This is a genomic window from Brevibacterium sp. HMSC07C04, from assembly GCF_001815905.1.
Classification (GTDB): domain Bacteria; phylum Actinomycetota; class Actinomycetes; order Actinomycetales; family Brevibacteriaceae; genus Brevibacterium.
The window spans coordinates 1-42,922 of record NZ_KV823251.1 but is presented as its reverse complement, the minus strand read 5'-3'; the positions used below and the strand labels follow the sequence as shown (position 1 = coordinate 42,922).

Below are 42,922 nucleotides of genomic sequence, written 5' to 3'. Positions count from 1 at the left end.
GACACCGCCGCAACCACACCACAAATGAAGGCCCCCAGGCTGGGTAGAGCACACACCTGCTCCCCAACCCCCCGGGGGCCTTCACCCATTCACCACCTCAAATCCCACCCCGCGATTCATCAAGGGTGTCTTCAATATTGATTCCCGGCCTATGTGTTTTCTGTTGAGCCTGGAAGATCTGATCCCCTGTTGGCCGTGCACACCCGGTACAGGGGATTAATTGTTGCCCGCGGCAGGCAGCCCGACTGCTCGCGATAGCCGTTTGCAGGCTCGTCGTTTACATGGCACTTTCGCGGCGCTGCTCGATAGGCTGGCTCTATGTTCGAAGTTCTGACAACTCCCATTGTTCAAGCTCCTATGGCAGGCGGGCCCACAACCCCAGCCTTGGTGAAGGCCGTCAGCGACGCAGGAGGGCTGGGCTTTTTGGCAGGCGGATATTCGACGCCGCAGCAGTTCGAGCAGCAGATCATTGAGATGGGCGACCGCCCGTTCGGCGTCAACGTGTTCGCTCCAGAAAGCCACCGGGCTGAAGACACAGACATTGAAGGGTACAGAAAGGCGCTCGTGCCCGCATTTACGCAGTTCGGCATTGACACTCCGACGCTGCCAAGGTTCACGGACGATGCCTTCGGCCCAAAGATTGACATCGTGTTGCGTCACCGACCCGCTTACTGCTCGTTCACTTTCGGACTTCCAGAACCTCGGATTCTTTCTGCGCTGAAGTCCGCAGGCATTGTTGTGGGCATAACGACAACCACCAGGCATGAAGCAGTGGAGGCAGAGCGGTGTGGGGCAGATTTTCTGATCCTTCAGGGCCCTGGCGCCGGAGGACACAGTGGACAGTTCGACCAGTCCGCGGAGCCCAACGACACGCCTTTGCCCGATTTGCTTGATGAGGTCCGAAGCAGCTCAGCGCTGCCGCTTGTCGCCGCTGGTGGAGTGGGAACACCCGGGGATGCCGCCAGACTGCTTGAGCACGGCGCACAGGCAGTCCAGATCGGCACCCGTTTTCTCACAAGCAACGAAGCCGGAACAAAGTCCTGCCATCGCAGGGCGCTTCTAGAGGGCCTGTATACAGAAACAATTCGAACGCGGGCCTTTTCCGGCCGTCCAGCCAGAGGCCTGCGCAATGAGTTCATTGACCGCTTTGACGCCGATGCTGTTGTCGGCTACCCGCAAGTGAACGCCATGGTCGGCACAGTGAAAAAGGCTGCGGGCGATGATCCCGCATGGCAAAACCTCTGGGCTGGAACCGGATGGGCTGAATGCAGAGAACAGAGCGCGGCCGAAATCGTGCGGGAATTCGCGGAGCATTTGAACACCCGCCGCCCATCAGCGCCCGGCCGGGCCTGAATTATCTTCGCGATAGACTGTAGCCTGCAGATTTCAATAGGGGAGAGCAGTGGCGAATTCATCATCATCACACGACGGGCAGCGCGGCAGCCGCCGTCCGGACCGCAGCAGCCGCTTTCAGCGCCGCGACTCTGGAACGCAAGGCAAGAGCAGCCGCCGTGACGGGCGTTCCTGGGAAGGCGAACGCCGCGATGGTGAGCGTTCCAAGAAGTGGAACGGTGAGCGTCGCCGTAACGGGCGTTCTTGGGATGGCCAGCGCCGTGATGGTGACCGCCGTAAGAAGTGGGACGGCAAACCGCGCTTCAAAGACAACGGCCGCGCTGATCACCGCCCGAAAAAACGCGACGATCGGCCCCACTTCAGCGCTCCGCCCATCCCCGAAGGCATCACAGGAAAAGAACTCCCCGGACACGTCAAGAGCGAACTTCGGGGTCTGAGTGCTGAAAACGCCGAGCGAACCGCCAAGCACATAGTCGCTGCCGGTTTCTTTCTCGACACTGACCTGGACCAGGCATACGAACACGCAAAAGCGGCTTCAAGAAGCGCCGGCCGAATCGGTGCGGCCCGTGAAGCACTCGGCCTCGTCGCCTATCACAAGGGGCTGTATGACGAAGCCGCCCGCGAACTGCGCACGCACAGGCGGATCACCGGCTCCCACGACAACCTGGCAGTCATTGCCGATGCCGAACGAGGCCGCGGCAGACCGCAGAAAGCCATCGACATGTTCGCGGCTGCTGACCGCAGCGCTGTCAGCAAAGACATTTGGCTGGAACTGACAATCGTTGCCGCAGGTGCCCACTCTGATCTGGGCAAACTGGAAGAAGCGCGGAATACCATCGAAGGCGTCGGATTCACGGGACACAAACCGGCAAGCGCAATCCGCCTGCTGCAGGCCTACGCCGACCTGCTGCGCGTCAGCGGTGAGTCTGAGACCGCCGACAAATACGACAAGCTCGCGCAGGTCACTGCCGAACGCACGGGCCTGACGGACGCTTCGGAGGAAGTCGACATCATCGTCATCGAGGAAGAACTCGAGGACGAACCCGCTGAGGACGCCCAGACCGAAGAAAGCGCACCGGCGCAAGCTGAGTCTGCGGAAAGCGAATCCGCAGAAGATGCGCCAACAGACTCGGAGGTGCAGGGAGCTGCCGAGCCCGATTCCGTCGATGCTGAATCGGCGACGACAGAATCGGCAGATGCTGACAACAAGGGCGACGTCCCGGGTGCTGAAAGTGGCCCCGTGCCAGTAGCCGAAGGCAACACCCTCGAAGATGAAATCAACGAGGAAATGGCCGAAATCATGGCTGATATCGACTCGGCCAAGCCACAGCGGGACACCGAATCCGAAACATCTGAAGAAGGACAGGGCCAGCAGAGCGGCGACATCAAACCGGAGTCGGGAGACACGCCTCCCATGTTTCAGCCGTGACAGGTTGGCTTTTCGATCTCGACGGTGTTGTCTACACCGGTCGGGCAGAAGTTCCCGGCGCCGGTGCGACACTTCGCGATCTCGCTTCACGCGGGCCCGTCGGCTTCGTCACGAACAACGCTTCGCGTTCAAACAGCGCTATGGCCAAGCACATTCGGAGCTTCGGCGTCGACATCGACGACCGCCAGGTCATGACATCCGCTGTTGCGGGTGCTCAGTGCCTTTCAGAGGAACTGGCTGCGGGTTCTCGCGTGCTGATCGTCGGCAGTGAGTTCCTCGCCCAGTGTGTGGAGCAGGCTGGTCTCAAACCGGTTCGGCCCACCGCTGAGCTCATCGATGAACTCGACAGTCGGCGACAGCAGGTTGACGCCGTCCTCCAGGGGCTTGCCGCGAATGTGGGGAACATCGACCTGTGCTGCGCAATTGCCGCGGTTCGAGCCGGAGCGCGATTCTGCGCGACTAACCCGGACCTGCGCATGCCCAAGGAAACCGGATTCTTTCCCGGCAACGGCTCCTTCGTTCGGATTGTTCAGGAATGCACGGGAATCGTCCCAGAGGTGTACGGCAAGCCCGAAGCCACCATGCTCACACTGGCGGCACGGGCTCAGAACATGAGCGGGGCCGTTATGGTCGGCGACCAGATCGCCACCGACATTGCCGCGGGCAAAGCCGCCGCTATGCAGACAGCTCTCGTGCTCACCGGAGTCGACTCCGTCCACTCTGCACTTGCCCTGCCGCCGGCGCAGCAGCCGGATGTGATCGCCTCTTCCATTGCCACGGTCCGTGCCGCCGTCGAAGACACTCCGACTGTCCGATGTGACGCGGACGCCGCACAGTGCGGTGCAGCTCGCGTGCGCTGCGAAAACAGTCGAATCACCCACTCCGGGCCTGACAATCATGCGGTTGCGGCTGCGCTAGCCCTGTCAGCGCACCTGGACCGCCCGTTGGACGCCGGAACCCTGCCGGAGCGCTTTGTATGAGCAGCCCAGAAACACAGCGGCCCGACAGGGGAGCCAGCCCACAGCCGCCGCCGGCCCCGAGCAGTGAAGCGGACTCACTGCACGCCGCGCTCGAAGCCGTTCTCAGCGCCGACACACCGGAAGCGGTCAAAGCCGCCGAAGCCCTGACGGATCGCATCGAAACGATTCTCGATGCGCGCTCATCATGACGCTGCGCCTTGATGCTGCGCTCGTGCGGCGCGGCCTCGTCCGCTCCCGCAACAGAGCACAGCGCGAAATCCGGGCCGGCCGAGTTGCCGTTGACGGCCAGACTGCCACAAAGCCCTCGGCCACTGTGAGCGACACCGCCGACATCACCGTGGACAGCGCCGACCCCTGGGTGGCTCGTTCCGCTCATAAGCTCATCGGTGCCCTCGATGCCTTTGCACTCAGTCCGAGCGGGCTGAACTGCCTGGACGCCGGAGCCTCCACCGGCGGCTTCACCCAGGTTCTGCTGTCACTAGGTGCCGAGCACGTGTGGGCGGTCGACGTCGGCACGGCTCAGCTTGACCCGGGTCTTCGCAGCAGCCCGGCGGTGACGAGTCTTGAAGAGCACAATCTGCGCAACCTCACCGGCGAATGGCTGGGCGGCAGGAAAATGCAGATGACGGTTGCGGACGTGTCGTTCATTTCGCTGACGCTCATTGCGCAGCCGCTGCTGGAGAACACCGAAGGCGATCTTGTGCTGATGGTCAAACCGCAGTTCGAAGCCGGGCGCAGCGCCTTGGACAAGCACGGCGTGGTCACCGACCCGCAGGCTCGCGCTGAGGCGGTGTGCTCCGTTGCCGAACACGTTGAGAAGCTCGGAGGACAGCTGTGCGGAATCGTCCAGTCTTCGCTGCCGGGTCCGACCGGCAACATCGAATACTTCCTGTGGGCGCACACGGGGCAGACACAGCGCCCCCTGCCATCCGCCTCGGCGGGGCAGAAGCTCAGCCGCGAACGCCTGGCTGCCCACGTCCGTGCGGGAGCCCACCACCCGCTGACCGTGCCCGCACACACAGAGCAAACGGACAGGCGGGCTGATAGTTTGGGTGGCGAGGAGGCTCGGTGAATCGAAGAATCGTCGTTGTAGTGCATCCGCACCGCCGGAGTGCCCGCGCTGCCGCGCAGACGGTCTGCGCGAGCCTGATAGATCGCGGAATCACACCGGTCATCGCACACCGCGAATACGCCAGCCTGTCATCGTACGGGGATCTTGATCTGTCGGGTATTGAAGTCCTCAGCGATTTCGCTGAACTCGACTCCGAGACCGGCCCCGAACTCGTCATGGTTCTCGGCGGGGACGGCACGATTCTGCGCGCGGCCTCGCACTTCCACGGCACCGGTGTGCCGATCATGGGCATCAACCTGGGGCACGTGGGCTTCCTCGCAGAAGCCGAGCGCAAAGACCTCCATGACACTGTCGAAGCTGCCATCGCCCGCGACTACGTTGTCGAGCAGCGCATGAGCCTCGACATCACCGTCACCCTCGGTGATGAACTGATTCACGAAGACTGGGCGCTGAACGAGGCAACGGTGGAAAAAGACCGCGGTGCTTCGATGATCGAAGTGGTTGTCGGCGTAGACAGCCGCCCCGTGTCGACCTTCGGCTGTGATGGCGTCATCATGGGCACTCCGACCGGTTCAACAGCCTACGCATTCTCCGCCGGAGGGCCGATCATCTGGCCGGACGTCGAGGCGCTCCTCATGGTGCCGATCTCGGCGCACGCGCTGTTCTCCACTCCGCTGGTGGTGTCCCCGTCCTCGACACTGGGTGTCGAGTTCCAGCCCGTGACACCCGGTACGCGAGCAGTTCTGTTCTGTGACGGGCGCTTCCGCTTCGACCTGCCCGAAGGAGCCCGCGTTGAGGCTCGCCGCTCAGCTGTTCCAGTACCTCTGGCCCGCCTGAACAAAGGTGTTTTCACCGACCGCCTGGTCGCCAAATTCCAGCTGCCGGTGGCTGGCTGGCGCGGACCGGGGGTGCGCGATGATTGAGGTTCTGCGCATAGAGAACCTCGGAGTCATAAAAACAGCCGAGGTGGAACTCTCGCCAGGGTTGACAGTCGTCACCGGAGAAACCGGGGCAGGGAAGACGATGTTTGTCACCGCGCTTGACCTTCTGCTGGGCGCACGCAGCGGCAGCCACGTAGTCCGAGCCGGAGAAGACCGTGCTGTTGTCGAGGGAATCTTCGACATCACAGGTCAGCCCGATGTTGCCGAACGCGTCGAAGACGCCGGCGGCGAAGCCGAGGGTGAACTCATCGTCACCCGCACCATCCCCGCTTCAGGCCGTGCCCGGGCCACCGCGGGAGGACGCACCGTGCCAGCCGGTCTGCTGTCGGATGTCGGTCGTGAGCTCGTGTCTATGCACGGACAGTCAGAACAGATGACTCTGCGCAGCCGCACCCGGCAGCGCGAACTGCTTGACAGCTTCGGCGGGCAGAAACTTGCCCGGGCGCGTCAGGACTACGCCGCAGCGTACGCCACGTGGACATCGCTGAAAGAAGAACATGCCGAACTGACAGACTCTGCGACCGAAAGGGAGCAGCGAATCGAGTTCCTGGAAACCGCGCTGGAGAAGATCGAGGAAGTCCGCCCGTTGGAAGGCGAAGACGTCGAACTGACAGCTCTTGCCAACCGCCTGGCCTCGGCACACGAATTGAAAACCGCGGTCGCTTCAGCACAGGCCTGCCTCACCGGAGCCGACTGGGACGACACCGCGAACGCCGTCGACCAGGTCAATGCGGCAGCCGCGCATCTCAGCCAGGCAGCCGCCTCGGACGGCACGCTCACAGAACACGCCTCGGCGCTGACCGATCTGGGCCTGCAGCTGTCAGACAGGGCGGCACGACTGAGCGAGTACTTGGCCGGCTTTGACGAGCTCGGGGACAGGTCGCTCGAAGACATCGAACAGCGGCGTGCAGATCTAGGCTCCCTGTCCGCCTACGGTGAGGACACCTCGGCGGTGCTGGCTTTTGAGACAGAAGCCGGCGCTGAACTTCTGCGGCTGCGCGAAGCCGGTGAGAGCCTTGCCACAATGGACGCCCAGGTCGAAGCGGCACGAACAGACATGCTTGACAAGGGCACCCGGCTGACCGAGCAGAGGGAAAAGGCAGCAGAAGAGTTCTCGCAGGCCGTCGGCGCTGAACTCGCGGCGCTGTCCATGCCGAAAGCCTCAATCACCTTCGCAATCGAAGAAGCCGAACCGGCGGTCCACGGCTGTGACTCCGTGTCACTTCTGTTTGCGGCCCATTCGTCTACTGTGCCCGGTGAAATCGGCAAGCTCGCCTCCGGCGGCGAACTGTCCCGCGTCATGCTCGCCATTGAGGTGGTCATGGCCCGCAGCATCACCTTCCCCACCTTCGTGTTCGACGAGGTCGACGCCGGTGTCGGAGGCCGTGCTGCCATCGAGATCGGCCGCCGCTTGGCGCAGCTGGCCCGACACTCGCAGGTCATCGTCGTCACCCACCTGGCCCAGGTCGCCGCGTGGGCTGACAATCACGTCACGGTGTCCAAAGACGATGCGGGCGAAGGCGTTGTCTCCGGTGTTTCGGTTCTCAGCCGGGAAGAACGCGAACACGAACTTGCGCGCATGCTGTCGGGTCTGGCCGAATCTGATTCGGCACGCGAACACGCTGACGAGCTGCTGGCAATTGCCGCGCAGGAAAAATCCTCATTCGACAGCGTGAAAGAATAGCCCTGTGGACACTGCAGAAACTGTTGAAAAAGGACACGGCGGAATTATCGCCGACCTTGTCGATGACATGGCGACCTTCGTCCACGCGCACTCCGACCTCCTGTTCAGCGCGCTGGACCTGCCGGACATCCCCAAGTCGATGTTCAAACGCCAAGCGCTGGTCGTATCTGCCGGATACAACTACAAAGAGGACCTGGCAATGCTCAAGTCCTACATCCGGGAGTACCGCCCGCTGCTCATTGGGGTTGACGCAGGGGCCGACGCCCTTCTCGAAGCCGGTCACCGTCCCGACATCATCATCGGCAATCTCGATGCTGTCGGCGATTCACCGCTTCTGTCAGGTGCTGTGCTCATTGCCCACCACAGCCCGGGCCGTCCGGCCGAAGGCATCCAGCGGCTGGAAAAAGAGGGCCTGCACTACGACGTTCTGAAAACAGCCGGCACCAACGAAGACGCGGGCCTGCTGCTGGCGGATGCTCTCGGTGCGCCGCTCATCGTGGCAGTGGGCTCACCCACTGTCATCGAATATGCCCACGCGGGCGCTGAAAGCCAGCCGTCGGCCTACGTGGTCCGCATGATCCTCGGATCACGCGTAGTCGACGCCAAGGGCGTGTCGCTGCTGTACCGGCAGCGCGCCGGATCCTGGCAGCTGCTGGTGCTCGCGCTGGCCGGTCTGCTGGCACTTGCCGCAGCGCTGGCAGCCACCGAGTCCGGTCGGCTGCTGCTGGAACTCATCGCCGCTCAGTTCGACGGCGTTCTCGGCTTCTTCGGAGGCTGGGGCGCACAGACTGAAGCCGCTCTCCACACCCGCATAGCTCCCTTTATCCAAGGCTGAAAATCCGTGATTGACTTCCGCTACCACCTGGTTTCCCTGTTTTCGGTTTTCCTGGCGCTCGCCGTTGGAATCGTGTTGGGCGCAGGCCCCCTCAAGGCGCCCATCGGACAGTCCCTCCAGGGCCAAGTGCAGGCACTGCGCGAAGACCGCGACAATCTTCGCGGCGACCTGGACAAGAGCCGGGCAGAAACCCGCAGTCTCAACGACTTTGTGGAAGCGAACGCGCCGAGCCTCATCGACGACAAACTGCGTGATCGTACGGTTTCGGTCATCCGCGCCGAAGAGGCCGCCAGCGCTGATGTTCGCGGACTTCAGCAGCAGCTGACCGCAGCCGGAGCGAATGTTGTTGAAGGCGGCACCCTCACCAAGACGACATTCTCCCCAGAGGACCCACAGGGCGAGCTGGTTGAAGAACTCCGTGCGCACGTGGACAAAGGTCCCCAGGAACCTCCGCGAGCAGTCGCCAGTGCACTGACCGAGGTGTGGAGTGCTGGCAGCAAAGCCGGATCGCTGTCAGAAGAGGACGCTGAAGCTGTTCTGAAGGTCCTGCGCGACCACGGCCGGATGGTCGGCGGCAAGCCCGGCAAGGCCGACGCCTTCATATTCGTGGCAGGTGAAACAACCGCGGTGCAGCAGCAGGGCCAGGGCGAATCCGCTCAACCAGCTGACGACAGCAGCGCTTACGTCGAGGCCCTGCGGGAAATCCAGGGCACTCTGCCGCTTGTCGTGGCTGGACCGCTGGGCACCGGCGGCCTTGTATACAAGCTTCGCGGCGATCGCTCCGGAACAACTGTCGACGGCATTGAAACCAACGCGGGGGCTGTGATTACGGTATTGGCGACGGCAGACCTCATCGACGGCGGCAAACCGGCCGCATACGGCTTCGGGCAGCGCGCCGAAGAACTGTACCCCGGTATGAAGAAGTAGTCTTGGAAGGCAAGAAGGAGTTACACGTGAGCGACACGCTGGCCCCGCAGAAGCGCATTCTGCATGTTCTGACCGAGGCGTCTTCGCCTATCGCCGACACTGCAGCGACCATCATCGCCGGTCAACTCGAAAGGGGATACCGGGTGGCTGTTGCTTCGCGGCCCGAAGTCTTTCAGGGTCTGAGCGCCCAGCATTCGCAGCTGCGGCACATTGAGATCCCGTCGGGCCCCGGGCCTTTCGACCTGTCGACTGGAAGATCGGCGTTTCGCCTGCACAAAAACTACCGGCACATCGATATCGTCCACGCGCACGGTCGCCACGCCGCGGTGCTTGCCGGCCTCGGCCTGACCGGTTTGCCCACTCGGATGCACCCGCCGATCATCGCGACGATCGGCCGGGACGAAGACGATTCCGTGTTCGGTGCACAGCACTCGATCGTCGCCCGCACCGCAACCGCGGTGCTCGGCACCACCGAACGGGTTGTCGCCGACTACGAAGACGACGTCGCGGTCGTCCAACGCGCGCAGCTTGTGCGCACCGATGATGACGGCTTCCCGCGGCCCAGTGTTTCAGCTGAGAAGATGCGCCGCAGACTGTCCGCCGATGACGGCCGCATGGTCATCGCCGTGCCGATTGAAGCGAAGGACACGGCAGAGCTCACGGAAGTGGTCGAAGCGGTCGTAGCCCTCGGAAAAACCCAGTCAGATCGCCGCTGGAGGGTTGTATTCACTGGTCGTGGCAGAGTGCGCTCACACCTGGAAAAGCTCTCGCACGCTTTGGACTATGTGACGGTCGCTGCACCGTCGGATGCCGTCAACATCGTCAATGCCGCCGACATCGTCATCACTTCGGCCCGTATGACAGGCCTGGATTCAGATGATGTCATGAACGTCGGCAGAGCCACCATCGTAGTCGGCAATGAGCGTCTGGCCAGGGCCTACGGTCCGCAGGCAGCGGTTGCGAACACGGCAGAAGAAATCGGCAGGGCGATTGCGGCCTACGCGGGCAGCCCCGCAGCTCGGATCAGCGGAGGCTTTGCGCTTCGCGAACGCGTACGCAGCGGCAACCGCGATCACCTGACCCAAACTCTGCTGGAACTCTACGCCTACGCCGAGAACATCAATGCCTGATCAGCCGCAGCTGGCAGATCAGCCGGTCGACTATCTGGCTTACGCCCGCGAAGTCGTCTTTCGCGGTGCTGTGTGGAATGTGTGCCGCGAAACCGTCGACCTTCCCGAAGCCGCCGGTCTAACCCGTGATTTCGTTGACCACACGGGTGCCGTCGGCATTGCTGCAGTCGATGACGAAGACCGGATCCTCCTCATCCAGCAGTACCGCCATCCCATTCGCCAGCGCGATTGGGAGATTCCGGCGGGTCTGCTCGACGTCCAAGGCGAAGATCCGCTGCTGGCAGCACAGCGCGAATTGGGCGAAGAAGCAGATCTGCAGGCGCGCTCATGGGCCGTTCTTGCCGACCAGCTCAGTTCACCCGGCGGGCTGAGCGAAGTTCTGCGGATCTATCTGGCCCGAGACCTGGCCGAGAGCGCCTCGGACTTTGTTCGAGAAGGCGAAGAAGCCGGGCTTGTACTGCGCTGGACACCGCTGGACGAGGCCTTCGCGGCTGTTCGGGAGGGCCGGATCGGCAACGCCACCGCCCAGCTGGCCATCCTGCACGCCCACGCTTCGCGCAGTGACGACTGGGCGGGTCTGCGGCCGGCTGACTGCGCTTGGCCTGCGTACCGACACCTGCACGGCTGATATGGCCAGGCGAGGAGCCCAGCTGCTCCCGGAGGAGACACCGCGTGGGCTGCGACAGCCCACAGCGGAATACCTCACCATGCTGCGCCTGGAGCGCGGGCTGGCCCAGAACACGATTGACGGCTACGCTCGCGACCTGGCCGACTATCTGCGGTTCCTCCAGGACGAGGGGCTCAATGACTTCTCTCGGGTCGATGCCGAGGTGGTGCGCAGGTATTCGGAAGTGCTCGCCGAAAGGGGAGCGGCCCCATCTTCACGGGCCCGGGCCCTATCCGCGCTGCGCAGATTTCACGCCTTCTATGCCGCCGAGGCCGCCGGCAGGATCGACCCGACTGTCGATGTGCAGCTGCCAAAGGACATCACCCGTCTTCCGAAGGCGCTGACTGTCTTTGAAGTCGAGACGATGATCGCCCAGACCGCGGGGGAGGACCCGGTGAGTCTGCGCGCACGTGCTCTCCTGGAGATGCTGTACGCAACCGGAGCGCGAATCAGCGAAGCCGTCGGCGTTGACATTGACGACATCGACCTCGACGGAGGCGCGGTGCGCCTGTACGGCAAGGGCAGCAAAGAGAGGATCGTGCCGTTGGGCAGCCACGCCGCTGACGCTCTCGGCGCATGGCTCACGCGCGGGCGGACCGCTTTCAGCAGGGGAAACACCGCAGCCGTGTTCATCAACCAAAGGGGCGGAAGGCTGACCCGCCAGTCCGCGTGGGCGGCTGTGCGCGCTGCGGCTGAGGCCGCCGGGCTTTCCGGTGTGACCGCCCACAGCCTGAGGCATTCGTGCGCAACACACCTTCTGGAAGGCGGAGCTGATATCCGCGCCGTGCAAGAGCTGCTGGGCCACGCTTCGGTCTCCACCACGCAGATCTACACCAAGGTCACGGTACAGTCCCTGCGTGAAGTATTTGCATCGGCCCATCCCAGAGCGCGGTAGGCTAGAAGAACAGCCGCACAGAGAAAGGTGAGTGGTGTGGACACGGACACCCAGCAGGAAATCGGCATCGACAACCCTGGAATGGGGCCCACTGGTCGTCCGCTGACTGATTTTCCAGTCCCACCGCCCATTGAGCAGCACGGCCCCGCGCGGATCATCGCGATCGTCAACCAAAAGGGCGGCGTCGGAAAAACCACCACATCAATCAACCTGGGGGCGGCGCTGGCCGAATACGGAAGGCGCGTGCTGCTGGTGGACTTCGATCCGCAGGGAGCGCTCTCCGTTGGGCTCGGCATCAATCCGCACAGTGTTGAGCAGAGCGTCTACAGTCTGCTCATGAATGATGGTGTGGATCCGCACGATGTCGTCCACAGCACCGACATCGAGCGCATCGATGTGCTGCCTGCCAACATCGACCTTTCTGCCGCGGAAGTGCAGCTGGTCGGCGAAGTCGGACGTGAACGCGCACTTGACCGCTCGCTGCAGAAGCTCGCCCCGGAATATGACGTCGTTCTGATCGACTGCCAGCCGTCACTGGGTCTGCTCACCGTCAATGCACTGTCTGCAGCACACGGGGTCATCATCCCCCTGGAAACCGAGTTCTTTGCGCTGCGCGGTGTTGCGCTGTTGGTCGAATCCATCGAAAAGGTGCAGGCCCGAATCAACCCTGCACTCGAAATCGACGGCATTCTGGCCACCATGTTCGCCCCCCGCACCCTGCATTCGCGCGAAGTTGTCGAGCGCGTGGTCGAAGCCTTCGGCGACAAGGTCTTTGAAACCGTGATCAACAGGACCGTGAAATTCCCCGACGCTTCCGTCGCGGCAGAGCCCATCACATCGTTCGCCTCCTCCCACCGCGGTGCCGAGGCGTACCGAGCACTTGCTCGCGAACTCATCGCCCGCGGGGGCGCACCCTGATCGACACGATCGACACCCCCGATTCCGCAGAAGTCACAGACTCTGCGGATGCTGCGGACGCCGCAGAGGGCGGGTTCACAGTTGAACTCGACATCTTCACAGGCCCTTTCGACGTTCTGCTGGACCTCATTGCCAAACGACGCCTGGACATCACCGACATCGCCCTGGCCGAGGTGACCGACGAATTTCTCGCCTTCACCGCCCAGCTGCGCGACGCGGACCACGCATCAACCACTGCCGGTCTTGAACAGCTGTCGAGTTTCCTTGTGGTGGCGTCCACCCTGCTCGATCTCAAAACAGCCCGTCTGCTGCCGCAGGGCCAGGTGGAAGATGAGCTCGACCTCGAACTGCTCGAAGCCCGCGACCTCCTGTTCGCCCGGTTGCTGCAGTACCGTGCCTACAAACAGGTGTCCCTGCTGTTTCGCGAGCAGATGACCGCAGCGGGCATGCGGATTCCGCGCACACCCGAACTTGAAGAGAAGTTCCGCGACATTCTTCCGCCTCTCGAGTTCACGGCAACCCCGGAAGTCATCGCAGCCCTCTACGCCACCGCCATCAGCCGTGACCACACACCGCCGACCGTGGCGGTCGACCACCTCCACCTCGAGCATGTCAGCGTTGCCGAACAGCGCTCCGTGATCCTGGGTGAGCTGGCCAGCCGCGGGCCGATCGAATTCGCCGAACTGGCGACAGACGCCGAAACGACGCTCATCGTGGTTGCCCGCTTCCTCGCGCTGCTCGAACTCTTCAAAGCCCACCTGTGCGATCTTCAGCAGGACACCCCGTTGGGACCGCTGACCGTTATTCCGGTGGTCTCAGGTGATGAGCTGCGCAGCGCGAACCTGGGCGAATCAGAGCAGGACTCGGAGCAGGACAGGGAGGACTGACATGCGCGAAGACTGGTACGAAGCTCTCGAAGCGGTGCTCATGGTGTCTGCCGAACCGCTCACGGCGGACGACCTCGCCCAGGGGCTCGGAATCGATCGGGACTCAGTCGAGAACGCACTTGCGGATCTGGCCGCCGACTACGACGGTTTGGACGGTTCGGTCCGCCGCGGCTTTCAGCTGCGGGCCGCCAACGGCGGCTGGCGCATCAGCTCGCGCGAAGAACAGTTCGGCAACGTCAAGGACTTCCTCGTGCGCGGCCAGTCATCGAAGATGTCGCAGGCGGCTCTGGAAACCCTCGCCGTTGTCGCCTACGCCCAGCCGGTCACCCGCGCACGCATTTCCGCCATCCGCGGAGTCAACGTCGACGGGGTTGTGCGCACCCTGATGATGCGCGGGCTCATCGTGGAAGTCGACGGTGACCACGCCGGGGGAGCACGGCAGTATGTGACATCGCAGGTGTTCCTTGAGTCAATGGGCATCGACAGCCTCGACCAGCTGCCGAACATCGCCCCGTATCTGCCCGAAGACGTTCCCGCCGACGACTGACGCGAAGCGGCGGGGCCTCGCCGGGAACCTCCTGTGCGGCCTCTGCGACAATGGAGGGCATGAGCACGAGAGACTCCCGACTTCCCGGCCACCCCTCAAAGCGGCCCACGCGCCGGAAACGCGCTGAACGCCACCAGCCGTCGCGCGACGTGCACGCAAGCGACGGCGTGCGCCTGCAGAAAGTGCTCGCCGATGCCGGCCTCGGTTCGCGCCGCTCGTGTGAACAGCTGATCGTCGACGGCCGCGTGTCGGTTGACGGCACGCAGGTGCGCGAACTCGGCACCCGCATCGACCCGGAAAAACAGCGCGTCGAAGTCGACGCAATGCCGATCACGACCCACACCGACAAGGTGTACCTCGCCTTCAACAAGCCCCGGAAAGTCGTGTCGTCCATGGGCGACCCCGAGGGCCGGAAGAACCTCGACGACTACGTGGGGGACCGCCCCGAAAGGCTGTTCCACGTGGGCAGGTTGGACTACGAAACCGAGGGCCTGCTGCTGCTGACCAACGACGGCGAACTCTCCAACCGCCTATCGCACCCATCCTACGAAATCCCGAAGACCTACCTGGCGCAGGTGCGCGGCACAATCGCCAAGGACGTCAGCGCCCGCCTGCGCGACGGGATCGAACTTGACGACGGGCTGGCCCACGCTGACAGCTTCAAGCTGATCGAAACCACGCAGGGCGTTTCGCTTGTCGAAATCGTTCTGCACGAAGGCCGCAACCGCATTGTTCGACGCATGATGGAAGCCGTCGGCAATCCCGTCATTCGACTGGTCCGCACGAAATTCGGACCCATTGAACTGGCAGAGCAGCGGCAGGGCAAAGTCCGCTCGCTGCGTCCAGACGAGATCGGCGCGCTCTTCGAAGCGGTGAAGATGTGAAAGTCCACATCATCGGGACCGGGCTTCTGGGCACATCCCTCGGGCTCGCCCTGACCAACGCGGGGCACAGGGTGACGCTGGAAGACCTGTCGCCCACCGCGGTCAACCTGGCCGCCGACATGGGTGCGGGAACCCGCGAAAACCCCGCCGATCCTGACGTCGTCGTTGTTGCCGCCCCGCCGGACGTGTGCGCCGACATCATTGTAAAAGCACTGCGCACGTGGCCGGAGGCAACCGTGACCGACGTGGCCTCCGTCAAGGGAGCCATCCTCGCCCAGGCCCGCGAACAGGCCCGCGAACGCGAACTCGACCGGTACATCGGCTCCCACCCCATGGCCGGACGCGAAAAGTCCGGGGCAATCGCCGCGCGCGGTGACCTCTTCAGCGCAAGCCCCTGGGTGGTGTGCTCTGACGAAGACACCCCGAAAGAGCGCCTGGGCCACATCACCGACCTAGCCGAGGCGGTCGGAGCGGCTGTCATCCACCTCGACCCGGATTTTCACGACTCCTCGGTCGCCAGAGTCTCCCACGCCCCCCAGGTTGTCGCCTCTCTCCTGGCGGCCCAGCTGCGCGACATGCCCGCTGACGGAATCGCACTGGCCGGGCAGGGCCTGCGCGACACCACGCGGATTGCCGAATCCGACCCCGGGCTGTGGACCCAGATCCTGTCCGGCAACGCGGCCGAAATCCGCACGGTCCTCGAAGGCCTGCGCGACGACCTCGACGCCGTCATCAGTGCCCTCGATCTGGGGCCCGGCGCCTATGCCGCGCTCGCCGGAGCACTCGCGGCAGGCAATGAGGGACGAGACAGGATTCCCGGCAAACACGGTTCCGCACCTACCCGATACTCCGTCGTCACGGTCGTCGTCGACGACACCCCGGGTGCCCTGGCGCGCCTGTTTGCGGACATCGGCGAACTCGGCGTCAACATCGAAGACATGCGGATGGACCACGCCACGGGCGTTAAACTGGGCTCCGTTGACGTTTCAGTCCTGCCTGCAAGCGAAATCGACCTGATCAGCGGCCTGCGGAAGCGCGGTTGGCGCCTGCCCGAAGCTGCACTCGAACACGAAGGAACACCATGACCACAGTTGCGATCGACGGGCCCAGCGGAGTCGGCAAATCGAGCGTTTCGCGCGAATCTGCCGCGCGTCTGGGCTTCGGCTACCTCGACACCGGCGCCATGTACCGCGCCGTGGTGTGGCTGTGCCTCAACCGGGGTGTGCAAGAGCCCGGTGATGTCGTCGAGCAGATCCGCGGCTGCGACCTCGAGATCTCGACGGACCCGAAGAACTTCTACATCGAAGTGGACGGAATCGACGTGACGGAGGAAATCCGCACCGACGAAGTGACTTCCAACGCCACGATCGTCTCGGCTGTGCCAGACGCCAGGGCCGAACTGATCGAAAAGCAGCGCGAGATCATCCGAGCAGCTGGACCCGGCATCGTCGTTGAGGGCCGCGACATCACAACGGTCGTCGCTCCGGACGCGGAAGTGCGCATCCTCATGACGGCCCGCGACGAAGTCCGGATTGCCCGACGCACCCAGCAGCTGCACGGCAGTGTTGACGAAGCCAGCATGAAGGCGACCGCTGAGAACGTCATCGGCCGTGACAAGAAGGACTCGAAGACGACCAGTTTCCTCTCCGCAGCGGACGGCGTGCACACGCTCGACACCTCAGACATCGATTTCGAGGCATCCGTGCAGGCGGTTCTCGACCTGGTGGAGGCCGCGCGTGGCTGAGGAGTACACCGGAACCCACGACGACGATTTTGCCCGCAGAATCAGCGAAATCAGCGATGACGACGCGCAGAAGCGCGCTGAATCGCTGCTGGCCGGACTGCAGGAATACGATCTCGAAGACGAAGACGCTGATCTTCTCAACACCTACGGGGCGGGTTCTGACGAGGATGACCAAAACGACGGCCCAGCCCCGGTGCTGGCGATCGTCGGCCGTCCGAATGTGGGCAAGTCATCGTTCGTCAACCGCATTCTCGGGCGCCGCGAAGCTGTTGTCGAGGACGTTCCCGGTGTGACACGCGACCGCGTGAGCTATCCCGCTCAGTGGGCCGGACGCAGACTGACAATCGTCGACACCGGCGGTTGGGACATCGACTCCAAGGGAATTGCTTTACGCATTGCCGAACAGGCTGAAGCAGCTGTCGAACTTGCCGATGCAGTTGTGCTCGTCGTCGACGTTCGAACCGGGGTGACTGCAACCGACGAACACATTGTGCGCATGCTGCGCCGCACCAAGAAGCCCGTGCTGCTGGCCGCGAACAAGGTTGACAGTGACAAAGACCTGCTCGGTGCGGCCGAGCTGTGGTCGCTGGGAATGGGGGAGCCGCATCCCATTTCCGCCATGCACGGCAACGGCGTTGCCGACCTGCTCGACGAAGTGCTCAGTGTTCTGCCTGAGCAGTCGCAGATCGATCAGGCCATGGAGCGAGGAGGCCCGCGGCGCGTGGCGCTCGTCGGTCGGCCCAACGTAGGAAAATCTTCGCTGCTGAACAAGATCGTCGGCCACAAGCGCGTTGTCGTCGACAACGAAGCCGGCACCACACGTGACCCCGTCGACGAACTGGTCGAGCTCGGCGGACGGCAGTGGCGCTTCATCGACACCGCGGGCATCCGCAAACGCTCAAAGAACGCGAGCGGATCTGAATTCTACGCTTCGCTGCGTACACAGACAGCGCTTGAGCGCTCCGAAGTCGCAGTTGTCCTTCTGGAAGCCAGCGAAGTGATCTCAGACCAGGACATGAAGATCATCCGCAATGTCATCGATGCCGGGCGCGGTCTTGTCCTAGCGTTCAACAAGTGGGATCTGCTGGATGACGAGCGCAGGTGGGACCTGGAGCGCGAAATCGAACGCGAATTCGGCCATATCAGCTGGGCCCCGCGCGTCAACATCTCCGCCGAATCCGGCCGTCACGTCGAACGCCTTGTCCCGGCCATGGAAACAGCACTGGAAAGCTGGGAGAACCGCATTCCCACTGGCAAGCTCAACGCGTTTCTTGCGGAGCTGGCTGCGGCCAACCCGCACCCGCTGCGGGGCGGAAAACAGCCGCGCATCCTGTTCGGCACTCAGGCCGGCAGCAGGCCGCCGAAGTTCGTGCTGTTCACCACCGGCTTCCTCGATCCGGGCTACCGCCGGTTCATTGAGCGGCGACTGCGGGAGGTCTTCGACTTCGAGGGCACCCCGATTGAAATCTCCATGCGGATCCGCGAAAAGCGCAAAAAGCGCTGAGGCGCACCCCGGTCACCTCTTGCGGAAACTTCTGACAGGGCGATAGAAAAGGAAGCGAACCAGGTTTTCAGCAAAGACGCAGAACCCCAGGAGGTTATTCCATGGCACGCACGGCAATCGTCACAGGAGCAGCCCGCGGAATCGGCGCGGCAACCGCAAAACGACTCGCTGCCGACGGTCTCAAAGTCGCGGTCTTCGATCTGAAAGGAGAAGACACACGCGAAACGGTCGAAGCGATCACTGCAGCAGGGGGCGAAGCCATCGGCATCGGTGCCGATGTGTCGGATGAAGCACAGGTGCAGGCGGCCGTGAAGAAAACCGCTGATGAACTGGGCCCGCCGACGGTGCTCGTGAACAACGCCGGCATCATTTTGGACAATCTGCTGTTCAAAATGCCGCTGAGCGACTTCCAGAAAGTGCTCGCCGTGCACCTTGAAGGCAACTTCCTCATGACGAAGGCGTGCCAGGAATACATGGTGGCGGAAAAGTTCGGCCGCATCATATCGCTGAGCTCAACGTCGGCCCTGGGCAACCGCGGCCAGTCGAACTACGCTGCGGCGAAGGCTGGGGTGCAAGGGCTGACGAAAACCTACGCAATCGAACTGGGCAAGTTCGGGGTAACCGCCAATGCTATTGCTCCTGGGTTCATTCAGACCGATATGACGAAAGCCACCGCCGCGCGCGTGGGCATGGACTTCGATTCCTTTGTCGAACGGGCCGTCAGCGCCATCCCGGTGGGGCGCGGCGGGGTGCCCGACGACATTGCGAACGCCGCGGCGTTCTTCGCTTCGGAAGCCAGCGGCTTCGTATCCGGTCAGGTGCTCTACGTAGCAGGCGGACCCCGCGGCTGAGCTATAGGCCGAACGACACCCCACACAGGAGGACACATGACAGACGCAGTTATCGTCTCGACGGCACGCACACCCATTGGCAAAGCCTACCGGGGAGCGTTCAACAACACGATGCCGCAGGAGCTTGCAGGCCACGCAATTAAGCACGCGGTCCAGCGGGCCGGGCTGGAAGGCCCCGAAGTCGACGATGTGATTCTCGGCGCAGCCGTCCAGCACGGCGCTCAGAGCACCAACCTTGGCCGACAGGCCGCCATTCGGGCGGGCTTTCCCACCGCGGTATCGGGCATGACGATCGACCGGCAGTGTGCATCGGGCCTCATGGCGATTGCCACAGCGGCCAAGCAGATCATCGTCGACGGCTTCAACATCGCCGTGGGCGGGGGAGTCGAGTCGATTTCGCTGGTGCAGAACGAACACTTCGCCGACCAGTACCGATCCCGCGACCCCTGGTTTGCCGAGAACCAGCCGGACCTCTACATGCCGATGCTGAAAACCGCCGAGGTGGTTGCAGCCCGCTACGGGGTGTCACGCGAAGAGCAGGACGAATACTCGCTCCAATCGCAGATGCGCACAGCCGCGGCTCAGGACGCAGGACGCTTTGACGAAGAAATCGTTCCGCTGCCCTCCGTCAAGCTTGTCCAGGACAGAGAGACCAAGGAAATCTCCGAGGTTGAGACCCTGCTGGAACACGATGAGGGCAACAGGCCTTCCACCACCCTGGAGGGCCTGGCTGGTCTGAACCCGGTTCTGCCTCCGGGCGACTACTCCGAGAACCCGACGATCACCGCCGGCAACGCTTCACAGCTGTCCGACGGAGCATCGGCCTCCGTCCTCATGTCCAGTGAAGAAGCATCCCGCAGGGGCCTTGAGCCGCTCGGGGTCTACCGCGGCATCGCAGTCGCCGGACTCAACCCGGACGAAATGGGCATCGGACCTATCTACGCCGTGCCCAAGCTGCTGAAGCAACACGGCCTGACAGTGGACGACATCGGCCTGTGGGAGCTCAACGAAGCCTTCGCGGTGCAGGCGCTGTACTGCCGCGATCGCTTGGGCATCGACCCTGAGAAGTTCAACGTCAACGGCGGGGCGATCTCCGTTGGCCACCCCTACGGAATGTCCGGTGCTCGCCTCACAGGCCATGCACTGTTGGAAGGCAAGCGCCGCGGGGTCAACTACGTTGTCGTCACCATGTGTGTGGGCGGCGGTATGGGAGCCGCTGGACTTTTCGAAGTTGCCTGAACCGAATTGAACTGACTGCAGCGTGTGGGAGCCGGGCCGGGCTCCCACACGCATTTGGGGCACAAGCTGGCGGTGCATCTGCTTTCAGACCACTGCCAGAACGAGGGGCAGAGGCACCACGGTCTCAGGTTGGGTCTGGAAGTTCAGGCAGAGCCCTTACAAAGTCGCCCCGCATATCATATTGTTTTGGGGCGAAGGCTCTTTGCACACACCGTGATTCACAACGACGTGAAAGGACAACCATGAGCTGGTTCGACGACCGTCCCTGGCTGAAAACAGGGGCACAGCACGAAGGCTATGGCCGAACGATCCCCGACACCACGATGCTTCATCTGCTTGACGAAGCGGTGCGCACCAACCCTGATGGTCCCGCTATCCGCTATTGGGGCACGACCATCACCTACCGCGAGTTCGACGCATACGCGCGTGCTTTCGCCCAGGTGCTCGCTGATGGCGGATTCGGCGCCGGAGACAGGCTGGCACTGTACCTGCAGAACGTGCCCGCCTTCCCGATTGCTGTGTTCGCCGCGTGGAAGCTCGGCGGACAGGTCGTCCCGCTGAACCCCATGTACAGGGGAGAACTCGAACACATCTTCAGTGATTCGCAGCCCAGCGCAATCGTCGCCTCCGCCCACGCATGGAATGACAGGGTCAGCAGCTGGGCCCAGCACATCCCGCAGATCTTCACCGTCAGCGAAGACGACTTCATTCCCGGCGAAGTTCCCGCTGTCATCGCACCGCTTCTGGAGAACACGGAAACTGGGCAGACAGACTTCCTCAGTGCCATAAACTCTGCCCTCCAAAGCGGAAACACAGACAGTGTCCCAGCACAGCCTCCGGTCGGTCCGAGCGATCCCGCCATGATCGGCTACACATCAGGGACCTCCGGACGCTCCAAAGGCGCTGAGATTCTGCACGTGGGCATCGCCCACAATGCGCAGATGGCCCGGGTCCAGAACGACTACGGGCCGGAACACTCATACTTCACCCTGGCACCGGTGTTTCACATCACGGGCTTTGTCACCCAGATGCTCGCCGCGGTGGCGTGTGCCAGCAAACTGGTGATGAACTACCGGTTCGAACCGACTTCGGTGCTGCATATGCTGCGCGAAGAAAAACCGCACGCCATGGCCGGCCCGGCAACAGCGTTCCTCGCTCTTTTGGCTCACCCTCAGTTCACGGGAACCGAGTTCGACAGCTTCACGGCGATCAACTCCGGAGGCGCGCCCGTGCCCGAAGCGCTCGTCGACAGGTTTGAGGAGCGCACGGGGCATTACATCGGCCAGGGCTACGGTCTGACGGAAACTTCGGGACAGTCGGCTGTTGTGCCGCAGGGCATGCGAGCACCCGTCGACGAGAAAACCGGAACCGTGTCGGCGGGACTGCCGCTGGCTTCTACGTTCTATCGGATCATCGACCTTGACGGTCAGGAAGTCGGCCCCGGTGAGGTGGGAGAAATCTGTGTGAGCGGGCCTATCATCGCCCGGTCCTACCTCAACAACCCCGAAGCGACAGCTGCAAACATTCCCGGTGGTGAACTGCGCACCGGGGACGTCGGCTATATGGATGAGGACGGTTGGCTGTTCATCATCGACCGAGTGAAAGACATGATCAACAGCTCCGGCTACAAGGTCTGGCCGCGCGAAGTCGAAGACGTGCTGTACCGGCACCCGGCGGTGATGGAAGCCGCGGTGGTCGGAGCGCCTGATGACTACCGCGGTGAAACCGTAGCTGCTTTCGTCAGCCTCAAAGCCGGTGAGCAGGCGACTGAGGAAGAGCTCATCGAGTTCTGCCGAGAGCGCCTGGCAGCCTACAAAGCTCCCCACACGGTGACTTTCATCGACGAAGTGCCGAAGAACGCCAGCGGCAAGATTCTGCGCCGCGAAGTTCGCCGCAGCGCAGCCGAGGCCGCTGAGGCCTCCGACAGCGCACAGTGACGCAAGCTCGCACACGCTGGTCTTCCGGGAGGTCATAAGCCTCTCGGAAGACCAGCACAGCTTTGCACGGGGGTAGACTTTCGGCGATGTCACAACCGTCTGCCACTCTCAATCGCGAGATTCTCCGGCTGGCCCTTCCCGCGCTCGGTGCGCTTGCCGCGGAACCTGTCTTTCTGCTCGCCGATACCGCCATGGTGGGTCACCTGGGTGAGGTTGCCCTGGGCGGTCTTGCAGTTGCAAGCACTGTTCTCCAGACCGTGCTGGGTCTGATGATCTTCCTTGCCTACGCCACGACCCCGCGGGTGGCGCGCAGGCTGGGTCGCGGTGACACGCGAGGTGCCGTCTCGGCCGGGTTCGACGGTATGTGGTTGGCGCTTGTCACTTCGGTGATCCTTCTGGCAGTGGGCCTGCCCTTTCTCGAGACAATCGTTGTGGCCTTCGGTCTGCCTGCCGTGGCGGTGCCCGGCGCTGTCTCCTATCTGACGATTTCGTGGTGGGGGCTTCCCTGCATGCTCGTAGTCATTGCGGCCACGGGCCTTCTGCGCGGCCTGCAGGATACGCGCACGCCGCTGATAGTGGCTGCCTGCGGCTTCGGAATCAATATCGCGCTCAATGCTCTTTTCATCTACGGGCTCGGCATGGGGATTGAGGGTTCAGCCCTGGGCACTGTGACAGCCCACGGGCTCATGTGCATCGTGTACGTCATCATCGCGGTTCGTGCTGCAGTTCGCTACAAGGCCAGTCTGAAGCCTGACTGGGTGGGAGTGCTGCTGGCCGCTCGCACCTCCGGATGGCTGCTGCTGCGCAATGCCGCACTGCGGTTGGCGCTCATCACCCTGGTCAGCCTGGCAGCCTACGGAGGCACAGCCGAACTCGCCGCCCTGCAGATTACCCTGACGCTTTTCACTTGCCTCGCCCTCGTGCTCGATTCGCTGGCGATTGCTGGACAGGCACTCGTCGGTCTGCAGATAGGCCGCGGCGACCGAGCGATGGTGCGCGCCGTCAACCGCCGCCTGGCGATGTGGGGAGTGGGCTTCGGCTGTATCGTCGGCCTGCTCCTGGCGGCGATGTCGCCGTGGATTGGCCGTTTCTTCACATCAGACCCGGAAGTCATCGGCATCACCTTAAAGCTCGTTCTCGTCCTGGCCGTCAGCTTGCCGCTGGCAGGCTATGTCTTCACGATTGACGGCATTCTCATGGGTGCTGAGGACGCCCGCTATCTCGCACTGGCCCAGGTCGGCGCCTGTTACGGGTTCGCGATTCTCACCGCCGCAGTCGAGTCCGTGTGGCCGAGCATTGTGGCGCTGTGGGCGTGCTTTGCCATCGGCTTCATGGCCCTGCGCGCAATTGGCCTGGGTGCGCGAATGGGCTCAGACAAGTGGATCATCCGCGCGGAGAAGCTACAGTGAGTGGTATGGACATCACACCTCTCGAACCCGGCAGCCAGCAGCAGCTGCGTCCGTTTGCGGACCTGGTTCCCGGCGCGCCCGCTGACTGTGATCAGGGACTCATTGCCAGTGTTTCCGGCCAGGCTGTCGGCGCGGCGTGGCTGAAAGACGACGGTCCGGCAGCGCTGGGCTTTGTCGGTGAGGGCATTCCGCAGGTCTACGTTGCCGTTGCCGAGGAGCACCAGGGCAAAGGCCTGGGCACGCAGCTGCTGGGAGGAGCGCTGTCCCTTGCCCGCATGTCCGGAGCGAAGGCCGTCAGCGCTGCGGTAGCCGAAGCGAACGAAGCACAGGAGCTCTTCGGCCGGCTGGGCTTCACCGATGTGGGCTTCGGTGAGGGCACGTACGTTCTGATGGCTGATTTGAGCGAGCGGAAATGACGCACCCGCTGGACGAAGCGATCCGTTTCACCGTCATCCGCTCTGACGACTCCGGTGGTGTGCTGCGGGCGGCAACCCACCCCGCGTACAACAACATGGTCGGCCCCTTCGGCGGGATCACCGCCGCGCAGCTGCTGGCCGCAGTCCAGCAGCACCCCGCCGCTCAGGGCGGCGCCGCAGCCCAAACCCTCAACTACACGCTGCCGGTGGAATACGGCGAGTTCGACATTCACCTGGAACTGGTGCAGACGAACAAGTCGAACCAGCACTGGAACGTGCGGATCACGCAGGGGGAGAGCACACCGGTCACCGGCAGCGTTGTCTTCACATCTGAACGCGACACCTTTGCGCATCAGGAAGCGCGTTTGCCGCAGGTGCCGGGCCCGGAAGAGTGTGAAGTGACTCCGCCCCTGGCTGATCTGCGCTGGCTGAATAACTACGAGTTCCGCTTTGCCCACGGTGCCTATGAGCTCGGCCGCGAGCACGGGGATTCAGAGTCCGTCTACTGGCTGCGCCACGCCCCCAGCCGTCACTGGGATGCTGTCGCTCTGGCCAGTGCTGCGGATTCCTTCTTCCCGCGCATTTTTCTGCGCACCGGAAAACCACACCCAGCCGCTACGATCTCGCTGACCACGTACTTCCTGGGCACACCGGAAGATTACGCATCCGCGGGCGAATACCTGCTGTGCCAGGGCCGCGCACAGCGCTTTGGCGGGGGAACAGCAGACCAGAGCGCCCGCCTCTTCAGCTCCGCGGGGAATCTGCTGGTCTCAACTCACCAGCTGACGTACTTCCGCGGCTGAGCGTTTCGGAAGCTCCCATAAAAAGCACGAGGTGCCGCTCAGGTGAGCGGCACCTCGTGCTTCTTCCGTCTGGGGTCGGGGGGAGCAGACCCGCCTGGGATTCAGGCTTTCTTCGCCGGGAAGCGGCGCAGGCCCTCCACGAGAGCGTCGCGGTCGCCGGCAAAGCAGACGCGCACCCAGCCTTCGCCGAAGCTGCCGAACGCGGTGCCCGGAGCGACCGCCACACGGTGCTCCCGCAGGAAGTTCTGCGCCCACGCGCCGACATCGCCGGCGGAGTCGTGGCTGACGTTGACGAACAGGTAGAAGCCGCCGGCGGGGTTGACGTATTCGAGGCCGAGCTCATCAAGCACTTCGAGAGCGGCACGCCGGTTCTCGGTGTAGTGGTCGCGCGCGGCTTCGAGATCGTCCTGCGGGCCTGCCACCGCGGCAATCGCAGCGTACTGCGACGGCGTGTTGACACAGCTGGCATTGGCTTCCTGGACCGCGGCAAAGCGCACGTCGAGGCCCTTGGGCAGCACCAGGTAGCCCAGGCGGGCACCCGTGAGCGCGTAGCTCTTCGACAGCGAGTACACCGACATCACGCGGCCGTCGGTGTCGAACACTGCCGGCGAGGTGAAGGGCACCTGCGCGTCTTCGAACAGAATGTGTTCGTAGACCTCATCGCTGATGACCCACAGATCGTAGCGCTTGGCGAAGTCCATGATCTGCTCAATGAGTGCAGGCGGGATGACAGTGCCCAGAGGGTTGGACGGGCTGTTGATGAGAATCGCCTTCGTCTTCTCGGTCACGAGGCCCTCGAGCACGTCAATGCGCGGCAGGAACCCGTCTTCGGGCTCCAGTTGGTAGGCCACCGGTGTGGCACTCATGAGCATCGGAGTCATGAAGAACGTGGCGTAGCCGGGGTCTGGAACGAGGATTTCGTCACCCGGGTCGAGCGCCATGCTCATCGCCACGTTGAGAGCCTGCGAACCGCCGGCCGCGACGTTGATCTGATCGGGGTCTACTGTGTAGCCGTTGTAGGTGCGCAGCTTCTGGGCAAGAGTTTCGCGCAGTTCGTCAATGCCCTGGTTGGCGGTGTAGCTCAGGTCGTCGCGCAGCCAGGCATCAGCACCGGTCTTCTTCACGTGCTCAGACACCGGCAGGCTGGGTTCGCCGACAGACAAGTCGATGACGTTGTCCATCTTTGCGGCGAGTTCGAAGACCGCGCGAATACCAGAATCGGGGACATTGGCAGCGCGCTGGCTCAGCTTCGGCATGGGGGACTCCTCGAGGGGCACTATGAATTAACTGTCAGGGATGTGCACTCAGTCAATCACGCGGTTTCAGTCTTGAAAAGAGCAGCGCATAGCAATGCGCATATATGTCGATGGTTTTCTATGACACGGCGGCGCCTGCCGGTCTAGCCTGTGCGGAGCTTAAGCCCGTTGACAGTCTCATTGACAGTGAGGAAACACCGTGGTTCGTCCGCACCCCATGACCGCCGCGCTCGCGGCCGCTGCAATCAGCGCTTCTGCTTTTATGCCGACCATCCCAGTCAATGCCGCCGAAGGTGCTGCCGCAAGTGCGGTGTGCCCTCCGGCCGCGCAGAACAAAGCCGACCATGAACGGCTGACACTTGAAAAAGAGCACACGGACGCGGTTGCCATGTGCATTGACGGGCAGAAGAACATGCGCCTGTTCACGAAGGCCGACCTCGCTTCCGGGAACGGTCAGCGCCTCGTGCCTGAAGACGTGGCGTTCCACGTGACCGACGCGCTCAAAACCCAGGTGCCCGCCAAAGGCTTTGAATTCACCGGCGCTGCCGGTAAAGACGCCTGGATGATTCCCGAAGTCCAGAACCACAACGGCCTCTGGGCCGGCTGGAACACAGAGGACATCCGTGAGGGCATGGTCGATGGCGACCATGTCACGATGCGGCTCAACCAGAAGAAATCCGTCCTGCCAGAAGGTGCGCAGGTCGAGCTCTTCCAGGCGGGTCTGTTCGGCACCAAGCGCATCCTGTCCTCATCAGATCCGAAGCACTCCAGCTACGCCCAGTCGCTGGGCGCACACGTTCACGCCAACTGGACCTTCACCAAGCCCGGTGTCTACCGCCTCGTGTTCTCCGCCGAGGCCACCGTTGGGGGAAAGAAAACCGCTGACGAAAAGGAATACGTCTTCGCTGTTGGCCAAGCCGGCATCGACGAACTGAAGAAGCCCGCCGACGATTCGGGCGAGCAGCCGAACCCAGACAACCCCGGCGGCACACAGCCGCCCAGCGGTCCCGGGGGCGGCACCTCGGGCCCCGGAGAGGGCCATGCGCCCAACCAGCCGAATCCTCCGACCGACTCCGGCAACGCCGAACTCGCACCGGACACCGTGAAAGTCACGAAGGACAAAGACTCCTACAAGCTGGGGGACCAGCCGAAGCTGACGGCGAAGGTCAAGGCAAAGACCGATGTTCAGGTCCAGTGGCAGACCAAGCAGCGCGGTGACAGCTGGCGCAGCTACCAGGGTGCTGCTGGGCGCAAGCTCGTCCTGCCGAAGCTGACAGACGACTACCGCGACATGCAGGTCCGCGCACTGGCTGTGGCAAAAACCGGTGCGCAGACTGTCTCAGAGCCGGTGACAATTGACATCGAAGGCGAAGGGCAGAACCAGAAGGCCCCGCAGAAAGACACGGAGTCAAACGGTTCTCCGTCCGCCGGCGGCGCAGCGGCCGCCCCAGCTGCCCCCGGCGCACAGTCTGCAGCGCAGCCGGCCGGATCGGCACCTCAGCCGTGCGTGCCGGACAGCTCAGCCGGTGGTGGCGCTGGTGGCGACGCCGCCGGAAGTGCCGGTGCGTCCGGCGGATCCGCCGCGGGAGGCGCAAGCGGCACTGGTGCCCAGGGCAGCACAGCTCCAAAGGGCCAGCGCGTGCGCGCAGAAGCCGGTCACTTCGACTTCGGAGCGCGACTGAACGGTGGACAGGCCTCCGCACAGATCAAAGACGACCGCACCGCACCGCCGGTGTGGCGCAACCCCGACGACGTTGAATTCATCATCGGCCAGGCCGCAAAGAAGCCCGTTCCGGCCGGCTACGAGTTCCTCGGTTCCGCCGGATCACAGGTCTACATGATTTCGCAGCAGCAGGAAGACCGCGTCCCGTGGCTGGGCTGGAACACCCAGGACCCAGAGATCATGAACCGCGCATCGAAAGTCACGATGACTCTGACCAATGTCAGCGGTCCCGGCCAGATGCACGTCTTCCTCGGCGGCAGCGGACTCGGCGGCGGCAGCGCCACCCGTGTGTTCAGCAAGGCCGGCGACTCCTACCAGGTGCCGGTGGGAACACACCAGCACGGCTTCTGGGCGTTCACAAAGCCCGGCACCTACACCGCCAACATCCGGTTCACCGTGGCGCTGAAGTCCGGCGGCACCACGACCGCCGACGGCACCCTGCACTTCAACGTCGGAGGCGGCGCACAAGCCGGCGGCAGCATCAAAGCCGACCAGCAGCCGGCTGAGGGCCAGCAGCAGGCTGGGGAGCAGCCGACAGGCGGCGCCACGCCGCAGACGGGGGAGCAGACTGCTGACGATTCCGCCTCGCCAGCACAGCAGCCAGCGGGTGATCCGTGCGCGCTGCCCCGAACCGGCGTGAACGGCCTCGGTGTGACCGGCGCTGTCGGTCTTGGCCTGCTGACCGTCGGTGCGGCAGCCGTCTGGATCCAGCGTCGTCGCACCTCCAAGTGAAGGTCCGCCGACTGCTGAGGGTCGCGGCAGCAAGTGCCGCGGCCCTCGCCCTGACCGGCTGTGCAACGGGTCTGCCCAGCAGCACAGAACAGCTGCGCGTGGTCGCCACAACCGGCATCATCGCCGACCTGGCCTCCCACGTCGCAGGTGATGCCGCCCAGGTCCAGCCGCTTGTGCCCAAAGGAGCCGACCCGCACAGCTACGAGCCGACCCTGCGGGACGTGCGCAGCATCGTCTACGCCGACGTCGCCCTGACGAACTACCAGATGCTCGAAGAGCACCGGCTCATCACGACGGTCGATGCAAACCTGCCGAAAACGTCTATCAACGCGGCCGTGGCCGAAAACGCAGTGAAACACGGGGCCAATGTCATCCCGCTGGTTGAAGACGTCCACCTGGACACCGTGTGGTTGGGGCTGCGAGTGCACGGCACCGCGGATTCTCGAGGTGCCGACCGCAGTTCTGAGGTGCGTTTGAGGATGACGGGGGCTTCCGTGCCGGAAGGAGCTTCAGCGCACACGTTCCTCACGCGCTCACTGGGCCAGACGGACGTGCTGTTCGACACGACTGACGGCTTCGGCCCGGAAGATCTGGTGAGTCTGCCGCCGGCAGCCCACACCCACGTGTCCTGGGCCTTCAGCAAACCGGGGGTCTACCGGCTGCGGTTCTCCGCCGGTTTGGCCACGCGCGCCGAAGACAGCCGCGAACAGCGGCTGGCCAGCGGCGGTTTTGCAGTCGTCGTCGGCAAGGACCCCGCGACGATCCCGGAAATGAAAGGCCGCAGGGTTGTGGATGCGGGCCACGCCGACATCACGGTCGATGCCGATGCCGGCAGATTCGCCCTGGCCGTGGACAAAAAGGGCGGGGGACTGGAGTACCTGGACCCGGCCGAAACCGCCGTATCCGTGACCAACAGCGCATGGAGGGACATCCCGCGCGGAGCGTCGTTCCTCGGACCTGCAGGCACACCCACCTACCTGCTGCCACAGGCTGTGCTCGGCAAACACGTCCACGGGGAAATCGACCCGCACATGTGGCTGTCAGCAGACAACGCGATCGCCTACGTCAAGGTCATCCGCGATGTCTTCAGCCGCGCCGATCCCGCAAACGCCGAAACCTACAGGGCGAACGCTGCGAAGTACATCGACCAGCTCGACCAGTTGGACGCCGAAGTGCGCCGTGAGATCGACGCAATACCCAAACACAGGCGGCACATCGTCACAGCGCACGACGCGTACCGGTACTTCGCGGATGCCTACGGGCTTTCAATCGCCGGCTTCGCAAGCCCTTACCCGGGAGCAGAGCCGTCTGCCGCAGACCGGCGCAGACTCGGCGACACCATCCGGAACCTCGACATACCGGCCGTGTTCCTGGAGCCGATGGGCCGCTCACCCGCGCTGACAGATGCGGCCGCCGCGGAAGGCGCCGAAGTCTGCACGCTCTATTCCGACACTTTTGACAATCACGTGTCCAGCTACATCGAACTCATGCGCACTAACGCCCGCACTCTGAAAGGCTGCCTCGCACCATGAAAATCGCAAAGAGACTCTCAGGCATCCTCGCCGCCGCCATGACCGCAGCCATCGTCGCCAGCGGAACACCAGCAGCAGCGGCACCAGCCGACGGCGGTCAAGACGGACTGCAGCAGAAAGTCACCAGTGACGAGGCCTTCGGCAGCGAGCAGGTCGTGCGCTCAGAAGGCCACATCGACCTGGGACCGAAGATCACCCAGGACGGACTGGTGTTCGCCGCGCGCGATGACACCGAAAGCACACCCGTGTGGCGGCACCTGGACGACCTCGTCCTCCAAGTCGGTGACACCGCCAAGACACAGATCCCAGAAGGAGACCAGTACGACTTCACCGGCGCCTCGACCGGGGACGACGTGTGGATCATTCCCCAGGTCGAACAGCCCGGCGTGCCGTGGCTGGGCTGGAACACACAGGACCCCGCATTCCTCGACGGCGCGGTTGACAAGGTCACCCTGCGCTTCACCGGCGCACAGGGACCGGGGAAGGTGAGCCTGTTCCTGCAGAACGGTGATTTCGGCGAACCCGATGTTCTGTGGACGGGAGACAAAGCGGCCGACGTCAATGTCGACCTCAACACCCACACGCACGCCAACTGGGTCTTCACGAAGCCCGGCGTCTACCTGGTGACCGTCAGCCTGAGCTCCAAGCGCAGCGACGGCACCACGAGCGAAGACACACAGACCATCCGGCTTGCTGTCGGCGATGACGCCGACCCCAAGGAAGCAGCCCGGGCAGAAGCCACGCAGCCGGCATCAGGCGAACAGGACAGGGCACAACCGGCGGACAGTGGCGCTCAGGGCACCGACCCGGCGGTTCTCATCGCCATCGGCATCGGCGCTGTTGCAGTTCTCGCCGCTGTTTTCTTCACCGTCATCGCCGTCATCAACCGACGCCGCAGGGCCGCGGGTGGCAGCCGTGAGTGAGCCGCTGCTGACACTGGACCGGGTCACGGCCTCACTGGGCGGGCGGACAATCGTCCGCGGCGCCGACCTTGAGATCCGGGCCGGGGAGTTCACCGCGCTGCTGGGACCCAACGGCGCCGGCAAAACAACCCTGCTGCGCTCCATCCTCGGCACCATCCCGTCTACTGGAACCATCACGGTCAACGGCAAGCCGATCTCCAGGAAGAACCGTCCCGGCTACGTGCCGCAGCACCAGTCCTTCGCGTGGGACTTTCCCGTCACGGTGTCCACCGCCGTCATGACGGGGCTGCCCAGGCGCCTGCTGCGGCCGGTCGAGCACTATCGAGCGGTCGACAGGGCGCTGGCTCACGTCCACCTCGCCGACTTCGCCAACCGGCCCGTCGGTGCGCTCTCGGGTGGGCAGAAACAGCGTGTTCTCGTAGCGCGCGCCCTCGTGGGAGGAGCCGACGTTCTCCTGCTTGACGAACCTTTCACCGGAGTCGACATGCCGACACAGGAGTTCCTCACCGACGTCTTCACTGACCTTGCCCGCAGCGGCACAGCCATCTTCATGTCCACCCACGACCTCCCGGCAGCCCTGCGCACCTGCTCCCACTGCGTGCTGTTCGACGGAACCGTGCGCGCGCACGGCGCAACAGAGGACATCCGCAGTCGCGAACTGTGGGCCGACGTCTTCGGCATCGACGCGACTTCCTCCCTTCTGGAGGCAGTGTGACGCCCCTGGACTTCTTTACCGACCTGTTCAACCCGCAGCTTGCATTCCTGCCCCGCGCGCTCGCCATGGCCGTCCTGGCCGCCGCGCTGTGCGGAATCGTCGGCACCTATGTTGTGCTGCGCGGGATAAGCTTCATCGGCGACGCCGTTTCGCACGCCGTCTTCCCAGGGCTCGCCACAGCCTTCGTCATCGGAGCCGACCTCGCGCTCGGCGGAATCATTGCGGGACTGGCCACCTCGCTGGCCGTCGCAGTGGTGTCACAGCTGCGCAGACTGCGGGAAGACTCCGTCATCGGTGTGTTCCTCGTGGCGGCTTTCGGTCTGGGTATCGTCATCATCTCCCGGGCGCCCGGCTACGCGGGATCGCTCACCGACTTTCTGTTCGGCTCCCTGACGGGAGTCCCGGTGCGCGACCTCGTGGTCGTCGCGGCCGTTGGAGCTTTCATTGCGGTTCTGTTGGCGGTTTTCCACCAGCAGCTCGTCGCCGTCAGCCTCGACCGAGAGTTTGCGGCCGTGCAGGGCATCCGCGTGTTCTGGATCGACATGCTGCTCTACGTGTGCGTGACGCTGGCCGTCGTCTTCTCCATTCAAACGGTCGGCAACATCCTGGTGCTCGGCCTGCTCATCACGCCCGCCGCTGTCGCCCGGATGCTGACAGAGCGCCTGTCCGTCATGTTCGTCCTCGCACCGACCATCGGTGCGGTGTCAGCGTTCATCGGCCTGTGGCTGTCCTGGACTCTTGACACCCCGGTCGGCGGCACCATCGTTCTTGTGCTCACCGCAGTCTTCTGTGCGGCATGGCTGGCAGCTCCGCGCCACGGACTCATCTTCCGGTTGAGGTCCGCATGACGATGTGCCGTCTGGTCGCCGCTGCTGCGTGCGCTCTCGCTGTGCTCGCCCCGGGGACGGCAGCCGCTGCCGAACCGAAAGGCGAAGCGCAGATCCGCGTTGAGGGGAAGACGGGAGGAACCGTCGACTTTCCCGCCGCCGGAAGAGCCGTCATCTCCGATGGCGAACTGAGCTTCGCCGACGCCGATGCGCTGAGAATTCTCGAAAGGCCCGTGCCGCTGACCGCACACTGGAAACACGGAGGGGCCCTCGAGGTGTCCGTCACGGGGCCCGCGGGCGTGTACTGCATTGCTGTTCGCGACGGTGACCGCACCAGCCCCCGTGTAGAAAAAGTCCTCCTGGGTCAGCGATTCGCGCTGGGACCAGAAGGTGATATTGACTGCCCGGATTCCGTCGATCTGCTTCCCTCGGTCGACCAGCCGGGCCAGCCCCCGCACGAGTACCACCCGGACGAGACAGAAGACCAGACGAGCTCCGCCTCGCCAGACGATCAGAGTCAAGGAGAGAACCCCGGTGAGCAACAGCCGACCCCGCAGTTTCGTGCGACGCCCTCTTGGGAAACCAGAACAGCCGACGAAGAACCGGCCCTCCCCGAAGCCCTGCCGGCCTACGCGATGATGTGCGACGGCGATGCCCGCACCATTCGAAGCGGAATTGCCGAAGCAGAAAGCGCCACGGCAATGGGAATTGCCGCAGACGCCAAGCAGCAGGGGGAGTGGCGCACCGGTCTGCCCGGCAGTCCGCAGCTGCAGTTCACGGCCGGCAACGCGGATAAGCAGATTGAGCTGGCCGAAGTCAACGGCCCCGGCAGCGTCTCGCTGCTGACAATCGACCCGGTCGGCGCAGAAGAACTCCTTGCCCAAGAGGGCGAAAGCTTCTCAGTGCCCGCGCAGAGCACGATGATGCCGACGCTGAGCTTCACACAGCCGGGCCAATACACGCTCGGCCTGCGGATCGACGGAAAAGACGCGGAGCTCAACGTGAGTGTGGGCGAACTGCGCTCCGACAAAGGCAGTGCGGTCGACACGGCGCTCGAACGCTGCGAAGGCGCGTACAGCCTGGTGTCAGCCGCCGCTCCTCCGCAGGCAGTCCAGCCACAGCAGCGACAGGCACAGCGCTCGCCTCTGCTGTGGCTGGTGGCAGGCGGTGCCTTCGGCCTCGGAGGGGTTCTGCTTGCCGTGCCCATCGGCATCCTGACGCGGAGGCGCCGATGAAGCACGCGACAGCGGCTGTGTGCGCCCTGCTGGGAATCGCAAGTCTTGTGCTCGGCGGACTTCTGGTGGTTCAGCTGCAGAACGATGACTCCGCGACCCACGCGACTCCACCAGTGCCGGAGCGCCCCGAATCACCTGATCTCCCCGCTGATGAACAGCAGAGCGCTCAGCCTCCGCAGCTCGAATCGCCATGGCTCACAGCAACAGCCGAAAAGACCGGGATACCGGCGCGTGCTCTGCAGTCCTATGTCACCGCCGAAGCGTGGGCGGGCAGGGAACACCCCGAATGCGGCTTGGGATGGACGACCTTGGCGGGCATCGGGTTCGTCGAAACAGCCCACGGCACCATCGGCGGGTCCGCCGTCGATGACACCGGGGTGGTAGGTCCGGAGATCTTCGGGCCGAAGCTCGACGGCTCTGTGCGCGGCACGGCTGTCATCACCGACACCGACGGGGGACGGCTCGACGGGGACAATGAGCACGATCGCGCGGTCGGACCCATGCAGTTCCTGCCCAGCGTGTGGGACAAGATGGCAGTTGACGCCAACGGCGACGGCAAAAAAGATCCGCACAGCTATGACGATGCGGCCGTGACAGCCGCGGCCTACCTGTGCGCCGAGCGCAGCATCACGACACCGGAGGAGTGGACGAAGGCGGTTTTCTCCTACAACCCCGATGAGGCCTATGTGAATGCGGTGTGGCAGGCGGCGAACAAAGCCGGCACTGACGCCGCTGCGTAGGCGAAGTGCGCGTGGGTCGGCAGGTGACTCCTACCTTCTGACCCGACGTGGCGCCGACCAGGGGCCACGCCTTTCAGGCGCGCTATGTCCCGAAAGTCAATCTAGCCCCTGTCTGGCCGTCGCTCCCACGAGCCGTGAGTGAAGTCCGGCGTGGGGATAGCCTCGGTCCTTCGCTCGCTGTGGCTCGTGAATGCGAGCAGGTGCGGAACGCTCCCGAGGTGGCTCGATGGGACCAAGCCACCTCGGCCGCCTAGCCGTCGGTGACGAAGGCCCCCTCGTGATGACCATCGGTGGCGAGGTCGACGACCCCGTCGTGGGGGTGTAGTGCATCTGCGTGATGCGCGCGTCGGTGCGCCACAGGCGTTCGGCGGCGAGATAGACGCCCTGTCACAGCCAAACGTGTGACACGTCTCAGCTGCCAGCACAACCTTCCGAAGCGGTTTTACCTCGTTTGAGGTATGCAACAGACCAAAGTCGCAATCTAAAGTGCAGACAGGGTGAAGGACAGTTTGATGTCGACACATCCGGCGCTCTATTGGCGTCTACTCGCACACCGGAGAAAAGAATATGAAAACTAGACCCGCTTCATTGATACGCCCGCTCGTCGGCATGACCGCTGTAGGTTTCTTGTGCCTGGGTGGGATCGCGACTCCTGCTCTCGCTGAAGAAGCTGCGATGACTTCCGCGGAGGCGCTTGTCGAGTTCGAGCAGGAGTTGGGCGTAAAGGCCAACGAAGGCGACGAAGAGGCCAAACTGGGCCTGGAGCTTCTCGAGGATCTGGATCCGAGTCTGCGTGTTGAGCTGGGCGAGGTCCTCACTGGTGAGAGCGAGGTATCTCCTTTTGACCCAAGTGAAGAATCCGTCGAAGAATCCACTGAAGATGCCACGGTGTTGACCGACGGGGACGCACAATGGGGATTCGAGTACCACGAGACGGACGAATACGGTCAAGGCTACGAAGCGGAAGACGAGGCAGTGGAGGAGGCAGCAACTGTAGTCAATGCGGCCTTTGTCTCTCTGAACGAACCCCAGATCTACACTGCTGCTGCAGTCGGCCGGTCAGTTTGGGGCACGCAATGGTTCAAGTTCGCTGGCATCAAGTTGACTGAAACGAAGGTCTGGGGGAAATACTCGTCCAACAAGGGTAAAATCACCAAGATCACCGATTATGGGTGCCAGGTCGTCAAGAACATCGTGCCTGGCAAGAACGTGACCGTAAGCAAGCAGAGCAAGGCCTTCACGTCCTCGACGGCAACCTTCAAATGCAAGGTCCGCGTTGAGCGTGGGGTCATCAAGGGGATGAATTGGTCGACCCGCGAGGGCTATCAGACTCTTAAGGCCAACGCCGGCGGCAAAGTAACCTTCAATGGGTGGACCTGAAAGGACTCGTGATCTAGATGAATCCTCTAGTACCAGACGGATGGGACATATTCGGGGTTGTCCTGGTGATAGCTATCATCTTGGTCATCACCGGAACCGTAATTTGGATGGTTAGGCGAGCTCGACGTAAGGAACACACATCGGTGTGTGAATCAGAGCCACGAGACGAAGCAGTCGGTCAGAACTAGCGGTTTTCAGGTAGCTCCGCTCCTTGAGTCGGCGTGCAAGGGCCGGACGATAGACGTCACGTTTACCGTCCGGCCCTTGCACGCCGTTGCTCCACGTCTCTGGAATGTGATCATCAGACTTGATTCAGCCTTTATCTGGGCGAGGCGACTTCGGTATTGGAAATTGACTGGGCGATCTCGGCGACTGGCGACGCAGCAGACACAGTCTGCGCACATGTGTTCTCACCCTCAGACGCCCCGAAGACGACTGGCGGCACGACCCTAGTGGGCCAGACTTGGTGGACACGGACACTTAGCCATCGGGCAACGGTCGACCCTGACCATAAAGCTCGGGAATGAACAGTCCATCAGACTGCCCTGTTGCGGCCAGGCCGCGGTGCCTCGAGACAGCGCAACCAGGACACTCCTCCACGTCTCCTTCGGACCCCACATGCTGCAGGTCAGGGCCCACCGTTGCCACCCCCGGATCATGGACAACTGGGGGCAGACATCATGCCGGGGCCAGCCGGTTCCCTGCACTGCCTATCCTGACGGAAAACAGTGACACCTAAAAGGTAACGGGCAGCTCGCTGACCAACAGCCCGACATCCCCGATCCGGTTCAACAACTCGCTGTGCCCGGCCGGGTAGGGGCGGTCCAACCCGCCGGCCAGGACGGCGATCGTGTGTCCGCTCGCGGCGAGCACGCTCTTGTGCGCGGCCCCTTCGATCCCGTAGGCGCCACCGGAGACCACAACTCGTTCCTCATCCGCCAGACCCATCGCCAGTTCACCCGCGACCTGCTCTCCATAGGCGGTCGCAGCGCGCGCGCCGGTGATCGTGGCCCGATCACTCAACGCCGTCGTCAAGAACGAGACCGCGCCGCGCGTCCACAGCAGGTACGGCGCACGGTCGCCCAAGTCGTTCAGGCCGGCGGGCCATTCCTTGTCTGCCGGGATGAGCGTGCTGAGCCCGTGCCGCTCCGCCTGAGTTACCTGATCCAGCAGGCCGGACGTTACACGTGCCGTCAGCCGTTCGCGCCACATCAGTGTGTCGGCGCGGGCCAGGCCGGGCACTTCGTCGTCGGATTCGATCAGCCGCAGCGTCTCGACCCCGCCGTGACGGGTGAGGACGTACCCCGTGGTCGGGTCGTTCGGTTCGGCGATCATCGACAGCGCGATCCGCGCCATCCGCTCACCCTGCACCTGCTCCGCCAACGTCGCCATGATCGGTGTCCCTTCCGCTCCAAGGTCACCGACGAGGTACACGCCTGCCTGCCGCCGGGGGTTCCCTCTGTCACGAGTCAGTCGTAAGCTCGGTGGCGAGGCAGGTTCAGCAAACTACGCGGGTCCTTCGGGACGGCCCCTCGCGGGGCACTCGGTTCATAGCCGCCTCCACGACGGACACCCGTCGCGCTATGACGAGGAAGACAGACCCGCAATGCTCCGCACGTCCGTGGCGCTCAGCGCACGAGGCTATGGCGTACTCCGCTACGCACCCACCAACCTGCTGCTCAACGCCATCCGCACCAGACGCGGCCTCAAGTGGGGCATCCCCGCGATGCTGCTCGCCGGGGTCTACCTCTACGCCGCGGCGATCTGCACCACGATCATCAACGACGGCGGCCCCGGCTGGCTCCACCTGATGGTCCTGGTTTTCGTCTGGAACGCCTTCAAGTTCCTCTGGATCGGCCCCGTCAGTCTGATCCAGCTCGTGCGGCGCAGGCGCCAGGAGCGTGTCGGAGGCTGCCGATACGCTCGGACACGCCGGCAGGCTTCTTTGACCTGACTCCCGCGCCCCTGGGGTGATGAGAAGGTGAACGGCCTCTAGGAGCACGCCTGCTCGTGCCGGAACGTACGAGTCGAAGGAGTGCTGATGGGTGCAAGGACGATCCACCCGTTCCCCGCCAGGATGGCGCCGGACATCGCTATCGACCACCTGGACTCCACTGCAGACGAGTCGGAGCTAGTGGTACTCGACCCGATGTGCGGGTCAGGGACGGTCCTCGCCGCAGCGGCAGACAGAGGCCACGCCGCACGCGGGTTCGATGTCGACCCTCTCGCAGTCCTCATGAGCTCCGTTGCCACCCAGGCCGTTGACACCGAGGAAGTCGTCGCCGAAGCCGAGCGCATCTGCGCACTTGCGCGAGCATCCAGCGTGGACTCACCCCGATGGGACGACCCAGAGACGCAGAAGTTCGCCGAGTACTGGTTTGCGGCAACTCAGCGCACTCAACTCAACCGCCTCGCACGGGAGCTGGACGGGATCGGCGATGATGCCGTTCGTCAGGCTCTTCAAGTGGCGTTGAGTCGGATCATCGTCACGAAGGCGCCCAAGGCCTCGCTGGCGGCCGACACATCGCACAGCAGACCACACCGTGTGGCTACCGAATCTAGTTACGACGTCTATCGCGGGTTCGAGGGGTCTGTTGCAAGCCTCAAGAAACTGCTCGACGAGCGATCCATCGTTGGACAGGTTGAGGTTTGTAGGGGAGATGCGCGCGCGCTCGATTTGCCTGATTCATCGGTTGACTTGATTATCACTTCACCGCCATACCTAAATGCGATCGACTATCTACGCGGCCATAAGATGTCGCTGATCTGGTTCGGACACACGATCCCTGAACTGCGGAAGATTCGTTCGAACAGCATCGGGGCAGAACGCGCGCTCGACGGCGACGCTCTAAAGCAGGTCACGGATATGGTGCAGTACATAAAGGACTCGGTGGACGCGCCGGACCAACTTCCCATGGCTACGATCACGCGCTACGCGCACGATCTCGCACTTTTCTCGCGCGAGCTTAACCGTGTCTGCAAGACCGACTCTGAGGTTGTCACGGTAATCGGCAACTCCACGCTGCGTGGAAACTATATTCAGAACGATATGCTCGTCCGAAAGGCGTATGAGCATTCTGGCTTCCTTGTCGCGGCTCGAACTGAGCGCGAGCTGCCGGAGAATAGGCGGTACCTCCCGGTTCGGACTGCGAACCTCGAATCGTCGATGGCGAAGCGGATGCGGACCGAGGTCGTACTGACCGTGAAGAAGCCATGACCACATTCTTCGAGTCGGGCACTGTCACAGACCACATCAATGTCGAAATCAGTTTCCAGATCATCGGCCTATTCTCCGAAGGTCTCTATAGCAGCCCCAACAAGGCGATTGAAGAACTGGTCTCAAACGCTTTTGACGCCGATGCAACGTGCGTACATACCGTCATGTCACCTGACCGAGCTGCGAGTGACGCGTCTATCGCCATCCTTGACAACGGAACTGGGATGGATGCAACCGGACTCAAGGTCCACTGGATCGTCGGCGACTCCGTCAAGGCCAGCAACCGCACAACCGCCCGTGGTCGCCGTACCATCGGGAAGTTCGGCATCGGCAAGCTCGCAGCTTACGTCCTGGGCACCCGCCTGACACACATCACGAAGGCGGACGGGAAATTCTTCTCGACAACCATGGATTTCAAGGCGATTCCAACGCCTCCACCGGCGAGCGAACGCACTGATGAGTCTGAGGGCACCGCGACGCCACCAGTCCAGCTTCCGCTTCGTGAACTCACCGAGGAGGAAGCGCACGGAGCCGTTCGTCCCTGGCTGTCTGACGACACCGGCCGCGAGAACCTGACTCTCTTTGGGGACGAGGCCGAGGACTCCTGGACCGTGGCGATCATCACCGAACTCAAACCGATGGCGATCGAACTCACCGCAGGCATGCTTCGATGGGTTCTATCTACCGCCATGCCATTGCGCGATGACTTCTCCCTGTATCTGAACGGCAACGAAGTCGTCGCCTCGAAAGCATCCGCGAAGCAGGTCGGGGCGTGGGTTCTCGGCAAAGATATTCTCACCATCCCGAGTCCTGCTCCAGAGGAGCTAGACGCGGACACGGACGAGAAGATTCCTGAAGCCGAGTACCAGCAGTTTCTCCTAGTCGACAAGAGTCTGGGCCCTGTTAGTGGGTACCTTGAGCTCTACGAAGACCCCATCGATGCGGGAAAATCTGAAGCAGTTGGGAGAAGCAACGGCTTCTTCGTCTACGTCCATGGCCGACTCATCAACCCCGACGACTCAGGGTTCGGAATCGACCGAAACAGCCTTCGCCACGGCACCTTCTCGCGGTTCCGCCTGGTTATCAACATCGATCGTCTCGACGCCGAGCTCCGATCCAGCCGCGAGACTCTGCTCGCGAGCCCCGTGGTCGAGCGCGCCCGAGAACTCCTTCGTGGTCTCTTCAACCTTGCACGAACGAAACTGGACGCACACGAAACCGAGACCGCTCGCGAAAGGCGGGCCTCGCAGCGCTTCGCTGACAGCCCTGCGAGCCTCACGGAACGACCGATCCTGCGAATGGTCGTGGACTCGTATGAGGAGAAGATTCACTCCCGCCATCTCGTACCGATCGACAAGAAGAAGTTCCCGACCGCCGCAGAGCTGATCGCTTTTCTCGAAAGTCGTATCACTGATGGCGGCGGTCTCATCGGCGATGTCGTGTATGAAGACGTCGGCACGCTGCTTCCAATGGCGATGCTGGACAGCGCAAGCGGGCAGCTCTCGATCAACCTTGAGCATCCCTTTGTGGCACACTTTGCCGACGAGTTCAACGATCGCAAGAAGAACCTCCCTCTGGAACTTTTCGCAATGGCGGAGATTCTTCTTGAAGCAGGGCTTCACGACGCAAACCTTGATGACTCCGCCGTTTCGACCGTTCTGGACTCTCGCGACGAGCTACTTCGCCACCTTGCACGTTCATCGGGTGCGCGCAACTCAATTACCGTCGCGCAGGGCTTGATGGCATCGCTAACTAGCGCCAAAGGCCTTGAGCGTGCGATGGTCGAGGTATTCCAGCAACTCGGTTTCGAGGCCGTCCCGAAAGCAGCAAAGGACGAGCAGGACGGGCTTGCGGAAGCGTTCCTACCTGCGGGTGAGCATGGAAAGACTCAGTATCGAGTCTCCCTAGAGGCCAAGAGCAAAGAGAAGCCCGGCGGAAAAGTAAAGAAGAGCGGCGTTGAGGTATCCACTATTGCGCGCCACCGCGATGAAGCGGAGTGCGATTTTGCGATCGTTGTCGGACCGGACTTCGAGACCGGTGCAGATGACCTCGGTGCGGTCATGCGCGAGATCCAGGCCGATCGGGTGGCGAACCCGACCAAAGGCATCACCCTCATGCGCGCGAAGGACTTGGCGAGGCTGGTGAGGCTGGCGCCGATCAAGCGAGTGAATCTGGCAAAGATGCGCGAACTGCTCGCCACTTGTCAAAGTCCAGCAGACGCAGAAAAGTGGGTCGATGCCATTGCTCTGTCTCAGCCGGAGTCCAGCCCGCATCAACAAATCTTGGAGACAGTGTGGGAGCTCCAGCAGGATGATCGAGACCACACGGTCGAGTACGCGGCACTCAGAACCGCGCTCCGCCTCACTAAGAAGCTAACGATTACTGACGCCGAGTTGCGTGAAGAGTGCTTGGCATTGAGCCGTATGGCTCCTGGATACTTCATGGCTCGTGAAGACCGAGTGGAACTCAACATCAAGCCCGAGAACGTGCTTGCCACGATCCACGCATATGTTGACGATTTGCCCCAAGCAGATGAAGAGCAGACGTAGGAGGCCGACCAGGCACCTACTGGTGGCCCACATGACACCGGGCAACTCCGAAGCCAGAGGACGCTGAACCTATGAGCAATGCGGTCGGGGCGAAGGCTCGTCGCGAAGAGGAGATTGCGTTCCTGGCGATGGAACAAGTGCTTGGGATCGAAATCTCGTTGGCGGACGCGGGCGCTGGTGACAAGATGCCAGACGGTTCTTGGACCTACCCCGATAGCAGAGGACGCAAGGGCATCGTCGAGGTCACGTCGCCGCCAGCCGAGCGCTTGTTGGCTGAGTGGGCGCGAGCGAAGAGGGAGGGTCGGCCACAGACCGAGAGTGGATCGATCCCCACGCATCTGAATCAGTTAGCGCGAGTTTGCGCCGAGATGCTGGCGACGCAGTGGGCATGCCAGAACTTCGAGAAGCTTCTAGCTCAATCGGCGGATGAGCGACATTTGTTCTTGTTCGCTCGGCAACATAGGGATGGCTCCTACTTCTATCGTCTTTCCGACTCCTACGAAGGCGGGACGAGGGAGGACGTGGACGATCTTGTCCTTCCGCATGGCATCTCCGACGTCTGGTTCCGTGGTCGCGCGAGCCGTGACGTGTCCGATCCTCTCGGTGTAACGCAACTCCGGCTGGCAAGGTTTCAGGCAGCATCCGGCTGGCACCGCTACACGGTCCGCATAGAGGAGCGGCAACTGCCAGTGCCCAACCCGAGCATCGCTGACGATCGAGTTCCGGCAGGTTGGCGGCTGCCAAAGGATCGTACTCATCCCGTCGAGGACTGATGATGCACGCAAGACGTGTGCCCACTCGGACGCCCTTGACCCGGTCAAGCATCTGGCTGGCACAAGAGACGCTTCGACCGAGAAACAACGTGTCAATCAGCCCTTCAAGCCGCGGTGACGAGGGGGACCAAAAGGGGACCAGAGTCATGCAAACCATGCATGTCGTGACACGCGCTGCATGACCTGGGGTCCGGAACGACGCGGATTTCGGGATCGGCGGAGCCGTCTAGACGCCTGGGGGTCAAGAGGTCGTGGGTTCAAATCCCGC

Annotated in this window: 39 protein-coding genes; 37 read left to right on the top strand and 2 right to left on the bottom strand. The window is 63.1% G+C overall.

Features of this window, described 5'->3' with window-relative positions; translation table 11 throughout:
* Nucleotides 1–318: 318 nt before the first annotated feature.
* The 25 genes from HMPREF3162_RS04530 (at nucleotide 319) to HMPREF3162_RS04410 (ending at nucleotide 25,052) form a co-directional block, all read left to right on the top strand.
* The gene (locus HMPREF3162_RS04530; RefSeq protein WP_070777049.1) at nucleotides 319–1,353 is read left to right on the top strand and encodes a nitronate monooxygenase; all 1,035 of its coding nucleotides are present in this window, start codon (nucleotides 319–321) and stop codon (nucleotides 1,351–1,353) included.
* Nucleotides 1,354–1,402: 49 nt separating this feature from the next.
* Entirely contained in the window at nucleotides 1,403–2,782 is a 1,380-nt protein-coding gene (locus HMPREF3162_RS04525) for a tetratricopeptide repeat protein (protein ID WP_070777048.1), read from the top strand.
* Nucleotides 2,779–3,762: an HAD-IIA family hydrolase gene (locus tag HMPREF3162_RS04520; RefSeq protein WP_070777047.1), complete on the top strand. Its 984-nt coding sequence runs from the start codon at nucleotides 2,779–2,781 to the stop codon at nucleotides 3,760–3,762. The genes HMPREF3162_RS04525 and HMPREF3162_RS04520 overlap by 4 nt, the downstream gene beginning before the upstream one ends.
* Entirely contained in the window at nucleotides 3,759–3,950 is a 192-nt protein-coding gene (locus HMPREF3162_RS04515; protein ID WP_070572202.1) for a hypothetical protein, read from the top strand. Before HMPREF3162_RS04520 ends, HMPREF3162_RS04515 begins: the two co-directional genes overlap by 4 nt.
* The gene (locus HMPREF3162_RS04510) at nucleotides 3,947–4,834 is read left to right on the top strand and encodes a TlyA family RNA methyltransferase (protein ID WP_070777046.1); all 888 of its coding nucleotides are present in this window, start codon (nucleotides 3,947–3,949) and stop codon (nucleotides 4,832–4,834) included. The genes HMPREF3162_RS04515 and HMPREF3162_RS04510 overlap by 4 nt, the downstream gene beginning before the upstream one ends.
* A complete protein-coding gene (locus HMPREF3162_RS04505) occupies nucleotides 4,831–5,757 on the top strand; it encodes an NAD kinase (RefSeq protein WP_070572208.1) in 927 nt (308 codons plus the stop codon). The genes HMPREF3162_RS04510 and HMPREF3162_RS04505 overlap by 4 nt, the downstream gene beginning before the upstream one ends.
* Complete coding sequence (recN, locus tag HMPREF3162_RS04500) at nucleotides 5,750–7,459, top strand: DNA repair protein RecN (protein WP_070777045.1); 1,710 nt, start codon at nucleotides 5,750–5,752, stop codon at nucleotides 7,457–7,459. Before HMPREF3162_RS04505 ends, recN begins: the two co-directional genes overlap by 8 nt.
* A gap of 4 nt (nucleotides 7,460–7,463) precedes the next feature.
* Nucleotides 7,464–8,294 carry a putative cytokinetic ring protein SteA gene (gene steA / locus HMPREF3162_RS04495; RefSeq protein WP_070777044.1) on the top strand — a complete coding sequence of 277 codons (831 nt, stop codon included), beginning with the start codon at nucleotides 7,464–7,466 and terminating at the stop codon, nucleotides 8,292–8,294.
* 6 nt (nucleotides 8,295–8,300) lie between these two features.
* Nucleotides 8,301–9,221, top strand: coding sequence for a copper transporter (locus tag HMPREF3162_RS04490; RefSeq protein WP_070777043.1), 921 nt, complete (start codon nucleotides 8,301–8,303; stop codon nucleotides 9,219–9,221).
* A gap of 26 nt (nucleotides 9,222–9,247) precedes the next feature.
* Entirely contained in the window at nucleotides 9,248–10,351 is a 1,104-nt protein-coding gene (locus HMPREF3162_RS04485; protein WP_141759543.1) for a glycosyltransferase family protein, read from the top strand.
* On the top strand, nucleotides 10,344–10,979 hold the full coding sequence (locus HMPREF3162_RS04480) for an NUDIX domain-containing protein (RefSeq protein ID WP_070777041.1): 636 nt from the start codon (nucleotides 10,344–10,346) through the stop codon (nucleotides 10,977–10,979). Before HMPREF3162_RS04485 ends, HMPREF3162_RS04480 begins: the two co-directional genes overlap by 8 nt.
* A 1-nt stretch (nucleotide 10,980) precedes the next feature.
* On the top strand, nucleotides 10,981–11,913 hold the full coding sequence (locus tag HMPREF3162_RS04475; RefSeq protein ID WP_070572224.1) for a tyrosine recombinase: 933 nt from the start codon (nucleotides 10,981–10,983) through the stop codon (nucleotides 11,911–11,913).
* Nucleotides 11,914–11,994: 81 nt separating this feature from the next.
* A complete protein-coding gene (locus tag HMPREF3162_RS04470) occupies nucleotides 11,995–12,831 on the top strand; it encodes a ParA family protein (protein ID WP_256278247.1) in 837 nt (278 codons plus the stop codon).
* Nucleotides 12,832–12,923: 92 nt separating this feature from the next.
* Entirely contained in the window at nucleotides 12,924–13,718 is a 795-nt protein-coding gene (locus HMPREF3162_RS04465) for a segregation and condensation protein A (protein ID WP_256282680.1), read from the top strand.
* Between the two features lies 1 nt (nucleotide 13,719).
* The gene (scpB, locus tag HMPREF3162_RS04460) at nucleotides 13,720–14,265 is read left to right on the top strand and encodes an SMC-Scp complex subunit ScpB (protein WP_070777040.1); all 546 of its coding nucleotides are present in this window, start codon (nucleotides 13,720–13,722) and stop codon (nucleotides 14,263–14,265) included.
* Between the two features lie 59 nt (nucleotides 14,266–14,324).
* A complete protein-coding gene (locus HMPREF3162_RS04455; protein ID WP_070572236.1) occupies nucleotides 14,325–15,149 on the top strand; it encodes a pseudouridine synthase in 825 nt (274 codons plus the stop codon).
* A complete protein-coding gene (locus HMPREF3162_RS04450) occupies nucleotides 15,146–16,234 on the top strand; it encodes a prephenate dehydrogenase (protein ID WP_070777039.1) in 1,089 nt (362 codons plus the stop codon). The genes HMPREF3162_RS04455 and HMPREF3162_RS04450 overlap by 4 nt, the downstream gene beginning before the upstream one ends.
* The gene (cmk, locus tag HMPREF3162_RS04445; RefSeq protein WP_070777038.1) at nucleotides 16,231–16,893 is read left to right on the top strand and encodes a (d)CMP kinase; all 663 of its coding nucleotides are present in this window, start codon (nucleotides 16,231–16,233) and stop codon (nucleotides 16,891–16,893) included. Before HMPREF3162_RS04450 ends, cmk begins: the two co-directional genes overlap by 4 nt.
* Complete coding sequence (gene der / locus HMPREF3162_RS04440) at nucleotides 16,886–18,397, top strand: ribosome biogenesis GTPase Der (RefSeq protein WP_070572242.1); 1,512 nt, start codon at nucleotides 16,886–16,888, stop codon at nucleotides 18,395–18,397. The genes cmk and der overlap by 8 nt, the downstream gene beginning before the upstream one ends.
* A 101-nt stretch (nucleotides 18,398–18,498) precedes the next feature.
* Nucleotides 18,499–19,248: an SDR family oxidoreductase gene (locus HMPREF3162_RS04435; RefSeq protein ID WP_070777037.1), complete on the top strand. Its 750-nt coding sequence runs from the start codon at nucleotides 18,499–18,501 to the stop codon at nucleotides 19,246–19,248.
* 36 nt (nucleotides 19,249–19,284) lie between these two features.
* On the top strand, nucleotides 19,285–20,487 hold the full coding sequence (locus HMPREF3162_RS04430) for an acetyl-CoA C-acyltransferase (RefSeq protein ID WP_070777036.1): 1,203 nt from the start codon (nucleotides 19,285–19,287) through the stop codon (nucleotides 20,485–20,487).
* 242 nt (nucleotides 20,488–20,729) lie between these two features.
* Entirely contained in the window at nucleotides 20,730–22,424 is a 1,695-nt protein-coding gene (locus HMPREF3162_RS04425; RefSeq protein ID WP_070572250.1) for an AMP-binding protein, read from the top strand.
* A gap of 86 nt (nucleotides 22,425–22,510) precedes the next feature.
* The gene (locus HMPREF3162_RS04420; RefSeq protein ID WP_070572251.1) at nucleotides 22,511–23,833 is read left to right on the top strand and encodes an MATE family efflux transporter; all 1,323 of its coding nucleotides are present in this window, start codon (nucleotides 22,511–22,513) and stop codon (nucleotides 23,831–23,833) included.
* Between the two features lie 5 nt (nucleotides 23,834–23,838).
* Nucleotides 23,839–24,249, top strand: a complete 411-nt coding sequence (locus HMPREF3162_RS04415; protein ID WP_070572253.1) for a GNAT family N-acetyltransferase — start codon at nucleotides 23,839–23,841, stop codon at nucleotides 24,247–24,249.
* Entirely contained in the window at nucleotides 24,246–25,052 is an 807-nt protein-coding gene (locus tag HMPREF3162_RS04410) for an acyl-CoA thioesterase (RefSeq protein WP_070777035.1), read from the top strand. The genes HMPREF3162_RS04415 and HMPREF3162_RS04410 overlap by 4 nt, the downstream gene beginning before the upstream one ends.
* A 101-nt stretch (nucleotides 25,053–25,153) precedes the next feature.
* Here the strand turns inward: HMPREF3162_RS04410 and HMPREF3162_RS04405 are convergent, their stop codons facing one another.
* Complete coding sequence (locus HMPREF3162_RS04405; RefSeq protein ID WP_070777034.1) at nucleotides 25,154–26,308, bottom strand: pyridoxal phosphate-dependent aminotransferase; 1,155 nt, start codon at nucleotides 26,306–26,308, stop codon at nucleotides 25,154–25,156.
* Nucleotides 26,309–26,507: 199 nt separating this feature from the next.
* On the opposite strand from HMPREF3162_RS04405, the gene HMPREF3162_RS04400 reads away from it, so the two are divergent.
* The 8 genes from HMPREF3162_RS04400 (at nucleotide 26,508) to HMPREF3162_RS04365 (ending at nucleotide 36,115) form a co-directional block, all read left to right on the top strand.
* Nucleotides 26,508–28,763, top strand: coding sequence for a TIGR03773 family transporter-associated surface protein (locus HMPREF3162_RS04400; protein WP_141750110.1), 2,256 nt, complete (start codon nucleotides 26,508–26,510; stop codon nucleotides 28,761–28,763).
* Nucleotides 28,760–30,295, top strand: coding sequence for an anchored repeat ABC transporter, substrate-binding protein (locus HMPREF3162_RS04395; protein WP_070777033.1), 1,536 nt, complete (start codon nucleotides 28,760–28,762; stop codon nucleotides 30,293–30,295). The genes HMPREF3162_RS04400 and HMPREF3162_RS04395 overlap by 4 nt, the downstream gene beginning before the upstream one ends.
* Nucleotides 30,292–31,218, top strand: a complete 927-nt coding sequence (locus HMPREF3162_RS04390) for a choice-of-anchor M domain-containing protein (protein ID WP_083304009.1) — start codon at nucleotides 30,292–30,294, stop codon at nucleotides 31,216–31,218. Before HMPREF3162_RS04395 ends, HMPREF3162_RS04390 begins: the two co-directional genes overlap by 4 nt.
* On the top strand, nucleotides 31,211–31,933 hold the full coding sequence (locus HMPREF3162_RS04385) for a metal ABC transporter ATP-binding protein (RefSeq protein WP_070572962.1): 723 nt from the start codon (nucleotides 31,211–31,213) through the stop codon (nucleotides 31,931–31,933). Before HMPREF3162_RS04390 ends, HMPREF3162_RS04385 begins: the two co-directional genes overlap by 8 nt.
* On the top strand, nucleotides 31,930–32,781 hold the full coding sequence (locus HMPREF3162_RS04380) for an anchored repeat-type ABC transporter permease subunit (protein ID WP_070777032.1): 852 nt from the start codon (nucleotides 31,930–31,932) through the stop codon (nucleotides 32,779–32,781). The genes HMPREF3162_RS04385 and HMPREF3162_RS04380 overlap by 4 nt, the downstream gene beginning before the upstream one ends.
* Nucleotides 32,778–33,995 carry a hypothetical protein gene (locus HMPREF3162_RS04375; RefSeq protein WP_070777031.1) on the top strand — a complete coding sequence of 406 codons (1,218 nt, stop codon included), beginning with the start codon at nucleotides 32,778–32,780 and terminating at the stop codon, nucleotides 33,993–33,995. The genes HMPREF3162_RS04380 and HMPREF3162_RS04375 overlap by 4 nt, the downstream gene beginning before the upstream one ends.
* On the top strand, nucleotides 33,992–34,735 hold the full coding sequence (locus HMPREF3162_RS04370; protein ID WP_070777030.1) for a lytic transglycosylase domain-containing protein: 744 nt from the start codon (nucleotides 33,992–33,994) through the stop codon (nucleotides 34,733–34,735). Before HMPREF3162_RS04375 ends, HMPREF3162_RS04370 begins: the two co-directional genes overlap by 4 nt.
* A gap of 609 nt (nucleotides 34,736–35,344) precedes the next feature.
* On the top strand, nucleotides 35,345–36,115 hold the full coding sequence (locus tag HMPREF3162_RS04365; protein ID WP_141759542.1) for a hypothetical protein: 771 nt from the start codon (nucleotides 35,345–35,347) through the stop codon (nucleotides 36,113–36,115).
* Between the two features lie 735 nt (nucleotides 36,116–36,850).
* Here HMPREF3162_RS04365 and HMPREF3162_RS04360 read toward each other — a convergent pair.
* Nucleotides 36,851–37,507, bottom strand: a complete 657-nt coding sequence (locus HMPREF3162_RS04360) for a DNA-processing protein DprA (RefSeq protein WP_083318907.1) — start codon at nucleotides 37,505–37,507, stop codon at nucleotides 36,851–36,853.
* A 214-nt stretch (nucleotides 37,508–37,721) separates the two neighbouring features.
* Between HMPREF3162_RS04360 and HMPREF3162_RS04355 the strand changes: the two genes are divergently transcribed.
* The 4 genes from HMPREF3162_RS04355 (at nucleotide 37,722) to HMPREF3162_RS04340 (ending at nucleotide 42,654) form a co-directional block, all read left to right on the top strand.
* Nucleotides 37,722–38,069 carry a sulfate permease gene (locus HMPREF3162_RS04355; protein WP_070777028.1) on the top strand — a complete coding sequence of 116 codons (348 nt, stop codon included), beginning with the start codon at nucleotides 37,722–37,724 and terminating at the stop codon, nucleotides 38,067–38,069.
* 87 nt (nucleotides 38,070–38,156) lie between these two features.
* A complete protein-coding gene (locus HMPREF3162_RS04350) occupies nucleotides 38,157–39,332 on the top strand; it encodes a site-specific DNA-methyltransferase (RefSeq protein ID WP_070777027.1) in 1,176 nt (391 codons plus the stop codon).
* Nucleotides 39,329–41,881, top strand: coding sequence for an ATP-binding protein (locus HMPREF3162_RS04345; protein WP_070777026.1), 2,553 nt, complete (start codon nucleotides 39,329–39,331; stop codon nucleotides 41,879–41,881). The genes HMPREF3162_RS04350 and HMPREF3162_RS04345 overlap by 4 nt, the downstream gene beginning before the upstream one ends.
* 71 nt (nucleotides 41,882–41,952) lie before the next feature.
* Nucleotides 41,953–42,654, top strand: a complete 702-nt coding sequence (locus HMPREF3162_RS04340; RefSeq protein WP_070777025.1) for a hypothetical protein — start codon at nucleotides 41,953–41,955, stop codon at nucleotides 42,652–42,654.
* Nucleotides 42,655–42,922 lie beyond the last annotated feature (268 nt).

What these genes read in the sequence shown, in the direction of transcription:
- HMPREF3162_RS04530 (WP_070777049.1), top strand. Translation starts at nt 319, where the DNA reads ATGTTCGAAGTTCTGACAACTCCCATTGTTCAAGCTCCTATGGCAGGC.
- HMPREF3162_RS04515 (WP_070572202.1), top strand. Translation starts at nt 3,759, where the DNA reads ATGAGCAGCCCAGAAACACAGCGGCCCGACAGGGGAGCCAGCCCACAG.
- HMPREF3162_RS04510 (WP_070777046.1), top strand. Translation starts at nt 3,947, where the DNA reads ATGACGCTGCGCCTTGATGCTGCGCTCGTGCGGCGCGGCCTCGTCCGC.
- recN (WP_070777045.1), top strand. Translation starts at nt 5,750, where the DNA reads ATGATTGAGGTTCTGCGCATAGAGAACCTCGGAGTCATAAAAACAGCC.
- HMPREF3162_RS04480 (WP_070777041.1), top strand. Translation starts at nt 10,344, where the DNA reads ATGCCTGATCAGCCGCAGCTGGCAGATCAGCCGGTCGACTATCTGGCT.
- HMPREF3162_RS04475 (WP_070572224.1), top strand. Translation starts at nt 10,981, where the DNA reads ATGGCCAGGCGAGGAGCCCAGCTGCTCCCGGAGGAGACACCGCGTGGG.
- HMPREF3162_RS04470 (WP_256278247.1), top strand. Translation starts at nt 11,995, where the DNA reads ATGGGGCCCACTGGTCGTCCGCTGACTGATTTTCCAGTCCCACCGCCC.
- scpB (WP_070777040.1), top strand. Translation starts at nt 13,720, where the DNA reads ATGCGCGAAGACTGGTACGAAGCTCTCGAAGCGGTGCTCATGGTGTCT.
- HMPREF3162_RS04455 (WP_070572236.1), top strand. Translation starts at nt 14,325, where the DNA reads ATGAGCACGAGAGACTCCCGACTTCCCGGCCACCCCTCAAAGCGGCCC.
- cmk (WP_070777038.1), top strand. Translation starts at nt 16,231, where the DNA reads ATGACCACAGTTGCGATCGACGGGCCCAGCGGAGTCGGCAAATCGAGC.
- HMPREF3162_RS04435 (WP_070777037.1), top strand. Translation starts at nt 18,499, where the DNA reads ATGGCACGCACGGCAATCGTCACAGGAGCAGCCCGCGGAATCGGCGCG.
- HMPREF3162_RS04430 (WP_070777036.1), top strand. Translation starts at nt 19,285, where the DNA reads ATGACAGACGCAGTTATCGTCTCGACGGCACGCACACCCATTGGCAAA.
- HMPREF3162_RS04425 (WP_070572250.1), top strand. Translation starts at nt 20,730, where the DNA reads ATGAGCTGGTTCGACGACCGTCCCTGGCTGAAAACAGGGGCACAGCAC.
- HMPREF3162_RS04420 (WP_070572251.1), top strand. Translation starts at nt 22,511, where the DNA reads ATGTCACAACCGTCTGCCACTCTCAATCGCGAGATTCTCCGGCTGGCC.
- HMPREF3162_RS04415 (WP_070572253.1), top strand. Translation starts at nt 23,839, where the DNA reads ATGGACATCACACCTCTCGAACCCGGCAGCCAGCAGCAGCTGCGTCCG.
- HMPREF3162_RS04410 (WP_070777035.1), top strand. Translation starts at nt 24,246, where the DNA reads ATGACGCACCCGCTGGACGAAGCGATCCGTTTCACCGTCATCCGCTCT.
- HMPREF3162_RS04405 (WP_070777034.1), bottom strand. Translation starts at nt 26,308, where the DNA reads ATGCCGAAGCTGAGCCAGCGCGCTGCCAATGTCCCCGATTCTGGTATT.
- HMPREF3162_RS04390 (WP_083304009.1), top strand. Translation starts at nt 30,292, where the DNA reads ATGAAAATCGCAAAGAGACTCTCAGGCATCCTCGCCGCCGCCATGACC.
- HMPREF3162_RS04375 (WP_070777031.1), top strand. Translation starts at nt 32,778, where the DNA reads ATGACGATGTGCCGTCTGGTCGCCGCTGCTGCGTGCGCTCTCGCTGTG.
- HMPREF3162_RS04370 (WP_070777030.1), top strand. Translation starts at nt 33,992, where the DNA reads ATGAAGCACGCGACAGCGGCTGTGTGCGCCCTGCTGGGAATCGCAAGT.
- HMPREF3162_RS04365 (WP_141759542.1), top strand. Translation starts at nt 35,345, where the DNA reads ATGACCGCTGTAGGTTTCTTGTGCCTGGGTGGGATCGCGACTCCTGCT.
- HMPREF3162_RS04360 (WP_083318907.1), bottom strand. Translation starts at nt 37,507, where the DNA reads ATGGCGACGTTGGCGGAGCAGGTGCAGGGTGAGCGGATGGCGCGGATC.
- HMPREF3162_RS04355 (WP_070777028.1), top strand. Translation starts at nt 37,722, where the DNA reads ATGCTCCGCACGTCCGTGGCGCTCAGCGCACGAGGCTATGGCGTACTC.
- HMPREF3162_RS04350 (WP_070777027.1), top strand. Translation starts at nt 38,157, where the DNA reads ATGGGTGCAAGGACGATCCACCCGTTCCCCGCCAGGATGGCGCCGGAC.
- HMPREF3162_RS04345 (WP_070777026.1), top strand. Translation starts at nt 39,329, where the DNA reads ATGACCACATTCTTCGAGTCGGGCACTGTCACAGACCACATCAATGTC.
- HMPREF3162_RS04340 (WP_070777025.1), top strand. Translation starts at nt 41,953, where the DNA reads ATGAGCAATGCGGTCGGGGCGAAGGCTCGTCGCGAAGAGGAGATTGCG.